Below are 57,671 nucleotides of genomic sequence, written 5' to 3' on the forward strand. Positions count from 1 at the left end.
ACACTTTAGATCAACTGGTGCCACCGAACCATTTGGTTCGTAAAATGGAGGCTKCCATTGACTTCACTTTCATTTATGACTTGATGAAAGATATGTATTTAGAGGTAGGACGCCCAAGTATTGATCCAGTTATTTTAGTTAAAATGACAATCATTCAATATACCTTTGGTATTCGTTCCATGCGTAAAACGATTGAAGAAGCGGAAACAAATATGGCTTTCCGTTGTTCTTAGGCTGTGGTTTTCATGATAAAGCACCTCCTACTCCACGTTCGGGAAAAATTATGAGCGACGCTTTAAAGATACAGACCTGTTTGAACAGATTTTCTATCGCATKTTAATGACAGCTGCTAATAAAAAGTTAATAAGTGCTGAACACGTTTTCGTGGATTCCACACATGTGAAAGCCAGTGCGAATAAACGGAAATTCGAAAAGAAAATCGTTCGTAAAGAAACACGAGCGTATCAAGGACGTCTTCAAGAAGAAGTCAATCAAGATCGTGAAAACCATGGAAAAAAGCCTTTTCCACCAGATAAATTTGAAGAGACCAAAGAGATTAAAGAAAGTAYAACGGATTCTGAGAGTGGCTACTATGTGAAAGATGAACGAACAAAACAGTTTGCCTATTCATTCCACGCGGCCGCAGACCGCAACGATTTTGTATTGGGAACGATTGTAACACCTGGAAATACACATGACAGTCAGATCTTAGAGCCACTAGTTGAACAAGTGATTGAGAAAGTTGGAAAACCGGAAGCCGTTGCCGCAGATGCAGCTTATAAAACACCAGCGATTACAAGCTACCTATTTAACAAAGAAATCATACCCGCTTTACCTTATACACGTCCTCGCACCAAAGAAGGATTTTTCCGCAAACAGAACTATGTATACGATGAACATTTTGATTGTTACCTTTGCCCTTCAGGCGAAACTTTAAAGTACTCAACAACAAATAAAGAGGGCTATCGCGAGTACAAATCGCCAAAACAAATTTGTACAACATGCTCATTTTTATCTCGTTGTACAGAAAGCAAGGACTGTCAAAAAGTGGCGACGCGGCATATCTGGCAAACACATGTGGAAGAAGCAGATCATCTGCGTCGTCATCAAGATGAAAAACCTATATATGCAAAACGTGAAGAAACGATTGAGCGTGTATTCGCAGATGCAAAAGAAAAGCATGGTATGCGTTGGACTCCTTTAAGGGGACTTAAAAAATTGTCGATGCAGGCGATGCTTACTTTCGCTGCCATTMATTTAAAGAAGATGGCCAATTGGGCATGGCGAGGTCCAAAAATGGCCTAACATAGTAGGCTCGTTGAGCCCCAATCTCTTAACTTTAGGCGAAAATTCAAAGGAATTTCAAAAAGGGGTCGGAATTTTTTAATTCCGAACCCCTTTTGTCTACAAACTGAAAGGACGGTCCCCTAAGGGATCCGTCCTTTTTAAAATTACGACTTATAGAGTTCTTCTGCCATTCGTCAGCGTTTCATCGGTTTCGGTTATTCCCGAGTAAGAAGAACTGGATTTTCTAGCATCAGAATCGACTAACACAAGCAATTTGCCGCTCTTTACATCTGCTTCATAACGATTCGCTTCGTCTTCAGGTATGCCCATTCCGATTAATGTACCGGCCAATCCTCCTGTTCCAGCGCCTACAGCCGCTCCGGCTAATGTTGCAGCAAGCGGTCCAGCAGCCAGTACCGGCCCGATTCCCGGAATCGCCAACGCACCCACACCTGCCAATAACCCGGCAGCACCGCCCAAAATGCCTCCAGTCGCCGCACCAGCTGCGAGCCCCTCTTCAACTTTTGTACCCGTTTCTTCATTCACTGCATTTAATTCTTCTTTATCTTTAGCTACCACTGAAATATCTTCACGATTATACCCTTGGGCCTGTAATGACTCAACAGCCTTTATGGCTTCTTCTCCAGTTTCATATACACCAATTATACGTTTATCCATATCTATCATCCTCCTTAAAGAATGTAAATTGTCGCTCCCCCTTTACATACCCCAGGGGATGAAAATGCTAAACGTTATTTAACAGGAAAATATTTTCGAGTTAACCCTTACTCAGAAAGGGTATATATAATAGTAGTATGCATATTTTTAGGAGGTTTTCTTTTTGCTCATCGAGTTACTTAAAGATTTAGTATCCATCGACAGTTCATCGAAAGAAGGAGCCAACCAAGCGGTAGATTACTGTGCGGACTGGCTTAAAGATCAAGGACTTACCGTGAATGTGATCGTAAATAACGGTTATAAAATGCTTATTAGCGAGATTGGCAGCGGAGATAAAACCCTAATTTGGAATGGCCATGTCGATGTTGTCAGCGGTACGCCGGATCAATTTTTCCCTGAGGTTCATGAAGGAAATTTATATGGACGCGGAACAGCCGATATGAAAGCTGGGGTTGCGGGGATGATGTGTGCATTTACCGAACTGAAAGATAAGGACTTAGGTTTAAAAATCCAGCTACAGATCGTATCGGATGAAGAGATTGGCGGGTTGAACTGTTCCGGATATTTAGCGAAACATGGTTATCGGGGGGACTTTGTAATTTGTGCTGAACCGACGCAATTGGGAATCGGACTCCAGGCAAAGGGTGCCCTTCGTCTCGATATTGAAGTATCCGGCAAATCTGCACACGGAAGCCGTCCATGGGAAGGCGTGAATGCAATTGAAAAGGCCTATCATCTCTATCAAAAAATAAAGGAACTTCCATTCACCCGGGATCATACTCCCCTTTACTCTTCCCCTTCACTTAACCTAGCAAAAATAAAAGGCGGGGATGTCTATAATAAGGTACCGGATGCTTGTTTGCTAAGTCTTGATATTCGTTATCTCCCTACGCAAACAATGGAAGATATCATTGCTCAGATCGAAAGTGTGACAGGAAAAAATGTTCACCTTAATATGTACAGTAAACCTGTAAAAACCGAAGAGTCAGACCCATTCATCACTTTGCTCCGACCGATTATCGAAAGAAACACCAAGCAAGACGCTGTCATTTTCGGACAACATGGCTCCGCAGATACCGTCTTTTTTGCGGCATATGATATCCCAGCGATTGAATTCGGACCAAAAGGCGAGAACTGGCATGGAGATAGGGAATGCGTCAATCTTGAATCAGTAGCAGTTTATCAAAAAATGCTGGTCGATTTCGCTTCTGAATTTGCTTTACATTAAGCCAAATCATGAAAAAAGCCGGCATCACATATAGACAAAAGGAAGTCTATCTACATTTTAAAAACAAAGTTGATTGAAACGAAAGGTGCGAGACTCCTGCGGGAAAGCGCGTCCAAGGGAGACCCCACAGCCGCAAAGGCGCCGAGGAGGCTCCCGGACCGCCCGCGGAAAGCGAGTGCCTGGAGTGGAAATCAATGTTCGAATTTTAACAAGCTCTCAACTTAGATAAACTCGATTTTCATCGATTTTGTCTACAGTTTGAGCCGGCATCACATAGATGTCGGCTTTTTTCATGTTCCGAATATCCTCTCCTACTAAAATAAACAGCATTCAATCGTCTAATATTACGTTGTTTTTTTACAAAATATACAGGACTTTAAAACCAGGGATTTTACATCCATATATTACCTAATTAAACAGGATACGCCATTACATCAACACTATTTAACAAAAATACGCTTATACTGACATAATAAAATAATATATTTACATTTAACAGATAAGTACTTTTGACCTAGTTTATATTACATTTATTTTTCAAGGGAAACCTTTTTGTAACACAATTACTATTCCACCGAAACATTATTGTCATAAAGACCTGTTATTCTAAGTCTACGATTTAAAACAAAGGAGACTATTCATTTTGAAAAAAATACTACTTCCACTATTCACTGCTTTCTTTTTGGTATTTAGTTTTTCCGGAGTTTCATCGGCTGCTACTACTACATACAAAGTTAAAAGCGGCGACACACTATGGGGTATCGCCAATAAACATAATATAACAGTCAATCAACTCAAAAGTTGGAACAACCTGAAAAAAGATAACATCCATCCAAAACAAGTTTTAAAGGTCAAGAAAACATCGACCTCTGCTAAACCTAAAGCAAAAACATCATCATCATCCAAGAAATATAAAACGATCACGGTGAAGGCAACAGCTTACACAGCGAACTGCAAAGGCTGCAGCGGGATTACAGCATCTGGTCTTAACTTAAAGAAAAACCCTAACGTAAAAGCCATCTCGGTCGACCCTAAGGTCATTCCACTAGGAACAAAAGTTCATGTAGAAGGATACGGGGATGCCATTGCGGCAGATAAAGGCGGCGCAATCAAAGGGAATAAAATTGACGTCTTCTACTCTTCTCACTCAAAAGCTATCAATTGGGGCAGAAAAACCGTTAAAGTAAAAATCTATAAATAATGATAAACACCAGCCTGAAACCTTTCAGGCTGGTCTTTTGTTTTTCCCATTCTTACAAACATCCAAACAACCAGTTGACCTTCAAACGGAAATATTTACTGAAATTTCAGTCAATGTTATGATTAGTACATCTTAATCAAAAGAGAGGTGTGCGCTTTGAATATTGTCATTATAGGGGCCGGGGCACTGGGCTCCTACTTTGGGGGCAGGTTGCAGYAGGCCGGACAGGAGGTTCAATACCTTGTCCGAAAAAACCGCGCCAAGCAATTGAAGGAAAACGGGATCAGCATAACCAGCCCACATGGAAACTACCAATTCAACGACCTTCATATCACAGAGAATGTAAATGACATCGAAAAGGTCGACCTCGTGATTCTCGCCGTAAAAGGCCAGCATCTGCAAGGTACCCTTACAGATTTAAAGGTGCTTGTTGAAAAGGGCGCAAAGGTTCTCCCGCTTTTGAATGGATTGGAGCATATATCCATTTTACAGGAGGCGCTGGGCGATGAAGCCGTCTTGGGAGGAAGTGCCTTCATCATCGCCACCCTTAATGAAAAAGGGCATGTCATTCACTCCAATGAAAATCACGATTTAATCTATGGCCCGCTTCATCCGTCACAAAAAAAGATATGTGATGAATTCGAACAGGCGGCGGGATCAGCTATCATGAAGGTAAGCAGAACGGAAAACATATTGATCAGGATGTGGATCAAATACATGTTCATCACCGCGTTTTCCGGTGTGACAACAGCATCGAACCTCCCTATCGGCACGATACGGAGATACCCGGAAACCAATGGATTGCTAGAAAAGGTCCTTGTTGAAATGAAGGAGCTTGCAAATGCTTATGACGTCGGAATTACTGTGGAGAATATTGCTCAAGCGTTGGAAAACATGGCAGGCTTACCTGATGAATCCACCTCTTCGATGCACCAGGACCGCCGGAAGGGCCTAACCCTCGAAGTGGAACATTTACAGGGCGGTGCACTGCGCCTAGCCGACAAGGTCGGTTTGAAACTTCCTGTGATCGGAACCCTATATGCACTAATAAAACCATTTGAAAATTGATTTTCGCCAATACCGGTGCTCCACCGGTATTTTTTTTTACGGCTTAGTAATCTCTTTATATCCTAATCTTCACTTTTAATTCCTCTTCAGTTATTCAAAATCCCCAAGACCAAAAAGAACAAAAAGAAAACAATATCACCAAAAGAATATTCTGATTCTTTCTTCTGTTACACTATTATCAAGTTAAGAAAGCGCTATCATATAACAAAGGAGAATGCCCCTTGAAAATATTAAAAAATTTAACAGTTCAGGTCATCATCGGTATCATTCTGGGTATAACAGTCGGTTTCTTCTTCCCTGCTTTCGGTGAACAACTAAAGATATTGGCTGATTTATTTATTAAAATGATTAAAATGGTCATCGCACCAATCATCTTCTTAACCGTCGTAATCGGAATCGGCGGTATGGGTGATATGAAAAAGGTTGGCCGCATCGGCGGAAAGGCCCTGCTTTATTTTGAAATCGTTACCACTTTCGCACTTGCCATCGGAATCATCGTGGTCAATCTGCTGGGACCTGGTAAAGGCTTTAACATCGATTCAGTCGAGGGTGGAGATGTATCACAATATACGACAGCCGCTTCCGAAACGGAACATGGCGCCGTTGCTTTCATTTCTAATATCATTCCTGATAATGCCGTTGCCGCACTGGCTGGCGGAGACTTACTACCTATTCTATTCTTTGCCGTATTATTCGGATTATCGATGGCAGCAATGGGACCGAGAGTGCAGCCAGTCGTTTCTTTCTTTCAGCATATTGCCGACATTTTCTTCGGCATCGTCGGTATGATCATGAAAGTTTCTCCATTGGCCGCATTTGGAGCAATGGCTTATACAATCGGTAAGTTTGGCCTTGGTTCTTTATCCTCGTTAGGACAATTAATGGGCAGTGTTTATATCACAATGGCACTTTTCATCGTTCTTATCCTTGGCTCAATTGCAAAAATGTATGGCTTTAATATTTTCAAGTTCATTGCCTATATAAAAGAAGAGATCCTCTTAGTTTTAGGAACCTCTTCATCGGAATCCGCCCTGCCAAGCGTGATGAAAAAACTCGAAAAATACGGTTGCTCAAAATCGGTAGTCGGTTTGGTTGTCCCAACCGGTTATTCTTTCAACCTTGATGGCACTTCCATCTACTTATCCATGGCTGCGATTTTCATCGCCCAAGCCTATGGTGTCGATTTAAGCATCTGGCAGGAATTGACCCTTCTAGGAATCTTGATGTTAACATCCAAAGGTGCTGCCGGTGTAACGGGATCCGGTTTCATCACACTTGCTGCAACATTAGCTGCCTTCCCAATGATTCCAGTTGAAGGAATGGCATTACTGCTTGGAGTCGACCGCTTCATGTCAGAAGCACGCGCCATCACGAATCTAATCGGTAACAGTGTCGCTACGGTGGTCATTTCTAAATCAGAAGGTGAATTCAATCCAAACCAAGCCATCTCAGATGATATGAATGAAGTGGCTGTTTCATCGGAAAAATAATCGAACCTTGAATGAAGAGGTGTGCAGCTTGCACCTCATTTTTTTTGTGTATTCCTCCCTTTCTAGCAATGAATAGCCAATTTTCTATAAATAGCCAATCAAATAAATTTCAGAATCACTGAAAAGTGTTTATACTTTTATGTAACAGGTAAAAGTATATAGTTAGAAGTTTAGTAGTTTGATGGATTTAACCAAATTAGGAGGTTTTATCATGAAGGATTACGGATTATTTATTAACGGTGAGTGGTCGGATTTTGGATTGGATAAAATTGAAGTGAGAAACCCGGCAACGGATGAAGTAGTTGCCACCGTTCCTAAAGGCGGTGCAACTGAAGCTGCGAAGGCTGCAGATGCCGCATATGAAGCCTTTACGGGCTGGGCTGCACTCTCAGTCTACGAACGTGCTGAACTAATTTGGAAATGGCATCGATTAATTGATGATCATAAAGAAGAACTGGCAAAAATCATGACTGAAGAGCAAGGAAAGCCCCTTAAAGAAGCTCTTGGTGAAATGACATATGCCAATGGCTTTTTATCTTGGTTTGCCGAAGAAGGAAAAAGGGTGTACGGCGAAACGATTCCTGCTTCCGTGTCCAATAAGCGGCTTTTCGTGACTAAACAGCCTGTCGGAGTTGTAGCTGTCATTACGCCTTGGAACTTTCCTGCAGCCATGATTACAAGAAAAGTGGCACCAGCGCTTGCCGTCGGCTGCACAGTCGTCATTAAACCGGCAAACCTGACTCCCATAACAGCTTTAAAAATGGCTGAATTAGCCGAAGAAGCTGGCATTCCAAAAGGGGTCATCAACGTCGTGACAGGAAAATCCTCAGAAATCGGCGAAACTTGGCTTCAAGATACAAGGGTTCGTAAATTGACGTTTACCGGTTCTACAGAAGTCGGCAAAACCCTGATGAGGGGCTCCGCAGACACGGTAAAGAAAATCTCGCTAGAACTCGGAGGTCACGCACCAGCAATCGTTCTTGAGGATGCCGACCTTAATAAAGCGGTTGATGGCATCATCAGTTCAAAATTCCGTAACGCAGGACAAACATGCGTCTGTTCAAATCGCATTTATGTCCACGAAGCCATTCAAGAGGCCTTCATCGAAAAGCTCGTTGCCAAGGTCAAGGAACTAAAGGTAGGAAATGGACTGGAAGATGGCGTCGATATCGGTCCGCTTATCGATCAAAATGCAGTGGATAAGGTTCAAAAACAAATTGATGAAGCAATCAGCAGCGGCGCTAAGCTCGAAGCTGGCGGTAAATCAATAAGCGGCCTTTTTCTTGAACCGACCGTATTGTCCAACATTGATGACAGCATGCTCTGCATGAAGGAAGAAACATTTGGTCCACTAGCTCCCATTGCCTCCTTTAAGACTGATGAAGAGGCAATCAAGAGGGCAAATGACTCCATCTTCGGTTTGGCAGCTTACGTCTTCACTGAAAACATCACAAAGGGCATCAAATTCACCGAGGCACTTGAATTCGGTATTGTTGGCTTGAACGATGGACTTCCTTCCGTTCCGCAAGCTCCATTCGGCGGATTCAAGCAAAGCGGACTCGGCCGTGAAGGCGGACACCAGGGCATCGAAGAATTCCTGGAAGTAAAATATATTTCCTTAGGTTTGTGACACTAAGAAAACGGGCCAGACTCAATTGAGTCTGACCCGTTTTTTTCATTCCAATATATCTTCTTCAAGCTTTTCCTCTTTTCGGATCCTGATGAATTTTACGATATTCAATACAATCGTTTTAACAACAGAGTAAGTCGGAACCGCCAAAATCATGCCGATGATACCGGCAATGTTTCCGGCGACAAGCAATAGGATGATGATGGTAAGCGGATGTGTGTTCAATTTCTTCCCGATGACTAACGGTGAAATGAAATTACCATCCAATTGCTGAATGACCGTTACAACCAGAATGACCAATAATGCCTCGGTCGGTGAATGGATCAACGCCACAATGACGGCAGGAGCGGCTCCGATAAACGGACCTACATATGGAATGATATTGGTTACAGCGCCAATCAGCGCGAATAAGAACGCATAAGGCAAACCAATGATTAGATATCCGATGAACGTTCCGATCCCGACAAACATGCAAACAAGCATCTGCCCTTGTATGTATGTAGTAAGCGTCCCGCCAGTTTCCTGAAGTACTGTTAAAGCTGGTTTTCTATAGCGAAGCGGTACGAACTTCATAATGGCGGCCGGAAGCTTATCCCCATCCTTCAACATATAAAACAGGATGAAAGGTACCGTTACGACAACTAAAGTGATATTCGTCACCACGCTGAAGACGGAAGTTAAACTGTTCGTTATATTACTAGGTAAGTTCGTCAAATATTTTTGCAGCGAATCCCCTACTTCTTGCAGAGGTACATAATCTTGTTCCACCGTCCATAAAAACCATTTTGACTCCGCTGAGTCTTCAATGAACTTCCTTGTTTGATTGAAATAATCCGGAAGGTTATTGAGTAAATCCGTAACCTGTTTGGAAAGTGACGGGCCAACCAGACCGACCAGTAAACTAATCAACCCAAGGAAAAATACGTAAAGCAATAAAATCGCCAATCCCCTTGGCACTCTTCTTTTAACGAGGAAATCAACAGTGGGATTGAACAGGAAGTAGAGAAAACCCGAAATCAAGATTGGAAAGAACAATGTAGATGTAAAAATGACTATTGGTTCAAAAAGAAAAGAAATCTTTGTACCAACATAAAAAAGTAAAGACAATAGTAATAACTCTAACGTCCAAAAATGCAGTTTTTGCTTGAACAAATTATCTCCTCCACTATAAGCAATTCTATTTAACTCCCTATTTCTAAGGAAACAACATCATAAATGCGAAAAATCCTATGTATGATAATCATTCATTGTTAGCAGTTTACCATATATCTATAACTTGGATGAATAATTATATATAAAAATAATAGAAAAAAGCCTAAAGATACAGTTCCCTAACTTTTTGATGGTTAAGCATCATTTTACACATTAAATCTGTTATTTGTCGCAGGAAAAAGAATCCCAATAGGAAACACCATACAAATTACTTAGGAGAAATAATCTATTTACCTTTCAATATTCCATTGATGTGACGAAAGATTCATTGGTTTTCACCTATATCGGACACGGACCCAATAAAAAACCCCGCTTTTTATCGGCGGGGTTTTGAGTCTTATTTTTGATCTTGAAGAACCGCTTCAAGCATCGTACCGTTTTTAGCTAGGTTCGTATGCCATGAAAATGCTTTTTCAAGAATGTGCGGAGTTTGATGCCCGCCCGTTTGCGCAACAGCTTCAGTGAAGTATGCACGTAGCTGTGGTCGGTAATCAGGATGAGCACAGTTTTCTATGATTAACTCTACGCGCTCTTTTGGTGCCAAGCCACGTAAATCAGCGATCCCTTGCTCTGTCACCAATACGTCCACATCATGTTCAGTATGATCCACATGAGAAACGAAAGGAACGATACTGGAAATTTTGCCGCCTTTTGCATATGATTTCGTTACGAAAATTCCTAGGCGTGAATTACGGGCAAAATCTCCTGATCCGCCAATTCCATTCATCATTCTTGTCCCAGAAACATGTGTCGAGTTTACGTTACCATAGATATCACACTCTAACGCTGTATTGATTGAAATCAAGCCCAAACGACGGATGATTTCAGGATGATTAGATATTTCTTGTGGACGAAGAACTAGCTTATCACGGTATTTTTCAAGCTCACCGTAAACTTGTTTCCCTTTTTCTTCAGCTAATGTAATCGAACACCCTGAAGCGAATTTAACCTTTCCAGCATCAATCAGATCAAATACCGCATCTTGCAGCACTTCTGAATAAACTTCCAAATCTTTGAATTCAGAATCAAGGAAGCCAGCGAATACTGCATTTGCCACTGAACCTACTCCCGACTGAAGCGGAGCAAGGCTTTCAGTTAAACGGCCAGCCTTTATTTCTCCACGAAGGAAGTTAATGAGGTGGTTGGCGATTGTTGCAGTTTCTTCATCCGGCGGCACGATTGTGGAAGGTGCATCAAGATCTGTAGAAACGACGATTCCCATTACTTTTTCAGGATCAACCGCAATGCCGATCGCTCCAAGGCGATCACTTGCTTTAGTCATAGGAATCGGTTCGCGTTCCCCTTGTTTAGCCGGTGTATATATATCATGCATCCCTTCCAATCCTTCTGGATGGGATACGTTCAATTCAATGATCACATGTTTAGCTTCTTGAACGAATATGGCTGAGTTGCCTACAGAAGTTGTCGGGATGATCAATCCATCTTCCGTAATCGCCAATGCTTCGATGATTGCAAAATCGATTGGTCCGACAATGCCTTGACGAACTTGTTCAGCCGTATGAGACAAATGCTGATCCACATAAGTTACTTCATCAGCATTGATTTTATTGCGAATGCCTTTATCCGCTTGGAACGGCAAACGTTTATTTATGATACCTGCTTCCGCCATATGTTGGTCGACTTCCGGTCCTAATGAGGCACCAGTATAAACGTCAACTTTGAATTTTTCAGTTTTAGCTCTTTCAACTAGAGCCATCGGAATAACTTTAGCATCACCAGCACGGGTAAATCCACTCATACCGAGTTTCATCCCATTTTTAATCCATGATGCTGCTTCTTCCGCTGTAACTACTTTCCCCTTAAATTGTTCGTTGCGAATTTTTTTGAAAACGCTTTCGTTCATACAAAAGACCCCCATTTTTCGCTTTTCTTACACTTAATTTTACCAATCCTGTGTAATCGTCACATTCATTTTCGAATGAAAAGCCTTAAATTGGGCATAAACCAGCATTTCTTTCACACAAAGGAGAATCACTAAAACCCCAAAGCCCTCCTGAATTGACTTGCATATGTTTGACTGACCTGGATTTTGGAGTTGTCTTTCATTATCAATAAAAATGTAGAATGGAAATCAGGGAGGATCTCTTGTATATAGTTGATATTGACGATGTACGAACGGTGCACACGAATGAATAAATCACTAGGTAAAATGAATTCCAATTCACTTAAATTCATTTTATGAAATCCACTCACACGTTCGGACTGAATTTTAGTTTTCCTATTTTGAGCTTCCAAATACATAATTTCATCGTATGGAAGCGGTATCCAGCGATCATCTGTTTTAATGGTCAGGAATGATGTCGGTAAAATCAATGGCTTTGACGGCAAGATGGCCGTTACCGCCCCTAAAGGGTTGCCCTCGTCCATGATAGGAACACTCAGCCCATAGTAAGGTACGCCAAATACATTACTTTCAACTTGCACCCCTATTTTTTTACGGATGCTCAGCGCTTTATATGTCGCCGTATTTTCACTGATTAAATCACCTGGTTTTATTCTTAAGTCCACTTGTTTGCTCGGTTGATAATAAATGTATTTTTCGGAATCAGCCACAGAAATTGAAGCATCCTTCGGTACAAACTCCCTGATGATATTTAAAACGGATTCGACCGTAAATTGATCCATTTCCCTTCACCTCTTAAAGAACATATTAATAATTCCCCTATTTTTAAGCAGGGCATTCATGAAGTAATTCATAGTTTTTTGGTAAACTTACATTTTTTTGAATTCACTTTTCGGAAAATTAAAGAAAAATTGAAGTAACTAAGCGAAAAGCGTCGAAAAAAGCAAAAAAATCGTATTTAAATTTATGTCCTTATTCATTATAGTTGGAATGCTCCCCGATTTCCATGGGGGATTCAAGAAAAAAGTTTCCTTAATTATACAAACATTTAAATATCACAATCCAGCTGGACATCAAACAAAAAAAGCCGCTCTCCCCTAGGATAACGGCTGAAAGGTCATTTTTTTGAAGGGGGATTTTGAAACCGGGATTTTAATCGGAGTGATAACATCTCTTCTAAATTTTTCAGTGGCAATTCCAATAAAAAGGGTCGGTCATCAGGTTGATATACATCCTCTGAAATGAGCGTATTAACGATCTTCTGTTTTTTTGCATTAACAATTCGGACCAGTCTCCCCATTTTCAGCTCCCTTTCTTTAATCTTCTGTATCCGGCGGAATTGATCACAGCATCAGATGTCATTCTTTAACGCATCATGACCTTCTTTACCGGTACGGATATTCACAACATTCGCCAATTCATATATGAAGATTTTACCGTCTCCCGGTTTACCGGTACTCAAGAATTTCCTTGCTACATCCACAACATCCTGAACTGGCACTTCACACACGACGATTTCGATTTTCATTCGATCATGCAATGACATTTCACGATTTCTGCCTCTATATGTTTCCACATAACTTTTCTGAAGACCCGTTCCTTTTACTTCCGATACCGTCATTCCGCTTACCCCTATTTTCGCAAGTTCCGCTTTGAATTGTTCAAATTGGATAGGACGTGTAATGATTTCTATTTTCGTTAAAATCCCGGACATACGTTCCCCTCCTTTTAGATTGATTCGTGATAAGCTTTTTCTCCATGAAGTGTAAGATCAAGCCCCATTGACTCATCTTCTTCACTGACACGCAGCGGTACGAAAAGGTTAATGGCTTTAGCAACGATATAAGTGACCACGGCAACGAAGATATAGGTCGCAATGATCGCTACAAGCTGCTTCCACAACAAGTTGAAATCTCCATAGAATAAACCATTTGCACCGCTTTCGTTTACGGAAGTTGTCGCGAACAAACCTGTAGCTATGCCACCCCAAGTCCCGCCGATCCCATGTAATCCGAAAGCATCAAGCGCATCGTCGTAACCCAGTTTATTTTTCAGGAAGAATACGCCCCAGAAACAAACGGCACCGCCGATGACACCGATGATGATTGATGATGCGGGCGTTACGAATCCGCAAGCGGGTGTAATGGCCACCAAACCAGAAATGGCTCCGGATACTGCACCTAGCAATGTTGCCTTTTTATTAGCCATATACTCGACGATCAGCCATCCAATGATACCAGCAGCTGCTGCAACAGCTGTATTAACGAATACATTCATCGCCACTCCATTGATTGTCAGTGCGCTTCCGACGTTGAAGCCGTACCAACCGAACCAAATTAATGATCCTCCAAGAAATGTTAAAGGAAGATTATGCGGCGCACTGTCCCCCGACTCTTTCCTTTTACCTAACATGATTGCCAATACCAAACCTGCAACCCCTGAAGATATATGAACAACGTTGCCACCTGCAAAGTCAAGTGTACCCAGTTCCGCTAACCAGCCTCCACCCCATACCCAGTGTGCAACGGGAGCATATACGAATAAAGACCATAGGATCGTAAAAATCAAGAATGCTGAAAATCTCATCCGCTCGGCAATGCCACCAGCAATGATCGAGACCGTTAAAACGGCAAAAGTCATTTGGAATAACATGAACAAACTATGGGGAATTGTTTCGCTGTAAGGTCCAGGTGCAAAACCCACATCCTTTAAACCAACCCAGTCCAGACCACCCAGAAGTGAATTACCAGGTGAAAATGATAATGAATACCCAATCAGCACCCAAAGAATAGAAATGACAGCCAGAGGCATATAACTATGCATTGCCGTATTCAAGACATTTTTACTTTTTACCATCCCTCCATAAAATAGGGCAATCCCTGGTGTCATTAGCCAAACCATCATCGTCGCCAAAAACATGAATACCGAATCTGCCATTTGCATACTGTTTTTTCCCCCTTATTTTTATATATGTTATGTTTATTAACACTATTATGTTATATTTTTTATCATATACTTAATTTTCTAATAATTCAACTTAATTTTTGTATTTTTCAGAAAGAATGTTAGATTAAATAACATCAATAAGAATGAAGGACCAGCAAATTTGATTTTTTTTGGTTTAATAGTTACTTTTCCATCTTCACGACTCCATGGCTGTTACATTTCACCCTCTACTTATCCCCCCCTCGAAAACCATTAAAAAAAGGACCCACCTATTGAGGACCCTTCAATAAATATTCATTAACAGCAACGAGACACTTTCCCACCCTTTGCGTTATACCGTTCATCCTGGGCTTCGCAGAAAAATTCTTTCCTGGTTTTCACGGGATCTTCAGGATGATGCTTTCTCATATGTGCCACATACGTATCATAACTTGGCACGCCGACGAGCAAACTGACGAATTGCTTTCTGTAGCTGAGAATTGTAATTATTCTTTTCAACATCGCTTTCCCTCCCTTATGACGACCTTGATACATAAGGCGTTTCATGTAAATCTATTTTCTGGTTCTTCAAGACTTTTATCCATAACCTAATGGCAGAAATCAGGACCGTGATCACCACGATCATGAAGATGGCACATAGGGCAGCATCCACATAATCATTGACGATAACCCGCTTCATCTCGGCCAGATTGGCTGCCGGAGCAAGAACTTCCCCACTATCATAAGCCGCTTTAAATTTATCCTTATGTGCTAAAAAGCCAATTGCCGGGTTTTCGTGGAACAGCTTTTGCCACCCTGCCGTCATGGTCACTATCAACAAGAATGTAGTGGGCACAAGAGTGACCCATGTGTACGCTTTTTTGCCCATTTTGAAAAGGACCGTCGTCCCAAGCAGCAACGCAATGGCGGAAAGCATCTGATTCGCGATTCCAAACAATGGCCAAAGGGTATTGATTCCGCCAAGAGGATCAATGACCCCTTGATAAAGGAAGTAGCCCCAACCGATTACACAAATGGCAGTCGCAATTATATTGGGCAGCCATCTATTCGTTTCGGCAAATGGTTTGTAAAAGGTGCCGATGATATCCTGTATCATAAAACGTCCCACCCTAGTTCCTGCATCAATGGTGGTCAATATGAACAATGCCTCGAACAGTATCGCGAAATGATACCAGAACGCCATCAGGGACGCCCCCCCAATCACTTGCGAGAAGATATGGGCCATGCCGATTGCAAATGTTGGAGCTCCTCCAGTACGGGATATAATGGTCTCTTCCCCAACATCGTCTGCAAGGCCGGTAATCATCTCAGGTGTCACAAGGAAACCCCAATCTGATATCGTAGCAGCTACTTGCGCTGGTTCCGTTCCCACAACGGCTCCCGGGCTGTTAATGGCAAAATAGATACCTGGCGTCAATACACAGGCGGCAATCATCGCCATGATGGCTACAAAGGATTCAGTCAACATCGCCCCGTATCCGATTGGACGTGCATGCGATTCGCGCTCAATCATTTTAGGGGTCGTACCTGAGGAAACGAGTGCATGGAATCCCGATACCGCTCCACAAGCGATCGTAATGAATAGGAACGGGAATAAATTTCCGGAAAATACAGGTCCCGTTCCATCGATGAATTGAGTGACGGCAGGCATTTCAAGGCTCGGCATGACAATAAAGATGCCTAGTGCAAGTCCGATGATCGTACCGATTTTCAAGAATGTACTTAAATAATCACGCGGTGCCAATAACATCCATACTGGCAAAACGGAAGCAACGAAACCATAGACAATCAACATGATGGCAATCGTTTCCCCGTCGAAAGTGAACATCGGCGCTAATGTTGCGCTCTCGGCTACAAAGCGGCCGAAATATAACGCGAGCATCAAAAGTATGATTCCGATAATCGACCCTTCACCAACCCGTCCCGGCCTTATATAACGCATGTAAATGCCCATAAGGACTGCAATCGGTATGGTCGAGGCAATCGTGAACATTCCCCACGGACTGCCCACCAGCGCTTTTACGACAACCAGGGCAAGTACCGCCAGTAAAATAATCATGATACCGAGGATACCGACCATCGCTATCAAGCCTGTAATCGGTCCAATCTCCTCTTTGATCATTTCTCCCAAAGATTTGCCGTTACGGCGCATCGAACCGAAAAGAATGATGAAATCCTGTACGGCACCAGCCAAAACAACTCCGACTACAAGCCATAGCGTCCCTGGCAAATATCCCATCTGAGCTGCAAGGATGGGGCCTACGAGAGGTCCAGCTCCGGCAATTGCTGCAAAGTGGTGGCCAAACAACACCCATTTGTTTGTAGGTACATAATCTTTCCCATCATTATTCGCTTCCGATGGAGTCTGGCGATTGTCATCTAGCTCAAACACTTTCCGTGCAATGAATTTACTATAAAAGCGGTATGCAATTGAATAAACACAGAGTGCCGCAGTAACAATCCACATGGCATTGATGCTTTCCCCCCGGTTTAGCGCGACGAAACCAAAACTCACCGCACCCAATGCAGATATGATCCCCCAAAGAATAACAGACTTAAGCGCTTTCATTTTTTCCATCTCCCCTCTATCGATCTAGTGTACAACTATAAAAAACCTTCATTTATTAGGGGCCAGGGCTATATTTCTCCCCGTACCCATTAAATTTAAAGAATTTTATATATATTCTGAATTATATGTTACCGTAAGGTTTTTTAGCAATAGCAATTTAGTCAATTTGTAAAGTATTTTCCATTATTTTGTCGATAATTCCCTCTTTTCCCACTTTGGTGGAATCGATAATTTCAATGCTTATAAAAATCGTATTGTGTGAACGCATTTTTATAGGATTCATCATTTAAATGAACGGGATGCGATCCCCAAGTTTATGATGCTCATTATGGGACCAACACAAAAAATGTGCGCCGGATGGCACACATTTTTTCTTTATCCTATCTGATTTTCCCTTAATGAGCTGCGGTTTAGATCGTAATAAAAACCCCTCTGCCGCAACAATTCATCATGTGATCCTTTTTCAATGATCCTTCCTTCATCAAGTACGAGGATTTGATCACTTTGCTGAATTGTATTCAATCTGTGGGCAATGACAAAACTTGTCCTTCCCTCCATCAAGCGGTGTAATGCTTCCTGAATTTTAAGCTCGGTTATCGTATCTATGCTACTTGTCGCTTCATCCAAAATCAATAATACGGGATCCGCTAAAATAGCCCTGGCAATCGATAATAGCTGGCGCTGCCCCTGACTTATTCCACTGCCATCTTGATTCAAGATGGTATCGTATCGATCTGGCAGTTTCATGATAAAGGAATGGGCATTGGCAAGCTTGGCTGCATTCACCACTTCTTCATCTTCTGCCTCCAGCCGGCCGTAGCGGATATTTTCACGAATCGTACCTTGAAACAAGAAGGAATCCTGTAAAACGAAGCCCATATGCTTACGGAGGCTGGACCTCGTCACCTGTTGGATATCCTGGCCGTCAATCAATATCCGGCCGCTGTTCGGCTCGTAAAAACGGGCAAGAAGATTAATGATCGTGGTCTTACCTGCCCCCGTGGGACCTACAAGCGCGATGGTCTCCCCTTTTTTTGCATGGAAACTAACATCATATATCGTTTGCTCTTCATCATTATACGAAAAGGAAACACCCTCAAAGTCCACCTCACCGCGGACTTCACGAAGTTCAGAAGCCTGTTTCTCATCCACTTCTTCTTCTTTTTCATCAAGTATGGCGAAAACCCGTTCAGCACCGGCAACAGCTGAGAGGAGTGTATTGAATTGGTTAGCCAGGTCATTGAGCGGACGGGTGAATTGCCTTGAGTACTCGGTGAAAATGACAATGACCCCGATGGAAACCGTACCTATGCCATTCAGCGCCAAAAACCCTCCGACAGCGGCTATTACCGTGAAACTTAAGTTGTTCAGTAAATTCATCAGTTTTGGAATCAGCCCTGAGTATGATTGTGATAGGAATCCGGCTTTCTTTAAATTTTCACTCCGGATGATAAAATCACGGATCACTTTATCTTCCTGTGAAAAAGCCTTTACGATCCGTTGTCCGGAAATCGTTTCTTCTATAAACCCATTCAGTTCTCCAAGGTTCTTCTGCTGTGCTTTAAACAGCTTTCCCGTCCTGTTCGTTATCCACCTCAGACCGAAGAACATGAGAGGAACGATGAATAAGGTTAGAATAGTTAATAAAGGGCTCAAATACAGCATGACTCCGATCGTCCCGACAAGTGTCAGCACACTTGAAAAGATCTGGATGACGGAACTATTCAAAGTGGAACTGACATTTTCAATATCATTCGTGACCCTGCTCATCAACTCCCCGTGCTGACGCCGATCAAAAAAGGGAATGGACAACTGGTGAAGCTTTTTGAATAGTTGATTGCGCATCGCATAAACCGTATCCTGTGCAATTCCGATCATCCAATAATTCTGAAGCCACATGGATAGGGAATAAAATATGTAGACTCCGAGAAGCCCTAAAAGAAGGCTGATAAGCCCCCCGCTATCTCTTGTGACAATATAATCATCAATGGCCATCCCAACAAGAAAGGGGCCAAGCAATCCCAAAACCGAGCTTATCAGTACCATGAAAAGGACACATAATAGCAGGCTTTTATTCGTTGCCAAGTAGGGAATGATCCTTTTTACCGTATTCCAGGAGTTGACCGGTTTAGACTTTGCCTTATCGGGAGATATTCTTCGACTCAAGCGAAATCCCCTCCTCCCCAAACTGTGAGCGAACGATTTTTCGATAAAGATCGCTTGTTTGCATCAAATCCTGATGTTTCCCCAACGCAAGGACTTGACCGCGTTCCAGCAACAAGATTTTGTCAGCCTCCATGGCTGTACTGATTTTTTGTGTAATGATGAGCGTTGTGCATGTATAGTCCTTTAAAGCGGCAAGCAATTTACTTTCCGTCTTCAAATCCAGCGCACTTGTACTATCATCCAGAAGGAGAATCCTCGGTTTGCGCACCAATGCTCTTGCAATCGATAAGCGCTGTTTTTGCCCTCCAGACAGATTCACTCCTTTTTGCCCTAACTGGGTTTCATATTGCTTCGGAAGTTTCATTACGGTCTCATGGACCTGAGCATGCATGGCCGCAGCCATGATTTCCTCCATCGAGGCACCCTCTTTTCCCCAAGCGACATTATTTTTTATGGTCCCCGAAAAAAGCAGGGCCTCTTGCGGTACATAGCCGATCCTGTTCCGCAGCGAATTCAAGGGAATATCTTTCAGATCTTGGCCATCAATTTGAATGGAGCCGCTTTCAACTTCATATAATCTCGGAATCAGCTGAAACAGTGATGTCTTCCCTGATCCTGTCGCTCCTATGATGGCAAGCGATTCTCCCGGATCGATGGAGAAGGTCAGGTTTTTCAATATCGGGGTTTCGGTTCCAGGATAGCGGAAAGATACATCCAGAAACTTAATGCCTCCCCCATTGACGGCCCCACTCTTGCTTTCCGCTTTACCTTCATCAATATCTATCGAAGTTTCAAATATTTCCGTCACACGTTCCGCTGAAGCCTTTGCACGGGAAATGACCATGATCAGCCATGAAAAAACGGAAAGGGATGCCGCAATCCTCGTGGCATAGTTGACAATCGCCACAACTTCCCCTACCTGTATATCTCCAGTCGTTATAAATTCACTTCCAAGCCAGAGAATGATCAGAATCGCCACATTCATGACAAGCATCAGCACAGGCATCGTCGTTTCAATTAAACGAAGGGAAGACACAGTCTTTCTTTTCAACTCTTCATTCGCATCGTCAAATCGCCCGATTTCATGCTCCTTACGAAGAAAAGCTTTGATCAAGCGCATGCCTATCAGGTTTTCCCTCATGACTCCATTGACATTATCGAGTTTTTTCTGGACGAGCTTAAACAGCTTAGCCGCCCGTTTCATAACCCATCCCAAGAAGAAAACAAGAACCGGAATTGAAATGACCAATACTAGGGATAATTTCAAATCGACCGCAATAGCCATGATGGCTCCGCCGATTACGATCAACGGCGCCCTTGCCATGATACGCAAGCCCATAAAAACCGTATTTTGAAGTTGGGTCACATCATTCGTCATCCTTGTGATCAACGAGGAAGTCGGGATATTATTCAAGTTCGCAAAAGAAAACGCCTGTATTTTACCAAAAAGGCTTGTCCTGACATCATGTCCAAAGCTTTGACTTACATGTGATGCCGTAAATGAATTAACGATCCCGCCAAGAAATGAAAAAACGGAAAGTCCAACCATGACACTTCCCCATTTAATCACCACCGATAAATCTTTCTGCAAAATGCCATCATCAATGATTTTTGCTATAAATAGAGGTTGTAATAGCTCTACCCCGAGCTCGACAATCATTAAGGATAAAGCAAGAATGATCAAAAGCCAGTATGGCTTAAGAAATGAGGACAATTTTTTCATCTATGACACCTTCGATTCTCCGTATGTAAATAGCATTTTTTTCATCCTCTCATTATACATTTTTATACAGATTTTTTAAAAGGTTTTAACTGTTTTAAAGCATTGGTAAATATCTTGAATTTTTTTTTATAAATACCCTTGACAAATAACAGGAAATAAGCGAAAATTCTAATTGATAATGATTTTCAATTTCATTATCGATCTCTGAAATTTGATAAGCAATTACGATATTCTCTTATCGTACCCTTTTGATATTGTACATAGATACAATGTCGCCCCGGCTTCTCTGTGCCTAGTAAAATTATATGCTCATTAGCGAATGCAAGTCACTAGAATATTGCCCCCTCTTTATTCAAGTAATTTATTCACATTGGAAGCATATTAGGCAGCCGGGGATTATTTTTTTTTTCAACTATTAAACTTACATATATGATTAAAGGAGCAGGATGATCATGAAACTAGAAGATATCATTAAAGAACGGCGCAGCATCAAACGATTTAAGGACATTCCTGTTCCTATTGATACCATCCAATCATTATTGGAAACTTCGACATGGGCACCGAACCATAAAATGACCCAGCCATGGCGCTTCGTCGTGGTGCATGGTGATAGCCGTTTAAAACTAGCAGAAGCAACACGTGCATTCATGGAAGGCAAGGAAAAGGACCCTGAAAAGAAAAAAGCAGCCGGACAGCGAGGATATAATAAACTCATGGGTGTACCGATGTTTGTCGCAGTGATCATGGAAGAGAATCCGAATCCCATGACACGTGAAGAAGATTATGCGGCTACAAGTGCCTTGATCCAGAACTTCAGCCTGCTTGCCTGGGAACAGGGAATCGGGATGATATGGGAAACATACGGCATGATACACAGCATGGAGTTTCGTGGAGCTTTTGGCGTGAAACCAGGCGAGAAGATCGTCGGCAGCCTTCATGTTGGCTATCCCGATATGATTCCTGCCCCTCGCCCAAGGAACGCGATCGATCAACTCCTGACCGTCATGGACTAACATAAAAGGAAGGCCTCCAATCTTCCAGTTGGAGGCTCAGACTGTAGACAAACTCGATGAAAACCGGGTTTTCTACAGTTTTTTTATGGCTTTTACACAATTTGAATGTTGATTTCCGCTCCAGGCACGCGCTTTTCCTGAAGGAGTCTAGTGCCTTACACTCCAATCACATATAGATATAACTTATTCCTACATTTTTTTATATTATATAGAAGTATTTAACCAGGTGATAAGGATGCTTTTTAAACATGATTCTATTCAGCAAGATCAACTTGAAGTAATTACTTAAATCAATTGGTGCCAGTGAATCATTTAGCTCGTAAACTTGATGTGCCATTGACATCTATTTCATTTATAATTTGGTGTAAGATATGTATGGGGTTGGACGTCCCTTTTTATCCGTTTCTAGAGCGTCAACTCCGTTCTCCTCCAATTGCTTTAGCCACCTGAAAACAGACGCTCTGAACCCTGCAGCGCGTCTGTTAGCTTGGAATGATTATCCCCACGGTCATTGCCACTACCATAAAGAACCAGATGAAAAAAATCCAGCGTATGTATAGTGATTAAAAGATCAATCACAAAAAACCCCCTTCTAAAAGGAGGTCCCTAAACGCTCATACTCAAAAGAACTCGTGATATAATGCCTGAATTGCCGTCTCTTCGTTGTGCCCTTTCACACCGAACATCATGCTTACCTCCGAAGAGCCTTGATTGATCATCTCAATATTCACCTTTGCTTCAGCCAAGGCTTTTGACGCTCTTGCCGTTGTACCGACATTATGGCGCATTCCTTCCCCTACAACCATGATCAAGGCAAGATCATGTTCCACATTCACTTCATCGGCATGAAGCTCTTTCTTGATTCGGGAAATGATTTTCTTTTCGGCATCCCCTTTCATCTGGTCCTGCCTTAGAATAAGCGTCACATCATCGATGCCTGATGGAATATGCTCATATGAAACTCCATAATCCTCGAGGATGTGCAGCAGTTTCCGGCCAAAACCAACTTCCCGGTTCATCAAATATTTGCTAATGTAAATACTGCAAAATCCTTTATCACTTGCAATCCCAATAACAGGCCCGTTCGTATTATCCCGTGTATTCACAATGCGGGTCCCTTGTGCCGCCGGATTGTTCGTATTCTGGATATGGACAGGTATTCCCGCCCGGAATGCAGGAATCAGCGCCTCATCATGAAATACCGAGAAACCTGCATAAGAAAGCTCACGCATCTCACGATAGGTTAGTTCCCGGATTCCCTTCGGATTGGAAACCACATTTGGATTCACCGCATAAACGGCATCCACGTCCGTAAAGTTCTCATACAAATCAGCTTTGACCCCATTAGCAAGAATCGAACCCGTAATATCGGAACCGCTTCTTGAGAAGGTTAACACATCACCATCTAACGTATATCCGAAGAATCCTGGGAATACAACGATTCCCGGCTCATCACGCAGAGCATATAACCTATCATAAGACTCTGGCAGCACCCTGGTAAATCCACCTTCATCCGTTACGATCAAGCCTGCCTTCTTCGGATTGATATACTGTGCCTCCACTCCAAGGCTTTGGAAATAACCTGCGACCAGCTTCGCATTATTATCCTCGCCACCTGCCTTCAAGGCATCCAGATAGCGCTTTGGGTTAGTTTGATCTGCATGCAGCAGCGCCATTAAATTTTCATGAATCCCTGTGATGACACTCTCGGATATATCCAACTCTTCCGCAATGCTCGCATAGCGGGATACAACATCTTCTATCAAATGCTCTCCGTTATCCCCGCGCAGCTGCTGTTCCGCAGCTTCAATCAATAAATCCGTCACCTTTATATCATCGGAATTGCGTTTTCCTGGAGCGGAAACGACCACAATCTTCCTCTCTGGATCAGAAACAACAATTTCGAATACCTTCCTCAACTGATCACCTGACGCAAGTGAACTTCCACCAAACTTTGCAACTTTCATCTCGACATCCCCTATTTTCGTAAATATTCTGTCAAAATTAACTCTCCCTATTATTACGCTTTTTCTCGAAACAATCAAGTGGAAATTCCATTATAGAAGGACATTTGTACTTTTAAAAAGGACAGAATAACAGGACCACTGATCGAAATTAGCTATAAACTAAAAAAAGACAACGGGCATATGCCCATTGTCCCTCCTATTCTTTAGCGATTATCCACGGTTTCCGGGTATAAGTCATGATTCATCAAGCGGTAATTCGCCATTTCCTCATACTTCGTACCTGGTTTCCCGTAATTCGTGTAAGGGTCGATGGAAATTCCGCCCCTAGGTGTAAACTTGCCCCAGACTTCAATATATTTAGGGTCCATCAATTCGATTAAATCATTCATGATGATGTTCATGCAGTCTTCATGGAAATCACCATGATTGCGGAAGCTGAATAAGTAGAGTTTCAAAGACTTACTTTCCACCATTTTCACACTTGGAATATAGCTGATGTAAATGGTAGCAAAGTCCGGCTGGCCCGTGATTGGACATAAACTAGTGAATTCCGGGCAATTGAATTTGACGAAATAGTCCCGGTTCGGATGCTTGTTATCGAATGACTCAAGGATTTCAGGAGCATAGTCGAATGTATATTTTGTTCCTTGATTCCCAAGCAGTGTGATATCTTTTTTTAATTCTTCTTCTTTTCTTCCAGACATGAAAAGTCCTCCTAATCCCACATTTCAGGGAGATTCATAAAATGGGCCTCTATATAACAAAAACCATATCTCCTCAAAGATATGGTTGATTCGCAAAAAATATCAAAGCCATAGTTTTTTTAAGAGGGTGATGCTATGAACCTCTCCCGTTTATCGGGAAATATTTTAAAATTGTCATAGTAAATATAGAAAAAAATATCTAATCTGTCAATCATACATTTTAAATTTGGTTTGATTCCTAAGGGCATTCAGCTTAAAATGTAGAAGAAGTTTATCCTACATGAAGGAAGAGATTAAGTCAATGTGGATTTTTGCAGCACTCATCACGAGTTTATGTTTCGGAATCAATAATAGCATTTTTAAATGGAGCAGCGGAAAAGGGTATTCCAAGATACATATCCAATTTTTCTTTTATTTTTCAGCTTTTATTTTGTCCATTGTTTATGGAGTATCAATGGATGGTTTGCAGCTGAACTGGCTGTCCATCATGCTTGGTGCAGCAATTGGTGTACTGAACGCCAATGGTAACATCCAGATGGCAAGCGCCTTTGAAAAAGGTCCGGCAAGCTTGACATCTCCATTAATCGCAGCGAATGCCATATTCCCCATTCTCTGTGCAGCTTTAATTTTTCACGAACATATTTCTTCCTTGCAGTGGAGTGGAATCGCCTGCATGTTTATCGCTACATTAGTCATCCAATATACACCTAATGCAAAAGGTAATCATCAATATGTCCCATGGATGATGCACACATTACTCTCCATCTTATCTTTTGGTGTGCTCGGCATTCTTATGACGACATCAACTCGTCTTCAATTAAACTCCCTTGATATCCTTGTATCAATGTATGGAGGCGGAATGCTTTATCTTCTTTCGGCTCTAGCCTTTAAAAAAGAAAAAATCAAGCTAAAGGAAGTCAAAATCGGTTCCTTAGTAGGCTTTTTAAGCATGATAGGCTATGGATGTTATTTCTTTGCGTTGAACACTGGCATCGCAAGCATCATTTTCCCTGTCGTCAGCCTGAACTGTTTGGTTGTCGTATTCGCTGGATGTTATATATTCAAGGAAAAACTAAAAAACTATCAAATTGCTGGTGTCCTTGCAGCATTAATCGGTATTATTTTAACTAAAATATGAATATAGTTCGTTTTAAAAAAACAACCTGGCTTTCATGTATACAAGCCAGGTCGTTTTTTAAAAAACCTGAAAATGGGGCATGTCAAAAAAAAGTGTTGACACTTCACTTAAAATATCAGATAATTTTGAATATTAATTCACACGATTTTAGCTTTTGAAATGTTTGATTATCCTTCTGCTCCGGGTATAAAAGAAATAGGTACAACCACCTCATTTAATTCTGAATTAGGAAAGGAAAGATGCATAATGGTAAAAGTTACAGTAACAGTTGATTTCCAAGGAAAATCTTATCAAACTAACGTCCTTGCTAAACCGGGTACTGATCATGAAGTAATTTTACAACAAGCCCTTCATCAAGTTGAAAAACAATGGAAAGCATAAAAAAGCAGGCATCGCAATAGATACCTGCTTTTTTATTCCCTTAAATACTATCCCAAATACTTTTCATATGCACGATTAACGACCCTCTTGCAATCCCCTCCTACTTAATAACACTTTTAATTGTTTTTTTCAAAAGGCACTAAAATCAAGATGCCAGTTTGTGTACCAGAACTTTTATAATGAAAAAATATCCTTGAAATGGAATTATATTAAAAGCCTTATAAAAAAGAAGGTATTTTTAAGGCCCGTCTCAGCTGTAGACAATTTAACCGTTAATTTCCACTCCAGGCACTCGCTTTCCGCGGGCGGTCCGGGAACCTCCCCGGTGCCTTTGCGCCCGCGGTGTCTCCCTTGGACTCGCTTTTCCCGCAGGAGTCTCGCACACCCGCTCCAATCAACTATGTTTTAACCCTTTTGTTTACAAACTCAAAGACGGTCTTTTAAGGACCGTCTTTTTAATGTTCTATTAAACTAAATTTCTTATTAATGGCATGGAACGTTCTTGGAGGCTATCGGAAAATAGACTATAAGAAATGAGCTTCTTCTTGTACCGTTTAACTACATCCACGCGGTCGCTGTAAATATATAGAAATAACCTAACATCCTTTTTGCCTCTTTTAGTATCAATGACCAATGGAGTCCCACTATTATCTGGATGTAAAAACAATTCCTCATTCCCCGGGAATATATGATTTCCCTTCAAAAATCTAGTGCTATTAAAATAATTAATAACTTGAATTTTTTCTTCACCTTCCAAACGTTTTCCGTCAAAGGTTACGATCGCATTCCCGCCACTAATTTCTGAATGTATTTTAAATTTACTGATAATCCAATTAACTGCATCTGTTGGAAGACAGGAAACCAATATTTTTAACAAACTTAAGATGATTGTCACAATCAAAACCGGCAATGTCAATTCATCATCTCCGCTACATTTATTAATTAATTCATATATAACTTATTATATCAAAAGTGGCTGATCGTTTTCTTACTTGATGTGTCCGTTCTATTAACGTTTTACCCCAGTAACACATTGCACTTAAACACACGGGAATGCTTCAAAAGTGAAAATCCCCATTTATAAATATAATGTTGTGAAATGGTTATACTAAACAAATGGATAGCCACATCCTTGTTAACCAAACTTCCATGAATGAAATGGATAGGCCGGTATAAGAATTAACATACAAAAAAAACTGGACGTCATCAAGACGCCCAGCTTTTCCAGAATCGATTATTGGTATCCCCAAATCATTGTTAGCATTGTACCGAAAATTGTAACCAATGCAACGAACAATCCGTAATAAACGTTTGTGTAAATCGATGCTTTATCTTCAGACTCTCCTGCATGCATGAACATAACAAATTGAAGTGCTGCTTGCATGAAAGCTGTAACAAGTAGGATGATCATAGCCATTTTAAGTGAGAGATCAAACATAATAACTGATAATGCGACCAAAGTCAGAACTAGCGAAAAAGCAAATCCCATAACTTGGCCCCGTGGGAATAATTCTTTCATATTACATCATTCCTTTCAGGTAGACGAAACTGAAGATGAAAATCCAGACAACGTCCAAGAAATGCCAGTAAAGTGAAAAGATGAAAGCCTTGTTTGTTGTCTGTGGAGTCATACCGCGTTTTTTAATCTGCATGGTGATGAAGGTTCCCCAGAATAAACCAAGTGTAACGTGAGCTCCATGCGTACCTAGTAGTGTGAACAAACTAGATAAGAAAGCACTTGTTTGAATCGTTGCTCCTTCATGTACATACTCCACGAATTCATAAATTTCGACTCCTAAAAAGCCTAAACCAAGAATAAGGGTGATAATGAAGAAACCAATCGTCGCTTTCTGCCTGCCAAGTCTCATCGCATTGATTCCAAGACCTATGGTAAAACTACTAGTTAAAAGAAAGATTGTTTGAAACATTAGTGTTGGGACTTTAAAAAGATGTTCCCCTGTTGGACCATTTCCAGTACCACCAACTAAGACAAAATAAGTGGCGAACAGTGTAGCGAAAAGAGCTATTTCTGCTCCCAGGAAAATCCAGAATCCAAAAATCTTTAAGCGATTTTCTTCCGTGCTATATTCAAGTGGCAGCGAGTTATCTATTTTCATTACTTAGCACCTCGCAATTTATTTTCAGTTTCTTCGATCTCTTCAACAGAGATATAACGTCCGTGATCTTTTTCGAATGAACGGTGAATCATACAAGCAAAGATACCGATCGTTGCAATGATTGCAATGATCCACATGCTGAATACCAATGCAAAGCCCCAAACGAAGAAGATACAGCTCATGATAAACGGCACGCCACTGTTATTTGGCATATGAATCTTTTCTACTTTACCGCCAAATAATTTAAAGCCTTTTTTCTTTGCATCCCAGAATGCTTCTGTAGAAGCAACTGTTGGCACAATTGCAAAGTTATATTCAGGGATTGGTGTATGTGTAGCCCACTCTAGAGAACGTGCATCCCATGGATCGTTTGAGATATTTCTTGATGCATAACGAGTACTCCAATAGATATTGTACACAATAAGTGCAAAACCTATGGCTAAACCAATCGCTCCAACGAAAGAGAGCATATTCAATGGACCATATCCTGTTGATTCAGAGTACGTATACATACGACGTGCCTGCCCATCTAAACCAGTGATGAACATCGGGAAGAATGTTACATTAAAGCCGACTATAATGAACCAGAACGACCATTTTCCAATTTTTTCGCTCAACATGAAACCGAACATTTTTGGCCACCAGTACGTGAAACCGGCAAGTACGGCAAATACAGTACCAGGGATTAAAACGTAATGGAAGTGAGCTACTAAGAACATTGTATTATGGTATTGGTAGTCAGCACTTGCCATGGCAAGCATAACCCCTGTTACCCCACCGAGCGTGAAAATCGGAATGAAAGCTAAAGAGTATAGCATTGGAACGGTAAACACGATTTTACCTTTCCAAAGTGTGAACAACCAGTTGAAGATCTTAACACCAGTCGGGACGGCAATTGCCATCGTGGTAATCGAGAAGATTCCATTAACCATTGCACCGTGGCCCATTGTATAGAAATGGTGAGCCCATACAATGAAAGATAGTGTAGAAATAGCTACCATGGAGATAACCATCGAATTATACCCGTACAGGTTACGACGTGCAAATGTCGAAATGATTTCACTGTAAATACCGAAAGCTGGAAGAATAACTATATAAACTTCAGGATGTCCCCAAACCCAGAACAAGTTTGCCCAAAGCATATCGCTACCGCCATTGGCCATCGTAAAGAATTGAGTTCCGAATAGACGATCCATTGTCATCAACGCAAGTGCCACTGTCAATACAGGGAAAGCGAAAACGATAATGAAGTTTGTAATCAAGATAGACCATGTGAACATTGGCATTTTCATTAAGTTCAGGCCAGGTGCTCTCATTTTCAAGATGGTTACGATAAAGTTGATACCAGTCATTAATGTACCAATACCTGCGATTTGAAGTGAAATCGCGTAATAGTTCGAACCGACTGATTCACTGAAATCGTTACTTGCCAGCGGGAAGTAAGATGTCCAACCTGCATCAGGAGAACCACCCACTACGAAAGAGATGTTAAATAGCATTGCCCCCATGAAGAATAACCAGAAGCTTACTGCGTTCAGACGTGGGAATGCTACGTCACGCGCTCCAATTTGTAATGGTGTAACAATGTTCATTAACCCAATGATAAATGGCATAGCCATGAACAGGATCATGACGACCCCGTGTGTTGTAAATACCTCATTATAATGCTGTCCATCCAAAAGACCGTTATCTGGAATAGCCGTTTGAGCACGCATCATAAGAGCATCGACGCCACCGCGGAAAAGCATAAGCAGTGCTGCCAAGATGTACATGATACCAATACGTTTATGGTCAACAGTTGTTAACCACTCACGCCATAAGTAACCCCATTTTTTAAAATAGGTAATTCCGGCAACAACCGCAATCATGGTTAAACCAATGGCAACCATGGATGCATAAATCGCAGGACTTGGATGAGGTACGGCAAATCGATCAAAGTAATCCATACTTTTGTGACTCCTTTCAGGAAAATATTCCTTATCTTGTAAACCTAGTTGTTTTATCGAACGAAATTAATTCTTAGTGATTCATGTTGCTGTGTTCTGAATGTTCCTCGTGTGAATCCTTGGAATCATGTTCTTCAGTATCAGAAGATCCGTGGTCATGACCAGCATTTTCCCCTTCAGGAGCTGGTGAAAACTCTAAGTGAGTTCCAGTGTATGTGGATTGTCCCACATGACCAGGTTTTAATAATTCATTGAATTTTTCCTCAGTAATCGGTTTAGCAGTAGCTTTAATTTCATCTACCCACTTATCGTAATCTTTTGCTGACAATGCATTAACGTTGAACGTTTGCTGAGCAAAACCTGAACCACTGAAGTTTGAATTTCGACCCATATACTCACCTGGTACATCAGCTGCTAAGTGCAACGTATTAACCATGTCCGACATCGCGTATTTTTGTCCTCCAAGTTGCGGAATCCAGAAACTTGAGATTGGACCGAATGAGTAAAGTTTAAATTCGATTGGTCGGTTAGTCGGTATAAACAGATAGTTGACCGTTTCGATATCTTCTTCCGGATAACTAAAATGCCACTTCCAGTTGGAAGATGAAGCGTAAATAACTAAAGGTTCTTGATCTCCGTATCCTTTAGGTGTTGCCTCAACTTCATTTGTTGTTTTAACAGTAACAACGGATAGGAAAGCGACGATTATAATTGGGATCGCAACCCAAATTATTTCAAGAACCTTACTTCCTTCAATATGAGGCGGTTCATAATCATCACGTTGTTTGGAAGCACGATATTTCATTATCATGAAGATATACAGTACCATAACGACAAGGACGACAAAGGCCATTGTCCATATCGAAATCATAATAACATCTGCTTGTGTTGCAGCTACTGGCCCTTTAGGGTCCAAGACCATTAATGGGTTATCGCAACCGGTTAGCACAGTGGCAATAGTAAAAAGTATAGTTAATAGAGCCCATTTTATTTTCATAGTACTACCCCTTTCTTACATAATAAAATTCCAATTGGTAATTATTCGGACAAAGTGTTACCATGTTCACAAACCCCGACATACCAATATTAATCCCAAGTCTAAAAAAAGACAATACAAAGTGACATCTGTCACATAAAGTTCAATAAAGAGCAGTAAGAAGATGGTAAATGAACGGAAATGTTCGAAAATCTTCAGCAAATGAAATATAATAATTGTTTAATAACGTACCTATGGAATTCACTTATCATTACAGGATTGCATATATTACCGGTCCACTATCCATTTATTATTACTCTAATATAATGAAATGAAAATTTCACTTTATATTCTCCGTGTTTATTGCCTCAACCTCCCTCAAGAATATGAATGATATTACCTATCCTGTCAAGTAGGTATTTATCGTTGGAAAACATGATTTAAAACGGATTTTTTACACTCGGCCAGGGAAGTTGGTAAATGGTAGCCGCATTGGATATGATGTTGAATCCATGCTTCCAAACTCTATTGATCCAACACTGGTCAATATTATATGTATATAAGGAAACAACGAGTGGGTAAATTGGGCTCTTTCTCCTCGCAATACTTATTGCCCTTTCAGTATTCCTAACGAGCCGTTTACCAGTAGTCATAAGTGAAATAATTCAGGGGTCGGTCAAACTTGTTGCAACTAGTGATGTTTATCGGTCAGCAGGACAGGACTGAATTACAGAAAAGGACATTTGGTTGTTCAATAAACTCCGCCTTTGTAACCCACACTTCCTCATTGAATGAAACTTCAAGTAAAAGTGCAAAAAAAAACCACAAAAAAAGGACTTTTAAAAAATGTCCTTTTCTCGTGGATATAGTTCAAAGTTTAAAGTTAGAACTTCCTGCGTTCGGGCAGTTCGGTTTGGATATCCGAGCACATCGTGTGTATTCCATTAAATGAAAGGGTTGGTCATATTTTTGATACATAACGAGTGCAGTATATTGTATTGAATTAAAAAGTAGCCAACTGATAATTAATCCAAGTACTCCACGTAATGAAAGCGCATTCAATCATTCGGATCACTTTGACTCAAATTCTTTAGACAGGCGTTCATCCATGTTAGTAAATCTGATGATAGAATGCTCATTATGCTATATTCCTCGTTTTAGTTACTGAATTCTGTACTTCTTTTTGTTTGAGTGTTAGCCTTTGACTTCATTTTTATGATTTTAGTCGTTTCCGGTACAATTCTTTCACCTTTATGTGTTTTCATTACCATTTCTTCTGTCAGGACAAAAAATATACCAACTAGAAAAATTGCAGCTGCGCTTAGTGTGATGGCGATTCCAACGGAGGTAAATATATAATCTTTATTGTAATCGCTTACAATGAAACTTAAAGCAAAAATAATAATTCCGATTACACAACCTGTGCCCGATACCCATTTCACTGCATCTAACATCTTCTGATTAGCTTCCATAATTTCATCCCCTTTCTTTCTATTTTATGACATTTCACAAATTTGTCAAATCTTTTCTATATTTTAACATATCCACAATGGAAACCTTGACAAATAGAACACGCTACTATTAGTTTTTAGGTATAAAAGACTATATGAAGAATCTGAAAAACAGTGCAAATACACTATCTATTTTTCCGATATTAACCTTGTGTTTACTATTAAAAACTTCTAAATAAAAGGCCCCTGATGAATGATCAGGGGCCTTACCTCTTTCTATGGTTTTTGCAAGGTTATCGTTACCGTTTTCTCTTCAGTACCTCGGTATACTTTAATTTTTACTTTATCGCCGATTTTCTTATCTGTATATAAGTATTTCCTTAATGCTGCGGAAGTATTTATTTTCGTTCCATCAATCTCAACAATGATATCCTGTTGCTTTAGCCCTCCATTCGCCGCAGCCGATCCCGCTTCTATACTCGTCACCATTACACCGGACTTTACGGCTTCAGGAACATTTTGAATGTAATATTGCGGCAGTTCTTCCATACTGGCCAAGCTGACTCCTAAATATGGACGTGTGATTTTTCCATTTTCAATCAGTTCCGTAACAATCGGAATCACATCATTACTTGGTATGGCAAACCCTAAGCCTTCCACACCGTTTTCAGAAATCTTCAGACTGTTTATGCCGATCACTTCCCCAGCGGTGTTGATCAAAGCACCGCCGCTATTGCCAGGGTTGATCGCTGCATCGGTTTGAAGGACATCAAGTGCCCACTCCCCGTCCGAGGTATCGACTGAAATGGTGCGTCCGTTGGCACTGACGATTCCTTGTGTAACCGATCTTGAAAAATCAAGTCCAAGTGGGTTGCCAATTGCCAATACTTCTTCACCTGGACGCATGCTATCAGAATTCCCGAATTTAATTCCCTCTGGTGCTTTCGAGGCATCAATTGTCAAAACCGCTAAATCCGTCAAAGCATCGGCCCCGACAACAGCTGCCGTTGCCTTTTGTCCGTCATACAATGAAATTTCGACTTCCTTAGCTCCTTCAATAACATGATTGTTCGTGATGATATAGGCTTTCCCATCAGCTTTTTTATAAATGACCCCTGAGCCAGTTCCGCTCTCAACCGTTTCGCTCTCCGTGCTTTGCCGCTGGTACGGGTTCTGGCTTTGCATCTCCTGTAAATTCACGACCCCTACAATCGATTTGGATGCTGATTCGACCATCTCTGCCCTATCATTTGAATCCGTACTTGTCGATAACTTTTCCGCCGTGACATTTTTATCCTTTTCAACACTGTCCGTTTGCTGTACACCTGCCGTTTCGGTTGACTCATTCACTGAACTTTTCCCTTGATCTATAAAGTCTCCGCCAAATAGAAATACAGATGATGTAACCATAGAAGCAACCGTTCCGGAAACAAGGCTAGTTATCCAGAGAGACTTACCCTTTTTCCGTTCTGCCTTGACTTGCTCCTCACCATTATAATTCTCCATCTTTATCCCTCCTATGATTGTCCTTTACTTGCCTCAATCATAAACAGGAATTATTAAAAAATCCTTAAGAAAATAAAGAATTCGGCTATCCTTTAACAAAAATCATAAAATTTTATCGAATCCTGTATGTTGCCGCACAACAAAATAAAAAGGCCACAACAGGGGCCTCCCATTCGACCATTCAGTTATCCTTACATGACTTCATAAACTTCTTTGGTCTCCTTATTCACACCATACCAGCCCCAAGTGGTTTTGTGTCCGCTTTTCTGACTAGGTTCATCTACCTCGAAAACATGAAAAATATAATCTCCCTTTTCGGCATCATGATCATATTCGATTTGCAATTGCGAAAAGTTTTCCATATCCACGTAATCCCTCACAAGCTTCTCCGCCTGAGATTTACTTAATGAACGATCCGAATCCTTGCTTCCTTCTTTGCCTTTTGTATCCGTTGCCGCCTCATCTTCTGCTTTGGATCCTTCCTCGGTTGTTTCCTCCGTGGATTTCACTTCATCATTTCCCACTACTGCTTCTATCGTGGCGGAGTCTGATACCGGGTGCATTTCCGCCGCCTTTGAAACCATTTGTTTACCTTCCCGGTATTTTGCTTTATATGCGGTTGCTTCTTCAAAATCTTTTTTGGCCGATTCAAAATCCTGTTCGTCGTATTTCTTCATTCCACTCGCCAGCAAACCTGAAAGATCCATTAACTCCCTTGATTTAGGTGTTTTTGCTTCTTTATAAGCTAATTCAAATGCCTCGTGGGCTTCTAAATAATTTTCCTCATTCAACTGACTTTTCCCTAAATCCATATTGGAATCATAATTCCTTGTTACGCAGCCTGAAGCAATCAACACAAAAAAAACAACCATGATTGACCTCTTCACTATATCACCACTCCATTTACCATATTATTCTGTAAATCCATCTTAAACCATTTGATAAGGAGTCCGATACCTTTATTTCCTATCTTTTTCATTAAGGAAATGTTTACTTTCATGATTAACTTTTTACAAATAGTGGTACAGAATAGATAAATGCCGGAAAGGGTGATGTGCAGAATGATACAGGAAAAACATACCTACCATGTCGATTTGGTCAGCGGTGACGTACTCGGACAAAAACTTGAAGAGAATCCGAGTTTCACGGTGCACGCAACTGATGAGGAACTTGCAGAATTGAAACAATGCTTGGAGGAACACCGAAAAGATGACCTGGAGACATATGCCCGATCACATGTGCCCTACCTTCTCTATCATCATGACCGGGCAAATGATAAATACGATGCAGCCATGAAAAGGCTTTATGCCCTCATTTATAAATTAGGGGATGAAACGGCACGAAATCATATTGAAGAAATTGGCATATTGAAAGATAACAAATTCGAGGGAAATGAAGAAGTGCAAAAGTTCAAATAAAAAATAGAACAGAACCTGAAATTCAAAGGTTCTGTTCTTTTATGATCAGTTTTCCAAAAGGTTTTCATTCCCTTGTGAATCACTATGCATTTTTAGAAGAAAGTATTTTTAATCTACATATTTATCCTTCAAATAATCCGAACCGATACCGCCAATAACCATCAAAGCAAATGGTAAAAAACTAGCTAAAACTGGCATGCTCTTTAAAATGGTAATATCCGTGCCAGCAAATTTGTTAAGACCAAAAATAATTAATTTAGACACTAACAAAAATGCTCCTATTAGTAACAAGATATCAAAAAACATTTTCCAATTTGGAAATGCTAACTGCTTACTTTCCCGTATTATTTTTTCTTTCAATTCCTCGTCACTCCTTAATAATTCATCTACCGTAATCTGAAATAAATCACTCAGATTAATGAGTACCTCAATACTTGGATAGTTTTTTCCCGTTTCCCATTTGGACACAGATTGGCGACTCACATGAATCTTCTCTGCAAGATCATTTTGTGACCAATTTCTTTTTTCCCGTTCTTTTTTTAATCGTTCGCTAAAAATCATAATGAGTTCATCGCCTTTCCTACTCCTAGTATTGTGAGATGAATCGTGCAAAGTAAAGATAGTAATAAGCGCAATACTATGCAACCTATGAGTGACACCGAGGAAAACCTTGATATATCAAGGGTATCGTTTAATTTTATGGAATTGCTGCAGAAAGAAAAAATTTTAAAAAATAGCAGCCAGTTAACACGAAAGTGGCAGGGAAAAGCCTTGTAAGATCGCTTCCTAATTTCACAAAGCATTTTTTGTGGCTTTTGCAATTCCCAATTCTTCAGGATAATTCCGTGAGTAAAAAACATAACGGAAACTGTTCTTTATAGATTTATTTTCCTCATTATTTGCAGTTCAAATGAAGGTCATGTTCCTGCATCGTTTTAAAGATAGTTTTTACCTTACCTTGAATATATAATTCTGCAAAGAATCATACTTTAAGAAGGCCCCCGATGAGAGGCCTTCTTCTGGAACAAACTCTGTTATTAGTTATGGAAAATAGCTTTATAGGGTCCAATCGATAAGCAATCCAGCTTGAGCTAATCCACCGCCGAAACCATATAATAAAACCTTCTCACCACCACGGAGCTTCCCTTCTTTTATCCCTATTTCCAAAGATAAGGGAATTGTTGCTGAAGAAGTATTTCCATACCCCACTAAGCTATATAAAGTTCGGGCGATTGGAAAGCCGCTTCTTTCACATATTGACTCGATCATTCTTAAATTTGCACTATGCGGTACGAACCAATCAACATCATTCAATTGATATTCAGCATTTTTCATCACAGTTTGCATTCCTTTTGGAACGGTCGTGACAGCCCATTTATAAACCTCACGTCCATTTTGTACAAGGTTGCCGCTATCATTTAAGTCTTCCCCATTTATGCGTGTCGATAGGTTTGTACTATATAAATGTTTTCCGCCTTCACCCTCCGAATATAAATGTGAAGAAAGAAAACTTGGCTGTTTTTCATCATATTCTACAAGAACTGCTCCTCCGCCATCTCCAAATAAAATACAAGTGGCTCGATCTTCATAGTCCATAAGTTTTGATAAAGTATCCGCTCCAATAACTAGGATTTTCTTATTTAATCCCGATGTTACTAATCCATTAGCTACATGCAGCCCATAAGTAAATCCTGCACAGGCAGCGTTTAAATCAATAGCTCCAGTATTCTTAATGCCTAGCTTTGCTTGGACTAAAGATGCTACACTTGGAGTGTTGAAATCAGGAGTAAAGGTACAAACAATGATCATATCAACATCTTCGACAGATTTATCATACCGTTCCATTAAATCCTTTACAGCTTTATAACCGATATCACTAGTAAACTCCTCTTCATGTGCAATTCTTCGTTCTTTAATACCGGTACGTTTAACAATCCATTCATCATTGGTTTCAACCATTTTTTCTAAGTCTTTATTTGTTAACCTTTTTTCAGGAACATACGAACCTATCGCAGTAATACGTGCTTTGGATTTGAACATAGAATAGCCACCTCGTGTGTATGAATTGCATCATTTTATAACTTGATATTAACACCTGGTACTAATTATAAAGCAAAAAAAATCTTATGCAACTAAGCATTACATTTAAAAAAGAGCGGGGCGGGGCAAAGCAACTTTAAAGTAAAGCATCTGTTAGTTTAATACAATCTTTAGAGAGAATGCCAAAAGTCATCTTCAAGACATTTCCTCTAATAATATTAAATTCTGCTTGCCTTACTGAACTTATCAAAAAAATCCATACTCCTAGTTGATGCGATCTTACTTATTTATGATGACGACAGATTTGATCTTGCCTTTCGAGGTTTTGTTCGACTGCATATGTAGTGCCCCATTCACACATTGTATTTAATACAGGTACAAATGATTGACCTAACTCAGTTAAACTATATTCTACTTTTGGTGGTACTACTTTATATACTTCTCTTCGGACAAGCCCATCTCTTTCCAGCTGCTTTAATTGGTCGGTTAAGACTTTCTGGGTTATGGTCGGTATTAGAATATAAAACTCTTTTGTCCTCATTGGTTTTTGACTCAGAAAAAAGAGGATTAAGCATTTCCACTTTCCTCCTACAGTATTCATGAAAATATTTATTCCCGTATTTAGACTCTTCATTCCTCATTCCTCCTGAATAGGCACATAAAGGTGGCTATGCCACTTTATTGTGCGTTATTTCTTCTACATCATGGGTCCATTATACTCTGATTATAAAGCAAATATCACATTGGGAGTGAACACGATGAGTGTAAGAGAGACTATAGAAAAAAGACGTTCCGTAAGGCAGTATGATCCCCATTATAAAATTAGTCCAGAAACGTTGGCGACACTTATTGAAGGAGCCAGTAAATCTCCTAACGGAAACAATATTCAAGCAACACGATACCTGGTTATAGATGAACCATATTTAAAGAATTTGTTACTGCCCATCGCTTTTAATCAACAACAGGTAATTGAAGCCTCAGTACTGATTGTTATACTAGGTGATTATCAAGCATTTGAAAAAGAAAATATCATAATGATACATGAGGATGAATTTCAAAAAGGTTATTTTGACGCATCTGTAAGAGATTATCTAACAAACGCGGCAATCAATTATTATCTAAATAAATCAAAAGAAGATTTAAAGGTTGAATTAATAAGAGACGCAAGCCTGGCGTCAATGTCGTTAGTTTTATTGGCGAACGAGGCAGGTATAGAAACCATTACAATGTCCGGGTATGATTCCGAACAATTAAAGTCAGCCTTAAACATTTCCGATAGGTATTTAGATGTTATGCTTATTGCCATGGGGAAAGGAATGAAAGAAGGTCACAAAACAGTAAGACACGATGTTAGCAAAGTCATTTATAAAAACAAAATATAGTGAGTGTATTGGAAAGAGGGTTAAAAAGAACCCTCTTCCTCTTTCTTCTTAATCTTTCGTAAAACTTTAGTGTTTTAGCTTGTAATAGGTTACCGCGAGCGCAAGGGCAAGAACTGTTCCCTTTGATGATATCAATCGCATCCATGATAAGGAATCCGCTCAGGACTGCACCGCTGAAGCCTCCAAAGGCATTCGGTTTTCCTGCTCCTAAAACGGAGGAACCAATGAAGGCTGCTGCGACGGCATCAATAGCGGGATCCTGAATTGATTTCCGATTTCATGCCCCTTAATGCAAGGACAATTCCCCCGATTGCAGCAAATAGAACTGAAATCAGATGGGTATTAACTGATATCCCGGAAAGTCTAGCCGCTTCCTTATTTCCCCCAATCTAAAAAGGAATCAATCACATCTCTAACAAATTACCATTCCAGGAGTTTTTGTTTTAGGCCTTCTTCACACACTGAGATACGTCTTTAATATTTTCTTCACGAACAATTTTGGCTAATTCAAAGCCGTACATATCCCTCCTATATAAAAGTGACTATCTGACCTTTTAAGATTCCCTTATTAACATCTTCTTCATATTGGAATTTACAGATCGTTTTTTTAGTTAAACCTGATTTAACACTCTCCTTTAGGTAAGTACCTATACTAAAAGTGCATACTTACGCACTTGCAGAGTGCACTTTATACTTAAAATAAATAATAGTTAAGGAGGAGAAATCTTTGAAAACACTTGTTATCGTAGCACACCCCAGTCTGGAAACATCCGTCATAAATAAGCGATGGGTAGATTCGCTAAGGAAATATCCGGAGAAGTATACAGTACACGAATTGTATAAGGTTTACCCTGACGGAAACATTAATGCGGAAAAAGAACAGCAATTAATCGAATCGCATAGTAATCTTGTTTTACAGTTCCCTTTTTATTGGTTTAATTGTCCGCCTCTCCTAAAAAGATGGCTTGACGATGTTTTTACTTATGGTTGGGCTTATGGTTCAAATGGAGGCGATAAATTAAAGAATCGCAAAGCTGCTTTAGCTGTATCTGCCGGAATTAACGAAGAGGATTATAGTGAAGAAGGAAGATATCGCTATACACTTGAACATTTATTATCTCCCTTTGAAACTACCTTCCTATACTGCAATGCAGATTATCGTTCATTCTTTGCGTTTTATGGTGCTGAAAATGAGCCATCCGTGAGAGAATTGGAAAAAAGCGCACAAGATTATTTGAATTTTGTCGATAACCTATAATAGGCAGTTCATTAAAAAAGTATTTCCTTGTCAGGGAAATACTTCTTTTGATTTAATCAAAATAGCTACACCTCCGGCTGTTTAGTCTCCTGAGCTGGCAAACTGTTTTTCTCTCCCCACTCGCACATCATATTTAACAATGGGATGAGAGATAGACCACGTTCAGATAATGAATATTCTACTTTTGGAGGTATTTGGGGGAATTCCTTGCGTATGATAAGGCCGTCTGCCTCCAACTCTTTTAACATGATGCTTAGCGTTTTAAAGGAAATGGTACCGATACTTCGCTTCAGCTGATTATGACGCATGACCTTATTTTCAGACAGCCAATACATTATGATCATTTTATATTTGCCGCCTATCAAGGACAGCGTATATCCAAAGCCAGTCTCATTCGGTTTCACACCTGCTGGAACACAGGTTTCGCGCATAAGTTTACACTCTCCTTTAGATAAGTATATGATATGAATGTTCATACTTTACAATAGATCATTATCAATCTTATTAAAAGGTAAATAAGGTCCCTATAAAAATTACAATTGCGGTCAATCTTTATACTCCAAAATGAGGGTTCAAAAAGTGCTCCTGCCACCATTTTAGCCTAAGTAAAATGATGACGATCTCCTTAACCCCTCCCTTTTTAAAAAGGAAAAATCCTGTTGCATTACAACAGGATTTTTTCATATTTTTGGATTTCTGTAGAGTAACGTAACGAATTCTTTTTAATGTTTTTGCTTATAATAGGTTACCGCGAGCGCAAGGGCCAGCACTGTTCCTTTGACGATATCCATCGCATAATACGGAACGGACATCATGATGAGCCCATTTTGAAGGATTCCGATCAGGACTGCACCGATGAAGGTTCCAAAGGCATTAGGTTTTCCCGCTCCTAAAACGGAGGAACCAATAAAGGCTGCTGCAACGGCATCCATTAAATAGGGGGAACCTGAATTGATTTCCGATGTCATGACCCTTGAAGCAAGGACAATTCCCCCGATTGCAGCAAATAGAGCCGAAAGCAGATAGGCAAGGATTTTGTATTTATTAACCGATATCCCGGAAAGTCTCGCCGCTTCCTTATTTCCCCCAATAATGTACATATAACGACCGTGCTTCGTATAAGTCAAAAAGATATGGGTCGCTATCACAATGACGGCCATGATCAGGATTATCCACGGTACCTGGCCAATTTTGGCGAAAAACGGGCTGATCAGTCCTGTTGCGAACGTCCCGTCTGGCATGACCATATTTTGCGAAACCGTGGCCCCTTTTGTATAGGTAAGGGCAATTCCCTGGATAATGAACATGGTAGCCAAAGTCATCAGCATGTCGGGAATTCTCAATTTAACGATCATGAATGAATTCAAAGCCCCTACGAAAAGTGAGGCACCGACCGCAGCTAATATGGCGATGAATGTATCCTGAGAAAACCAGACAAACATCGAGATGACGATGGCATTGGCCAATGATGCGACGGAGCCGACGGAAAGGTCGAAGCCATCCACGGTCAGTGATATCGTAATGCCGATCGCAATGATGGTCACGATTGAAATGGAACGCAGGATGTTTATCAGGTTAGAAGTTTGGATGAAAGATGGATTGGATACGGCGAAAATTCCAATCAGAATGATAATCGTCAATATTGTGCCGTATTTATAAAAAAAGTCGAATAGTTCCACCTTTTTCTTCGCTTTCGCTGTCTGTGTAACAGGAATGGGTATGCTCATCCTATTTACCTCCTGTTGAATAGAATAGTAGTTCTTCTTCATTCGTTTTGCTTGTTTCTAATTCGATGACAGTGCTCCCGTCATATAACACATAGGTCCGGTTGGTAATGCCAATGATTTCGGTAAGCTCGGAGGATGCATAAATGATCGCTTTTCCATTCCTTGCAAGCTTTGCAATCAATTCGAATATATCCTTCTTGGCTCCGACATCGACCCCTTTCGTTGGTTCATCGAATATGTATACATCCGCATCTGCCATAAGCCATTTTCCAATCGCAACTTTTTGCTGGTTACCACCGGATAGGTTTTCGACCTTCACTTCCCCTGAAGGAGTTTTAATGCCGAGACTTGCTATCATTTCCTTCGCCTTTTCCTTTTCCGCCTTACGATCGACGACACTGAATGTTTTGCAGAATTTGCCGAGACTGGCTGCAGTCAAGTTTGCCGAGACTGATTCCTGTACAAGGACCCCTTCTTTCCTGCGTTCCTCAGGTACAAGTGCCAGCCCGCTTTTTACTGCTTCATGCGGTGATTTCAGAGAAAGCTTTCGACCATTCAGGAAGACTTCACCCGCTGTGATGGACGTATGACCGAAAAGGGTTTTACACAGCTCCGTTTTCCCAGCCCCGACCAACCCAGCCAAGCCGATTATTTCGCCTGCTTTAATATTCAGACTGACATTCTTAACTTTCTCGGCATCTGACAATCCGTTCACTTCCAGAATTACGTCTCCAATCGAAGCATTCACTTCAGGAAACTGTTCATCCATGGTTTTCCCAAGCATGTTCTCTACCACTTCGGCACGGGTTATGTCCTCGATTTTTCGACAAGTGACACGCTCCCCATTCCTCATGATCGTAATTTCCTCACAGATTTCAAAAATCTCAGGCAGACGATGTGAAATGAAAATGATTGCCACGCCTTTTTGCTTTAATTCATTTACAATTCGAAAAAGTTCCGTCGTCTCCGTATGACTTAACGGAGCAGTTGGCTCGTCGAGAATCAGGAATTTGCATTCTGTCGAAACGGCTCTTGCTATCAGGACCATCTGTTTTTCAGCCAAGGTCAGGTCTCTAACCAACTTTTTCGAAGGGACATGAATTTTCATATCTTCAAGAATAGAAGTGGCTTTGTTGTGCAGTTCTTTCCAATGTACCCTTTGTTTTTTTCCCATGTTTTGGACCATATCATTCAACATTACATTTTCCCCAACTGTTAAATAAGGGATGAGGGCGGTATCCACTTCCTGATGAACTATTTGAATGCCCTGTTCCTGAGCGGCTTTTGGCGAGCGGATATCCCGCTTCATCCCATCAATAAAAATGTCACCTGAATAATGAACATGGGCTCCCGATAAAACTTTCATTAACGTCGATTTCCCTGCTCCGTTTGCACCGACCAATGCGTGGGCTGTCCCTGATTGTACGGAAAAATCAACTTCACTCAGCGCCTTCACCCCCGGAAATTCAATCGAAATCTTCCTCATTTCTAGTTGCTTGCCCATGTCCATTCCCCCTTATAGAATAGACACTCCCTTCGCTGGAAAGAGAGTGTCTCTTTTTATTTTTTATAATGATCTTTCAAAACCTTCATCCAATCCTCTTCAAATTCCTCCGATACACCCCAGCCATCGACAATATCAGACAGGTTTGCCATGTTTACCGCTTCTTTTGAAGCTTGGATTTGCTTTTGCGAAATGAGTGATGCCTCCAAATCATATGTTTGCGGCGTTTCTTCGCCAGCTAATTTTTTAGCCAATATCCTCATATTCACTGCACCGATCAACTTGGGATCGACTGCTGCCGTGTAGGACCATGAGCTATCAGCCGATTGGATTTCCTGGAGATCTGCATTCGAAACATCAATTCCATATATCTTCACTTCATTGCGGCCCGCTTCTTTAATCGCCCGGGCTGCACCGATAGCAAAGGCATCCCATGTTGCGAAAATGGCATCCAATTTACCTTTAGGGTATTTATTCAGCATTGCGGCTACAGCATTTTGTGTCTGAACCGAAGTATCAGCGGATGCCACTCCGAATCTTTCGACTTCTTTAATCCCGGGATTTTCTTTTAGTTTTTCCTGATAGACTGCATTTCTTCTTACCATTGGAGGAAAACCATCCACCCAAAGATATGCAATTGCCGCTTCACCTTTCTGTTCTTTTATCAGTTTATCGAAAGCCAGTGTTGCCAGCGCTTCATCATCTTGTGAAGTTAATGTCACGCCCTCTATTTTAGATAGATCGCTTATTGAATCGAATGTGACAACGCTTTTACCTGCATCAACCAACTTCTGAACGTCATTTACAGTTGCGGCATCATCACCATGTGAAATGATATAGCCGTCGTAATCTTCCTCCAAAGCCTGTGCTATCGCATCATGGAATTTAGCCGTATCACCATTGGCTGTGTACGTATCGACTTGAAACCCCAGTGCTTCTCCTTCTTCTTTCGCCCCCGCCAGGTATTGGGCAGTATGATCATCACCGCCAATTTTACGGATCACTTTGATTTTGGCTCCATCGCCATCAGCAAATCTCTCCGGGACATTTTCAAATGATACTTTTTCTTCTTTCTTCGATTCTGTGGAACTCTGCCCTGCAGAGCAACCCGTTAAAAGCAAAGCCGAAGCGATGGCAGAAATGAATATCCCTTTAATAGACCTTCTCATCTTGTTCTCCTCCATGTTTTCTAATTAGTCTTATCAGTTAAGTCGGTGTAAATCCCAAAATAAAAACCTCTCTAATATAGAGAGGTTTAATCGGCTGTTTTGCAGACTTGTCCCTCTCTTATCTGTCAAAACATTTCTGTTTTGCAGGATTTAGCACCAATTCCTAATGGAACGGTTGCTGGGCATCTTAGGGCCAGTCCCTCCGCCACTCTTGATAAGAGATATATTGTGTTACGTTTTCGTAATTATCACTTTATAGGGATATAGTCGTAAAGTCAATAGATTTTTGAATATTTGAAATGTTTCCTGTTATTTTTATTTTCTTTGGAGCTGGGCTAGACGCTTTTTCTCGATTTTTTCAAGCCTCTCCAACTGCCTTAATTTCACTTCGAACAACGTGATCGGATCACGGTAAACCTCAGGATTTTCTTTCATATGCTCCAATGCAGCCTGGTAGTCTTTTATTTCAGTCTGCGTCTGCTCTATCGTTTTTTGAAGTAAGGCAAATGAACTGCGATAGAAAAGTGAGATGTCCCGATCCAATGATTTTTCAAACAATCCAAATTGGGTTAGGAAACGTTCCGTGATCATTTCGGCAACATCCAGGTAATCTTCACTTTCCAGGTATTTCTTGTAACGATTGTACATATTGGCCTTATTTTGCGGTATCGCCCCAAATAGCTTACCTGCTCCTTTAAGCAGCAATTGTGATGGAGTCCTGCGCAAAAGGATATTAACGTTTTCGATGCGGATACTGCTTGTCATCCGATCGGCATCACGGCGCCAGTCATCCAATACCCTGAAGTCACCTGCCAGTGTAATCCGTTCTTCTTTGTATAATTCATTGAATCCGGCACTCATCTCATCCATGAACTGCTGGCTTTGTGAGAACTCCATTTGGGAACTGGCAATCCAGTCTTGAAGAGAACGGTAATATTGAGGCATGATCTTGTCAGAAATGAAGTTTTGAATCCGCTCATTCATTTCCTGGTTTAACTGTACATGGACCTGACTGAAATCACTGCTTTCCGTTAACGATTTAGAGCAATCCCTCAGTAATTCAGGAATTTTTGAATAAAGCTGACTTTTCACTTCGTCCTTAAGCGAACGATACGACCTTATGATATTTTCACTTTTTTCTTTTTCCAGATCAGCCAGTTGATTGACCGCTCCATTCAGTTTGACTTCCATCTGCTCATTCCAAGAGATGGAATGCTCGCATTTCCGCTCATTGGCTGTCCGTTTTTCTAATAGATAAGATAAAGTTTTACGAATGAATGCCAGGATTTTTTCAGATCTTCTTTCCTTCCAATTATCATCTTGATAATTCGATTGAAGGAAGGCTGAAAGGTCCTTCAATTGCTGCCTGCTGTCATAATGTTTGGAGAAAGCGAACACTTTCGCATTCGGGAAATATGCATTCACTTTATCCCATGTTTCGTCTTCCATCCGGACTGCGACCTGATCACTGTATATCGTATCCATTTTATTTAATAGGAAATGGATCGGCAGTTTAGGTGCCATCATTTGAATTTCCAATAACAGATCCCTTTCGCTGCCGGTGAAAGGAGCCCTGGCGTCAAGAACGAACATCAGGCCATCACTGCCATGTAAATAGCCTTGGAAATCGGATTCCACGCTTTGTTCCCCATTGAACCCCGGTGTATCCAATAATCGCAAATGATTATTTCTTAGGTAGTCACTGATGATTGTCACATCGACTATAGTCCCGCGCTGACGGCGTGTTTCATCCAAATCAGTTAGCTCCTCGACAACTTTGCTATCTGTATCGGTAATTTCAAGGATTTCCAAATCATCCCCGTCTTTGACACTGACTAGGGAAGAATGGTCCTCAGCAGCAATGCTCTCTCCAACGATTGACTGAATAAAGGATGTCTTTCCATTTCCTGTACTTCCTGCAAGAAGGAGATTGAAATTGCTGGTATCTTTAAGCCCCTCCACCATCCATTTAAGCTTATTTCCAACCCTTAAATCATTATCTTCAGCCCACTGGATAATGGAATTGAACAGTTTCTCTCCCGCTTCCAGTCCGCCTCCCAATTTAGGCGATTTCGAAAGCAGGCTCTCCGCATCCTGAATGACCAGCGCATTAATCGTATCCGGGAAGATTTCATTCCAGGACAACGTGGATGCCGCCGCAAACAGCGAAAGCTCCCCGTCTGCGATTTTGAGCCAGTTTTCCAGCAACCTTGGCACGACAGGACTTAATTCTTTGATTAGATGCGTTCCTTCTAACAAACCTGCATATGCATCCCTGTAATAGACGGAAAGCTCATCCCATACATCCGCATGGTTCAATTCGATGGTATCTATCAAATTATTAATCACTCTTAACCATTCGAAATAAGCATCCGTATATTTATAATTTTTCCAAAGGGCAACCGTCATTTTCTCGAAACGTTCCTGGTCGAGTGTGTATAGCGAACCAAGGACAGTTGAGAAATAATCCGGCTCCATCGATTGGGCAACACCCTGCTGGATATACGTTTTCAGCACATCGAACCAGCCCATTGACTCTGTACGGATACTTTCATTCGCCGCTAATACCACCGCACTGTTCCAATCCTTTTGTTCTTCAAAAAAGGCGCGTGCAATTTCAGTGACATTCGGGTAGTCTGGTTGAAACTCGACTGCTTCTTTCACGACTTTGGAAGCCAAATCATTTCTCGATTCCACTATGTACAGGGAAAACAGCTGCAAAAGAACTTCTGTTTTCAAGACAGCTTCATCCGTATCGACGGATTTATAGATATCCTCTGCGGTTGAATACATTTCCAATTCAAAATACGCATCAGCGATGTTTTTCTTCGCCCAGGAACCAAGTTCCCCTTCTATGTTTTCCCATTTAAAAATGGCTGCTTCATAGTCATGGTGCTGAAAATACACCTCTCCTTGAGCAAATCTAATTGCGGTTAAATCGGATCTTTCCTTTTTTTGTTCCACGAGGAACATTTCACCCAAAGCTTGAATGGGATGCTTCCTTGTATCCTCAAGCATCGTTTCATAATATTTTTTTCCGATCAGACGTTCGTCCATCTTTATTCCCCCGATATATTTCATATTTTCAATTAAAGGATAATCACTGATTCTATAAGACTCATAGCAGACCTAATATTCAATTTATAGGTTCCTTTAGTTAAAAAATCATTTACAAAACCTTAAAATGTTATTTTAACAAAACAATATGGTAACAACATGTCACCACTCTTACAATTTTAAAACAGAACCAACTGGAACTGTAATGTTTTTAATAAACCGATACAGAGATGTCATTTCCATTTTCGAGAAAATATGTTTTTCTAGTTTTACCACATATCAGCTAGAAGTGAGCGAACCATTCTCCATCCCTCTAAATGACCAGAAGCCCAGCCCTTCAACTTACCTATAAACGGTAAAAACAAAATCACTCTGGCTCGTCCATTACTTGATCCCCATTTTTGCATTCATATAAAAAAGCAGTACCCTCATTCATAAAAGGTAACTGCTCACTGATAAGCTCCGAACAGTACTTGTCCTTTGACGAATTAGGATTATACCCCTGTACGCTTACGTTGGTTATTCGGCTTTTTGGTCAACTGGCTTTTTAGCTGTTTCGTTTTCTTCACAACGCCTGTTTCCAGTTTATCTTTACTTGATCCTGCTTGCTTTTGAGCCAGTTTTTGTTTGACTGCATCCGCCAGGCTTAATTTTTTATTTTCAGACATGTTGTTGTCTCCTTTAGTGTTCTGCCTTCTATTATAATATAGTTGCGATTAGAAAGATAATAGGGAGTAATATCCTATTCTTCTTCAAAAAACACTCTTGATAAAGTTGGTTTCGCCAAATGGGGACTAATTTCCTGCTCCTTTGAAAGGATTAATGATAAATTATGTTGACTTCATAATCAGAATTTGCTAAATTATCTTTATATTATAAAATCTATGAAGAGAAAGAGTAAGATGAGAACCCTGTTCCACAGAGAGTCGACATGTGGTGGAAGTCGATGTCCAAGGCCTATCCGAAAATCATCTCTGAGATGCAAAGCTGAAAATGCAGTAGGCTTTGACGGGTTTCCGCCGTTACAATGGATCACGTATGAATTCGTACGTTGACTGAGTGCCGCAGCTTCTTTGAAGTGCGGAATATGGGTGGTAACGCGAGCACAAACTCGTCCCTGATTTTTCAGGGGCGAGTTTTTTATTTGCACAAAACACTTTAATTAGCCTTTTTCAGGCCAGTCGGCGGGAGTTATCATTTTAAAAAAAGGAGAAATCACCATGAAAAAAACAGACACATTATTTATCGGCCTTATGCTTTTCTCAATGTTTTTCGGAGCCGGGAATCTCATATTCCCTCCATTTTTAGGAGCATCTTCTGGAACGTCTTTCTGGCCAGCCATCGCCGGTTTTGTCGCCACCGGAGTCGGCCTGCCAATTTTGGTGCTTCTTGCAGTCTCACTTGTTAAAGGCGGCGCACAAACCATCGGTGCCCGAGTACATCCCCTATTCAGCACGTTGTTCATGGTCGTAATCTATTTAAGCATCGGGCCGTTTCTGGCCATTCCGCGGAATGCGAATGTTGCCTATGAAATGGGCTTCAAGCCGTATCTTGGCGACTCTGTGGATCAACCACTATTTCTATTCATGTTCACAACCATATTTTTCATCATCGTTTATGCCATTTCATTGAATCCGGAAAAAATGGAAACCTTCATGGGACGCTGGATCACGCCCGTTCTACTTTTGTCCATGGTCATTCTCTGTGTCGTTGGGTTCGTAAAGCTTGATGCTCCTTTCCAAGCTCCAACCGAAGCATATGCTGCAGGAGCCTTTTCGAAAGGGTTCATCGAAGGCTACAATACGATGGATGCTTTAGCTGCCTTGGCCTTTGGGATCGTCATCCTTACTTCAATCCAGCAAAGGGGGATTTCCGAACGAAAACAATTGACGAGATATACAGTAAAAGCGGGTCTCATCGCTGGCGTTTTGCTTTCTTTAGTTTATATCTCCTTAGGTGTAATGGGAGCACGCATGGCGGCCGGTGGGTCATTCGAAAACGGAACGGATATCCTCACTGTCGCTTCCACCCTTTTACTAGGAACCGGCGGGAAGGCCCTTCTTGGCATCATTTTCACTTTGGCATGCTTCACCACCGTTGTCGGGTTGACGACTGCTTGCGGACAGTATTTCTCGAACCTTTTCCCCAAGCTGAACTATAAAACCGTCATTCTGATTGTAACAATCGTCGGTTTCATCCTTTCAAATATGGGTCTGAATCAAATTCTGAAAGTATCGGTACCATTCCTTGTGATGGCTTATCCGCTAACGATCGTCCTGATTGTCCTGACATTCTTCAGCCGTCATTTCAAAAATCCGAAGAAGGTTTATCGCAGTGCAATGACTTTCACAGGAGTCTTCGCCTTGATGGATGGGCTGAATGCTTTTGGCTTACAATTAGGACCCGTACAAACCTTGACTGATGTCCTTCCCCTTTCCGCTTACGGCATGGAATGGGTCATCCCTGCTCTCGTCGGTACAGCCCTTGGCATTCTGCTCAGTCAAATCGGACAAACAGCTTCCGCTGAGGAGTTGGAAGTCGAAACACTATAATAATGAAGTAAGCAGGTGATCTTTCCGGTCATCTGCTTATTTTGTACACACCTTCATTGCTTTATTTTGGAAATCGGCAACGGCTTTTTGTTATGATGGTGTCAAAGGAGATGATAAGTAATATGTCTAAGCAAACCCGTATTGGTAAAACAGATCTGTATGTAAACCCGATTGGCCTTGGCACGAATGCAATTGGCGGACATAACCTTTTCCCTAATCTAAGTGAGGATACAGGAAGGGATGTTTTGAGAACGGCATTGGAAGAAGGAATCAACTTTTGGGATACAGCTTACATTTACGGTCCTGAACGTTCAGAAGAACTTATCGGTGAAATCCTTAAAGAGAGCCGCAAACGCGAAGACATAGTCCTTGCCACTAAAGGGGCACACAAATTTGTCGATGGCAGCATCGTTTTTGATAACTCTCCCGCTTTTCTGAAAAATGCCGTGGACTCGAGTCTAAAAAGGCTCCAAACAGACTACATCGACTTATTCTATATCCATTTCCCTGATGGTGATACCCCTAAAGATGAAGCAGTAGGTGCCTTAAAGGAATTGAAGGATGCAGGCAAGATAAAGTCAATCGGCGTCTCTAACTTTTCGTTCGAACAATTGAAGGAAGCGAATAAAGACGGCTATGTCGATGTCCTGCAATCCGAGTACAATCTATTCAAACGGGAGGCAGAACAAGACCTGCTGCCATATACAGCCGAAAATGATATTTCCTTCATTCCTTATTTCCCCCTTGCTTCCGGTTTGCTCGGCGGCAAATATAATCAGGAATCAACATTCGATGACGGCCGGGCAAAAAGTCCGCTTTTCCAAGGACAAGCCTTTGTAAGCAACCTGCAAAAAGTGGAAGAAGTTCGGGCGATCGCCAACAGGAAGCATACCGATGTCGCCGATGTCGTACTAGCTTGGTATTTAACCAGGCACTCGATAGATGTACTGATTCCCGGAGCGAAAAAACCAGAACAGGTCACACGCAACCTACAAGCATTGGACGTTGATCTAACCATGGATGAAATCGCCGAAATCAGTGCCATTTTCGCTTAATATAGATGTGTGAAAAGGCTGTTCAGCTAAAGTTGAACGGCCTTTTTATTCTGTCCAAAACTGACTGATAAGGCCCCCTATATTGCTTAGGAACCCCTATTTTGCTATATTTAGTGAATATTCCATAATTTTAGGGAGAGGCAGTCTGATGAAAAAATCTATTGTTATTTTATTTCTTATCTTGGCAAATTTGTTCTGGGCCGGTAATTATATATTCTGAAAGTACGTTGTGACCGAACTTTCCCCGATCCAACTAACATTTGCGCGATGGCTAATCGCCGTTTTCTTATTGTTTCCTTTAGCGCAATGGATTGAAAAACCAGACTGGAAGAGTGTATGGAAAGCCTGGAAATTACTATTAGTCATGGGTATGCTCGGAATCATCAGTTATAATTTTTTCCTTTATTGGGCTCTGACCTATACAACTTCCATGAATGCAGCTCTTGTCAATTCCATGAACCCTGCATTAATTGTTCTTTTTTCCGCTTTACTGTTAAAGGAGAAAATTTCATCCCTACATGCACTTGGACTTATCATATCTTTATTCGGCGTTTTATTGGTCTTGACAAAAGGACACCTTCTGGATATATTCCAGTTCAATTATAATAAAGGCGACCTATTGATGATCCTGGCGATTCTCGTTTGGACCTTCTATTCTATAATCGGTAAAAAACTGAAAAACATTCCGATCATCTCAGCTACTGCCGTTTCCGTATTTCTCGGTTTGTTTCTCATTGCTCCATTTGCCATTGGCTCGGGAATGAACCTTGATTTAAGCAGTAAAGCCATCACCGGTCTTTTATATATCGGGATTTTCCCTTCTGTCGGCTCATTTATTTTCTGGAATATTTCCCTTCGCCATATCAATGCCGGCCAGGCTGGGATTTATCTAAATCTGATTGCTGTATTTACCGCCATTCTAAGCCTTATTTTGGGTCATGCGATTACGACCATCCAAACCCTCGGTGGCCTCCTTGTTTTCCTCGGCGTCTACCTGACAAGCAAAAAGAAAAAAGCAGATCCGTCAGCTGTCACGAAGAACATGTAAAGGGCATCCAGTGATACACATCAACGAACGCTTTCTTCTCTTTTCCCCTTGTCTATGCACCATGATTTACGTTATCCTTTAAAGAAGAAAATCTGAATGTAAAGGTGTGCTTTAGTTGAGGATCAATAAATTTATCAGTGAATCCGGAATTACCTCGCGACGAGGCGCAGACAAATGGATAGTCGAAGGCCGTGTGACGATTAATGGCACTGTAGCTGAGCTCGGCAGTCAAGCTGAATCCGGCGATGATGTCCGGGTGGACGGCAAGCCGATAAAAGTCGAACAGCAAAATGTCTATATTGCACTGAATAAACCGATAGGGATTACAAGTACGACCGAAAAACACATAAAAGGGAACATCGTTGATTTTGTAAATCATCCGCTTCGCATTTTTCATATCGGACGGCTGGACAAAGACTCAAGCGGTCTGATCCTTCTTACAAATGACGGAGATATCGTTAATGAAATCCTTCGTGCAGAAAACAAGCATGAAAAAGAATACATCGTAACCGTGGATAAGCCACTTACCGCTTCCTTCATCAAAGATATGTCATCCGGAGTGGAGATTTTGGATACGAAAACACTTCCTTGTAAAGTTGAGCAGTTGACCAAATACACATTTAACATCACTTTAATGCAAGGACTGAACAGGCAAATCCGCCGTATGTGCTCCGCACTAGGTTATGAAGTCCGTGATTTACATCGAATCCGGATCATGAACATCCATCTGGACGGACTGGCGATCGGACAATGGCGCGACCTGACCGAGGATGAATTGACGGAACTATTTAAGGAATTGGATTATTCCCCTAGGAAAAGATGATAATGAAGATGCCCCCAGAATTCCGGGGGCATCGCTTTTTTAATTTCAGGATTATTTTCAGCAATCATTTTGCTTTTATTCGTAGTTTTGCAGATTTACTCGTGAATTCCGCGGGGAGCTCCACGCATTTTATGATAATGAAAGGAATCTATTTTTAAAGACATTGATTCCCAAAGCGGTTTTGTTTCTGAATCTACTCTTTTCCTGTCAATTACATCTATGTGCTTTATTCTTTTCATTTTTCCACTGCGAACGACCACTACCCTTTTGCTGTAAATTCTTCTAAAGCAAGTATGGCAAATCCCATGATGGGATAAGTGGCCGCCACCAATCACACCAATTTTGAAGGTTTCCATGATTTCATCGATGGTTGCCCCGGCATTTAAACAGACTTCCAAGTGATGCAGCATTCATCGCATCGGCTGACTATGAAATGACCAATCCGATAATGGTGTACTTACCCGAACTGGCGTTTAAATACTTTACTGGCGAAGAAGTAAGCGATGACCATGATGCCGACACACCAGGCAAGCGAAATCCAGATATCGTTCCCAACAGACCCTTCATACAAAAGGGCACGAATCGCATTCACGATTGAAGTCACTGGCTGGTTCTCGGCGAACGCACGGACAATTTTAGGCATGGTTTCGGTGGGGACAAAGGCCGAACTGATAAACGGCAGGAAAATCAGCGGGTACGAGTAGGCTGTCGCCCCTTCCAAAGACCCCGCTGTCAATCCAGGAATGACCGCCAGCCATGTCAGCGCCAGCGTAAACAGCACGATTATCCCAGCTACCGCTAGCCAAGCCAGGATATCAGCGCTGGAACGGAAGCCCATCAAGAGTGCGACGAGGATAACCACGACGACAGTAAGCAAATTGGATATTAGCGAGGTCAACACGTGAGCCCACAATACCGACGAGCGCTTGATGGGCATGGTAATGAAACGCGCCATCAACCCGCTCTTTACATCCGAAAACAGCCTTACTGAAGTGTAAGCGACGCCGGATGCGATAGCCATCAGCAAGATTCCCGGCAATAAATAATTGACGTAGTTGTCCGTGCCTGCCTCTATGGCGCCGCCAAATACGTAGACAAACAGCAACATCATCATAATTGGCGTGATCGCCACCGTGATAATCGTATCCGGGCTGCGCATGATGTTGCGCATTAAACGCCCTAGTAATACCCCTGTTTTGCTATTCATTTACATCTCCTCCTTTTTGCCGATGATCGCGAGGAAAATTTCCTCCAATGTCGGCTGCTTCTCGATGTACTCTACTTTCGCTGGCGGGAACATCTCCTTGAGTTCGGTAAGGGTCCCGGTCGAGATGATTTTTCCGCCATGCAGGATGGCGATACGGTCCGCCAGTTGTTCGGCTTCCTCCAGGTATTGGGTTGTCAGCAGAATTGTCGTGCCGCCGCCAGCTAGCTCCTTGACCGTATCCCAGACTTCAATCCGGGCTTCGGGGTCAAGCCCTGTCGTCGGTTCGTCGAGAAAAATGACTGCTGGCGTCCCAATCAGGCTCATCGCGATGTCAAGCCGGCGCTTCATCCCGCCGGAATATTTATCCGCCCGGCGGTTGGCCGCATCGGTCAGGCTGAATCTCGCAAGCAGATTGTCGGCGACTTGAGCGGGATTGGAAACTCCCCGCAAATTGGCGATCATCAGCAGGTTTTCCCGCCCGGTGAGCATGCCGTCTAAAGCTGCAAACTGTCCTGTCAGGCTGATGCTCTGGCGAACATGATCCGGTTCACGCTGAACGTCAAAGCCGCAAATACCTACTTCGCCGCCATCGGACTTCATCAGCGTCGAGAGGATGTTGACCGTCGTCGTCTTGCCCGCTCCATTTGAGCCCAGCAGGGCAAAAATTTCGCCACGCCGCACCTCAAAATCCACCCCCTTTAAAACTTCATTGTCTTTAAAGGATTTTTTTAACCCTTTTACAGTAATCACTGCATGGCTCATACTTTTTTCCTCCTTTTAATAGCGCAGTAATGCCGCTTGTAAGATTCGAATTTATCCTTCCGAGCACCCAGCGGACTAGGTTGCCTATTCTCCTCTATTTAGTCTGACTGATAATCTGTATAACTTACTACCGGGTTAAAAATATAACTGAATAGCGAAGGTGGCATTTCACATTTGTAACCAGCTATTCAGTCGGAATTATTTATTGAATTTATTTTTTCCCAATCGCTTCATGATACTGTCATTCAAATCCTCACGATACTTGGCGAAATAGGTTCTAGCATTTGCCACTAGTTCGTCGGCAAAGGACGCCACATCGTCCCCAGTTATTTCCAGTACTTGCCTACCTTCCGCAGCACCGGATTCGAACAACTCGATTAATTCATACTGCATGTGCAGCATATCCATCCCGTTGCCCGCTGAGAAATTCCACATATAGTTTTGAATTTTCTTAAATACAAATTGGTAGTCCTCTGGCAGAGCTTCAACCCGTGCCATCATCATTTTATACTCTTTTTTATCACCAATCATTTTTTTGAATAATTCCATCATGTTATTTTTTCCTCCTTTTTTATAAACAAGACACTCCAAAAATAGCGTACGGAATATCTTATGAAGCTAGATTGACTTTAAGACATTGATTTTTGATGATACAAAATCCCATTTTTCCCAAAATAATTCAAGTTCCTGGCGTCCAGCCTCATTAAGTGAGTAAAACTTGCGGGGCGGTCCCATATCTGACGGTTTCTTCTCTATGTTCACCAGTTTTTTCTTTTCTAATCGCACGAGGATGGTGTAGACCGTCCCTTCCACGACTTCAGTAAACCCAAGCTCGTTCAGGCGGCGGGTAATCTCGTAGCCATAGGTTTCATGGCGGCTGATGATTTCCAGCACGCAGCCTTCCAGCGAACCCTTCAGCATTTCAGTTAAATTTTCCATGCTCAGCCTCCTCTATTTTGTGACTTATATTAAAACGTAGTTCCGAGGGAAATTTTTATACTGAATAGCTTTTGGGAAATCACGCTATTTAGTATTACTTATTACAACTAAACTGTAACACCGAGTAGCAGAAGTGTCAACTTTCTTTCTTAAAAATATTTCTCAACTTCACTACTCGGTGATATTGGTATCTTGCGTTACTTACTACAAGGTATGCTGTAACACGCAGTAGGGTGACTGTCAAATTGATTTTTTAAAAAAACTAGCTCTCTCGATACAGCAGACGTAAATTATGCTGTTTTACTCGTGAATTTCACTTTTATCCGTGAGTTTCACGCTTTTACTCATGAATTTCACTTTTACTCGTGAATTTTATGCTTTTACTCGTGAGTTTCGCACTTTTACTCGTGAATTATGCTGTTTTACTCGTGAATTATGCTGTTTTACTCGTGAATTATACTGTTTTACTCGTGAATTATACTGTTTTACTCGTCAGTTTCACGCTTTTACTCGTGAATTCCACTCATCCACTTTTGTACGAGTAAGGGCGAAAATAAAAAGCAACCTGCATTAGGCTGCTCTTTTCGGCTCTAAATTATACCCACCATAAATCAGTTGGACTTTCGTTGATGAGTACAGTTTTCAGATTGGTTACGGCCCGTTGGAATCCTTCTTCAACTGACATCAGCGGATCTTCGTGTTCGATGCTGACGACGTAATCGTAACCGTATGTGCGAAGGGCGCTCATGATGTCGGACCACTCTTGCAGGCTGTGGCCGCATCCTACAGAACGGAAGTTCCAGGCACGGCTCTGGATATTGCCATAAGGCTGCATGTCGGTCAATCCATACATATTGATGTTATCCTGATCCAGGTATGTGTCTTTTGCGTGGAAGTGGTAGATTGCTCCCGCTTTCCCTAGGATTTTGATGGCTCCGACTGGTTCGATGCCCTGCCACCAAAGATGGCTTGGATCAAGGTTGGCGCCTATTGCATCAGATGTAGCTTCCCGCAGTTTTAACAAGGTGTAGGGTGTGTGGACGAGAAAGCCCCCATGCAGTTCAAGGCCGATTTTTATATTGTGTTCATCGGCAATGGCAGCCACCTTCGTCCAATAGGGGATCAATTTTTCTTCCCATTGCCATTTCAGCACATCTGTATACTCATTCGGCCATGGGGCTACGGGCCAGTTTGGATATTTAGCTCCTTCGTGATCACCCGCTGTACCAGAAAAGGTATTGACCACCGGGACGTTCAGTAAGGATGCAAGTTTGATTGTTTTGATCAGTGTTTCATCACTTTCTTTTGCGAAGGTTTCATCAGGAGAGATTGGATTGCCATGGCAGCTGAATGCACTGATCGTTAACCCTCTTGTTTGAACGGCCTCGAGGTACTTTTGGCGCTTTTCTTCACTTTCCAGCAGTTCATCGAGTGGACAATGGATATTCCCTGGATACCCGCCTGTACCG

The 57,671-nt window shown here is 41.4% G+C and carries 51 protein-coding genes, 2 pseudogenes, 2 riboswitches and 1 other annotated feature (1 of these 56 running past the window's edge); of the genes and pseudogenes, 16 read left to right on the plus strand and 37 right to left on the minus strand.

Features of this window, described 5'->3' with window-relative positions:
* Positions 1-1,305 (plus strand): annotated as a pseudogene (locus AC1DVB_RS06735) (IS1182 family transposase); the annotation flags it as partial.
* A 153-nt stretch (positions 1,306-1,458) separates the two neighbouring features.
* Here the strand turns inward: AC1DVB_RS06735 and AC1DVB_RS06740 are convergent.
* A complete protein-coding gene (locus tag AC1DVB_RS06740) occupies positions 1,459-1,965 on the minus strand; it encodes a general stress protein (RefSeq protein WP_048685038.1) in 507 nt (168 codons plus the stop codon).
* 163 nt (positions 1,966-2,128) lie between these two features.
* Between AC1DVB_RS06740 and AC1DVB_RS06745 the strand changes: the two genes are divergently transcribed.
* From AC1DVB_RS06745 to AC1DVB_RS06765, 5 genes are all read left to right on the plus strand, one after another.
* Complete coding sequence (locus AC1DVB_RS06745) at positions 2,129-3,193, plus strand: M20 family metallopeptidase (protein WP_477588686.1); 1,065 nt, start codon at positions 2,129-2,131, stop codon at positions 3,191-3,193.
* Between the two features lie 643 nt (positions 3,194-3,836).
* Positions 3,837-4,394, plus strand: a complete 558-nt coding sequence (locus AC1DVB_RS06750) for a 3D domain-containing protein (protein WP_076370833.1) — start codon at positions 3,837-3,839, stop codon at positions 4,392-4,394.
* Positions 4,395-4,550: 156 nt separating this feature from the next.
* Positions 4,551-5,462: a ketopantoate reductase family protein gene (locus AC1DVB_RS06755; RefSeq protein WP_477588688.1), complete on the plus strand. Its 912-nt coding sequence runs from the start codon at positions 4,551-4,553 to the stop codon at positions 5,460-5,462.
* Between the two features lie 221 nt (positions 5,463-5,683).
* Positions 5,684-6,952 carry a dicarboxylate/amino acid:cation symporter gene (locus tag AC1DVB_RS06760; protein ID WP_057278594.1) on the plus strand — a complete coding sequence of 423 codons (1,269 nt, stop codon included), beginning with the start codon at positions 5,684-5,686 and terminating at the stop codon, positions 6,950-6,952.
* Between the two features lie 211 nt (positions 6,953-7,163).
* Complete coding sequence (locus AC1DVB_RS06765) at positions 7,164-8,582, plus strand: NAD-dependent succinate-semialdehyde dehydrogenase (RefSeq protein ID WP_048685027.1); 1,419 nt, start codon at positions 7,164-7,166, stop codon at positions 8,580-8,582.
* A gap of 45 nt (positions 8,583-8,627) precedes the next feature.
* On the opposite strand, the gene AC1DVB_RS06770 is transcribed toward AC1DVB_RS06765, so the two are convergent.
* The 9 genes from AC1DVB_RS06770 to AC1DVB_RS06810 form a co-directional block, all read right to left on the minus strand.
* A complete protein-coding gene (locus AC1DVB_RS06770; protein ID WP_057278593.1) occupies positions 8,628-9,734 on the minus strand; it encodes an AI-2E family transporter in 1,107 nt (368 codons plus the stop codon).
* Positions 9,735-10,131: 397 nt separating this feature from the next.
* The gene (locus AC1DVB_RS06775) at positions 10,132-11,658 is read right to left on the minus strand and encodes an acetyl-CoA hydrolase/transferase family protein (protein ID WP_230134451.1); all 1,527 of its coding nucleotides are present in this window, start codon (positions 11,656-11,658) and stop codon (positions 10,132-10,134) included.
* A gap of 131 nt (positions 11,659-11,789) precedes the next feature.
* On the minus strand, positions 11,790-12,440 hold the full coding sequence (locus AC1DVB_RS06780; protein WP_057278591.1) for a LytTR family DNA-binding domain-containing protein: 651 nt from the start codon (positions 12,438-12,440) through the stop codon (positions 11,790-11,792).
* Positions 12,441-13,009: 569 nt separating this feature from the next.
* Positions 13,010-13,372, minus strand: coding sequence for a P-II family nitrogen regulator (locus tag AC1DVB_RS06785; protein WP_034305860.1), 363 nt, complete (start codon positions 13,370-13,372; stop codon positions 13,010-13,012).
* A 14-nt stretch (positions 13,373-13,386) separates the two neighbouring features.
* Positions 13,387-14,601, minus strand: a complete 1,215-nt coding sequence (locus AC1DVB_RS06790; RefSeq protein ID WP_063577454.1) for an ammonium transporter — start codon at positions 14,599-14,601, stop codon at positions 13,387-13,389.
* Positions 14,602-14,901: 300 nt separating this feature from the next.
* Complete coding sequence (locus AC1DVB_RS06795; RefSeq protein ID WP_057278587.1) at positions 14,902-15,105, minus strand: YbdD/YjiX family protein; 204 nt, start codon at positions 15,103-15,105, stop codon at positions 14,902-14,904.
* A gap of 13 nt (positions 15,106-15,118) precedes the next feature.
* Positions 15,119-17,173 carry a carbon starvation CstA family protein gene (locus AC1DVB_RS06800; protein ID WP_063577456.1) on the minus strand — a complete coding sequence of 685 codons (2,055 nt, stop codon included), beginning with the start codon at positions 17,171-17,173 and terminating at the stop codon, positions 15,119-15,121.
* Positions 17,174-17,548: 375 nt separating this feature from the next.
* Positions 17,549-19,339: an ABC transporter ATP-binding protein gene (locus tag AC1DVB_RS06805; RefSeq protein ID WP_223255899.1), complete on the minus strand. Its 1,791-nt coding sequence runs from the start codon at positions 19,337-19,339 to the stop codon at positions 17,549-17,551.
* Complete coding sequence (locus AC1DVB_RS06810; protein ID WP_057278584.1) at positions 19,314-21,062, minus strand: ABC transporter ATP-binding protein; 1,749 nt, start codon at positions 21,060-21,062, stop codon at positions 19,314-19,316. Before AC1DVB_RS06810 ends, AC1DVB_RS06805 begins: the two co-directional genes overlap by 26 nt.
* 452 nt (positions 21,063-21,514) lie before the next feature.
* On the opposite strand from AC1DVB_RS06810, the gene AC1DVB_RS06815 reads away from it, so the two are divergent.
* Positions 21,515-22,075 carry a nitroreductase family protein gene (locus AC1DVB_RS06815; RefSeq protein WP_377332814.1) on the plus strand — a complete coding sequence of 187 codons (561 nt, stop codon included), beginning with the start codon at positions 21,515-21,517 and terminating at the stop codon, positions 22,073-22,075.
* Positions 22,076-22,513: 438 nt separating this feature from the next.
* Here AC1DVB_RS06815 and AC1DVB_RS06820 read toward each other — a convergent pair whose 3' ends face one another.
* The 3 genes from AC1DVB_RS06820 to queF all read right to left on the minus strand — a co-directional run bounded on the left by AC1DVB_RS06820 (position 22,514) and on the right by queF (position 24,746).
* Positions 22,514-22,654, minus strand: coding sequence for a hypothetical protein (locus AC1DVB_RS06820; RefSeq protein WP_170956436.1), 141 nt, complete (start codon positions 22,652-22,654; stop codon positions 22,514-22,516).
* 41 nt (positions 22,655-22,695) lie between these two features.
* A complete protein-coding gene (locus AC1DVB_RS06825; protein WP_096338882.1) occupies positions 22,696-24,042 on the minus strand; it encodes an aspartate kinase in 1,347 nt (448 codons plus the stop codon).
* 203 nt (positions 24,043-24,245) lie between these two features.
* A complete protein-coding gene (gene queF, locus AC1DVB_RS06830) occupies positions 24,246-24,746 on the minus strand; it encodes a preQ(1) synthase (protein WP_034305880.1) in 501 nt (166 codons plus the stop codon).
* Between the two features lie 104 nt (positions 24,747-24,850).
* A riboswitch (PreQ1 riboswitch) is annotated at positions 24,851-24,896 on the minus strand.
* A 130-nt stretch (positions 24,897-25,026) separates the two neighbouring features.
* Between queF and AC1DVB_RS06835 the strand changes: the two genes are divergently transcribed.
* Positions 25,027-25,884 (plus strand): EamA family transporter, encoded by an 858-nt coding sequence (locus tag AC1DVB_RS06835; protein ID WP_235568401.1) that lies wholly within the window; start codon positions 25,027-25,029, stop codon positions 25,882-25,884.
* A gap of 246 nt (positions 25,885-26,130) precedes the next feature.
* Positions 26,131-26,265 carry a BA3454 family stress response protein gene (locus tag AC1DVB_RS06840; RefSeq protein ID WP_034305885.1) on the plus strand — a complete coding sequence of 45 codons (135 nt, stop codon included), beginning with the start codon at positions 26,131-26,133 and terminating at the stop codon, positions 26,263-26,265.
* Positions 26,266-26,731: 466 nt separating this feature from the next.
* Here AC1DVB_RS06840 and AC1DVB_RS06845 read toward each other — a convergent pair whose 3' ends face one another.
* From AC1DVB_RS06845 to AC1DVB_RS06880, 8 genes are all read right to left on the minus strand, one after another.
* The gene (locus AC1DVB_RS06845) at positions 26,732-27,181 is read right to left on the minus strand and encodes a YfmQ family protein (protein ID WP_057278580.1); all 450 of its coding nucleotides are present in this window, start codon (positions 27,179-27,181) and stop codon (positions 26,732-26,734) included.
* 318 nt (positions 27,182-27,499) lie between these two features.
* Entirely contained in the window at positions 27,500-27,784 is a 285-nt protein-coding gene (gene qoxD / locus AC1DVB_RS06850) for a cytochrome aa3 quinol oxidase subunit IV (RefSeq protein ID WP_057278579.1), read from the minus strand.
* Position 27,785: 1 nt separating this feature from the next.
* Positions 27,786-28,382 (minus strand): cytochrome aa3 quinol oxidase subunit III, encoded by a 597-nt coding sequence (gene qoxC / locus AC1DVB_RS06855; RefSeq protein ID WP_057278578.1) that lies wholly within the window; start codon positions 28,380-28,382, stop codon positions 27,786-27,788.
* On the minus strand, positions 28,382-30,328 hold the full coding sequence (gene qoxB, locus AC1DVB_RS06860) for a cytochrome aa3 quinol oxidase subunit I (protein WP_057278577.1): 1,947 nt from the start codon (positions 30,326-30,328) through the stop codon (positions 28,382-28,384). Before qoxB ends, qoxC begins: the two co-directional genes overlap by 1 nt.
* A 73-nt stretch (positions 30,329-30,401) precedes the next feature.
* Complete coding sequence (qoxA, locus tag AC1DVB_RS06865; protein ID WP_034305893.1) at positions 30,402-31,325, minus strand: cytochrome aa3 quinol oxidase subunit II; 924 nt, start codon at positions 31,323-31,325, stop codon at positions 30,402-30,404.
* 1,136 nt (positions 31,326-32,461) lie between these two features.
* Positions 32,462-32,776, minus strand: coding sequence for a hypothetical protein (locus AC1DVB_RS06870; RefSeq protein WP_057278575.1), 315 nt, complete (start codon positions 32,774-32,776; stop codon positions 32,462-32,464).
* Between the two features lie 255 nt (positions 32,777-33,031).
* Positions 33,032-34,261 carry a S1C family serine protease gene (locus AC1DVB_RS06875; protein WP_454862343.1) on the minus strand — a complete coding sequence of 410 codons (1,230 nt, stop codon included), beginning with the start codon at positions 34,259-34,261 and terminating at the stop codon, positions 33,032-33,034.
* Between the two features lie 191 nt (positions 34,262-34,452).
* Positions 34,453-35,133 carry a hypothetical protein gene (locus AC1DVB_RS06880; RefSeq protein ID WP_098865671.1) on the minus strand — a complete coding sequence of 227 codons (681 nt, stop codon included), beginning with the start codon at positions 35,131-35,133 and terminating at the stop codon, positions 34,453-34,455.
* A 189-nt stretch (positions 35,134-35,322) separates the two neighbouring features.
* On the opposite strand from AC1DVB_RS06880, the gene AC1DVB_RS06885 reads away from it, so the two are divergent.
* A complete protein-coding gene (locus tag AC1DVB_RS06885; RefSeq protein ID WP_454862342.1) occupies positions 35,323-35,679 on the plus strand; it encodes a hydrolase in 357 nt (118 codons plus the stop codon).
* Between the two features lie 108 nt (positions 35,680-35,787).
* Here AC1DVB_RS06885 and AC1DVB_RS06890 read toward each other — a convergent pair whose 3' ends face one another.
* The 3 genes from AC1DVB_RS06890 to AC1DVB_RS06900 form a co-directional block, all read right to left on the minus strand.
* Positions 35,788-36,240, minus strand: a complete 453-nt coding sequence (locus tag AC1DVB_RS06890; protein ID WP_095678679.1) for a helix-turn-helix domain-containing protein — start codon at positions 36,238-36,240, stop codon at positions 35,788-35,790.
* 495 nt (positions 36,241-36,735) lie between these two features.
* The gene (locus tag AC1DVB_RS06895; protein ID WP_454862341.1) at positions 36,736-37,719 is read right to left on the minus strand and encodes a ketoacyl-ACP synthase III; all 984 of its coding nucleotides are present in this window, start codon (positions 37,717-37,719) and stop codon (positions 36,736-36,738) included.
* A gap of 283 nt (positions 37,720-38,002) precedes the next feature.
* Entirely contained in the window at positions 38,003-38,353 is a 351-nt protein-coding gene (locus tag AC1DVB_RS06900) for a winged helix-turn-helix transcriptional regulator (protein WP_057278559.1), read from the minus strand.
* A 124-nt stretch (positions 38,354-38,477) separates the two neighbouring features.
* Here AC1DVB_RS06900 and AC1DVB_RS06905 point away from each other — a divergent pair, with 124 nt between their 5' ends.
* Complete coding sequence (locus AC1DVB_RS06905) at positions 38,478-39,101, plus strand: nitroreductase family protein (RefSeq protein WP_057278558.1); 624 nt, start codon at positions 38,478-38,480, stop codon at positions 39,099-39,101.
* Between the two features lie 66 nt (positions 39,102-39,167).
* On the opposite strand, the pseudogene AC1DVB_RS06910 reads toward AC1DVB_RS06905, so the two are convergent.
* Positions 39,168-39,490: pseudogene (locus AC1DVB_RS06910) on the minus strand (ABC transporter permease); the annotation flags it as partial.
* A 338-nt stretch (positions 39,491-39,828) separates the two neighbouring features.
* Here AC1DVB_RS06910 and AC1DVB_RS06915 point away from each other — a divergent pair.
* Positions 39,829-40,359, plus strand: a complete 531-nt coding sequence (locus AC1DVB_RS06915) for an NAD(P)H-dependent oxidoreductase (RefSeq protein ID WP_230134577.1) — start codon at positions 39,829-39,831, stop codon at positions 40,357-40,359.
* A gap of 65 nt (positions 40,360-40,424) precedes the next feature.
* On the opposite strand, the gene AC1DVB_RS06920 is transcribed toward AC1DVB_RS06915, so the two are convergent.
* The 6 genes from AC1DVB_RS06920 to AC1DVB_RS06945 all read right to left on the minus strand — a co-directional run bounded on the left by AC1DVB_RS06920 (position 40,425) and on the right by AC1DVB_RS06945 (position 48,484).
* Positions 40,425-40,790 (minus strand): winged helix-turn-helix transcriptional regulator, encoded by a 366-nt coding sequence (locus tag AC1DVB_RS06920; RefSeq protein ID WP_230134576.1) that lies wholly within the window; start codon positions 40,788-40,790, stop codon positions 40,425-40,427.
* Positions 40,791-41,081: 291 nt separating this feature from the next.
* Complete coding sequence (locus AC1DVB_RS06925; protein WP_034305912.1) at positions 41,082-42,086, minus strand: ABC transporter permease; 1,005 nt, start codon at positions 42,084-42,086, stop codon at positions 41,082-41,084.
* Between the two features lies 1 nt (position 42,087).
* Positions 42,088-43,590 (minus strand): sugar ABC transporter ATP-binding protein, encoded by a 1,503-nt coding sequence (locus AC1DVB_RS06930; RefSeq protein WP_230134575.1) that lies wholly within the window; start codon positions 43,588-43,590, stop codon positions 42,088-42,090.
* Positions 43,591-43,646: 56 nt separating this feature from the next.
* Positions 43,647-44,759, minus strand: a complete 1,113-nt coding sequence (locus AC1DVB_RS06935) for a sugar ABC transporter substrate-binding protein (protein ID WP_230134356.1) — start codon at positions 44,757-44,759, stop codon at positions 43,647-43,649.
* Positions 44,760-44,874: 115 nt separating this feature from the next.
* A riboswitch (SAM riboswitch) is annotated at positions 44,875-44,980 on the minus strand.
* 94 nt (positions 44,981-45,074) lie between these two features.
* The gene (locus AC1DVB_RS06940) at positions 45,075-47,816 is read right to left on the minus strand and encodes a GTPase domain-containing protein (protein ID WP_222620070.1); all 2,742 of its coding nucleotides are present in this window, start codon (positions 47,814-47,816) and stop codon (positions 45,075-45,077) included.
* Positions 47,817-48,310: 494 nt separating this feature from the next.
* A complete protein-coding gene (locus AC1DVB_RS06945; protein ID WP_164468807.1) occupies positions 48,311-48,484 on the minus strand; it encodes a hypothetical protein in 174 nt (57 codons plus the stop codon).
* A gap of 207 nt (positions 48,485-48,691) precedes the next feature.
* Positions 48,692-48,938 (plus strand) — a binding site (T-box leader).
* A 98-nt stretch (positions 48,939-49,036) separates the two neighbouring features.
* On the opposite strand from AC1DVB_RS06945, the gene brnQ reads away from it, so the two are divergent.
* From brnQ to rluF, 4 genes are all read left to right on the plus strand, one after another.
* Positions 49,037-50,368: a branched-chain amino acid transport system II carrier protein gene (gene brnQ, locus AC1DVB_RS06950; RefSeq protein WP_057278553.1), complete on the plus strand. Its 1,332-nt coding sequence runs from the start codon at positions 49,037-49,039 to the stop codon at positions 50,366-50,368.
* Positions 50,369-50,490: 122 nt separating this feature from the next.
* The gene (locus AC1DVB_RS06955) at positions 50,491-51,423 is read left to right on the plus strand and encodes an aldo/keto reductase (protein WP_063595316.1); all 933 of its coding nucleotides are present in this window, start codon (positions 50,491-50,493) and stop codon (positions 51,421-51,423) included.
* Between the two features lie 229 nt (positions 51,424-51,652).
* On the plus strand, positions 51,653-52,471 hold the full coding sequence (locus AC1DVB_RS06960; RefSeq protein ID WP_477588705.1) for a DMT family transporter: 819 nt from the start codon (positions 51,653-51,655) through the stop codon (positions 52,469-52,471).
* Positions 52,472-52,586: 115 nt separating this feature from the next.
* Entirely contained in the window at positions 52,587-53,294 is a 708-nt protein-coding gene (rluF, locus tag AC1DVB_RS06965) for a 23S rRNA pseudouridine(2604) synthase RluF (RefSeq protein WP_477588707.1), read from the plus strand.
* A gap of 95 nt (positions 53,295-53,389) precedes the next feature.
* Here the strand turns inward: rluF and AC1DVB_RS06970 are convergent, their stop codons facing one another.
* From AC1DVB_RS06970 to AC1DVB_RS06995, 6 genes are all read right to left on the minus strand, one after another.
* Positions 53,390-53,692 (minus strand): hypothetical protein, encoded by a 303-nt coding sequence (locus AC1DVB_RS06970; RefSeq protein WP_057278550.1) that lies wholly within the window; start codon positions 53,690-53,692, stop codon positions 53,390-53,392.
* 59 nt (positions 53,693-53,751) lie between these two features.
* Complete coding sequence (locus AC1DVB_RS06975; RefSeq protein ID WP_057278549.1) at positions 53,752-54,501, minus strand: ABC transporter permease; 750 nt, start codon at positions 54,499-54,501, stop codon at positions 53,752-53,754.
* Entirely contained in the window at positions 54,502-55,263 is a 762-nt protein-coding gene (locus AC1DVB_RS06980) for an ABC transporter ATP-binding protein (RefSeq protein ID WP_095678687.1), read from the minus strand.
* Positions 55,264-55,461: 198 nt separating this feature from the next.
* Positions 55,462-55,815, minus strand: coding sequence for a DUF1048 domain-containing protein (locus AC1DVB_RS06985; RefSeq protein ID WP_057278547.1), 354 nt, complete (start codon positions 55,813-55,815; stop codon positions 55,462-55,464).
* Between the two features lie 66 nt (positions 55,816-55,881).
* Positions 55,882-56,202, minus strand: a complete 321-nt coding sequence (locus tag AC1DVB_RS06990) for a PadR family transcriptional regulator (RefSeq protein ID WP_033796096.1) — start codon at positions 56,200-56,202, stop codon at positions 55,882-55,884.
* A 595-nt stretch (positions 56,203-56,797) separates the two neighbouring features.
* Positions 56,798-57,671: the 3' portion of a sugar phosphate isomerase/epimerase family protein gene (locus AC1DVB_RS06995; protein ID WP_278088478.1), read on the minus strand. The gene runs 95 nt beyond the window's last position; the window shows 874 of its 969 coding nt (coding positions 96-969); its start codon lies off the right edge, out of view; its stop codon occupies positions 56,798-56,800.

Source organism: Peribacillus sp. P4_D6, assembly GCF_056401795.1.

Coding starts and splice junctions, on each gene's coding strand:
- AC1DVB_RS06940 (WP_222620070.1), bottom strand. CDS start 47,816: ATGGACGAACGTCTGATCGGAAAAAAATATTATGAAACGATGCTTGAG.
- AC1DVB_RS06895 (WP_454862341.1), bottom strand. CDS start 37,719: ATGTTCAAATCCAAAGCACGTATTACTGCGATAGGTTCGTATGTTCCT.
- AC1DVB_RS06825 (WP_096338882.1), bottom strand. CDS start 24,042: ATGAAAGTTGCAAAGTTTGGTGGAAGTTCACTTGCGTCAGGTGATCAG.
- AC1DVB_RS06880 (WP_098865671.1), bottom strand. CDS start 35,133: ATGGTTGTTTTTTTTGTGTTGATTGCTTCAGGCTGCGTAACAAGGAAT.
- AC1DVB_RS06835 (WP_235568401.1), top strand. CDS start 25,027: ATGAAGGAAGAGATTAAGTCAATGTGGATTTTTGCAGCACTCATCACG.
- AC1DVB_RS06975 (WP_057278549.1), bottom strand. CDS start 54,501: ATGAATAGCAAAACAGGGGTATTACTAGGGCGTTTAATGCGCAACATC.
- AC1DVB_RS06930 (WP_230134575.1), bottom strand. CDS start 43,590: ATGGGCAAGCAACTAGAAATGAGGAAGATTTCGATTGAATTTCCGGGG.
- AC1DVB_RS06955 (WP_063595316.1), top strand. CDS start 50,491: ATGTCTAAGCAAACCCGTATTGGTAAAACAGATCTGTATGTAAACCCG.
- AC1DVB_RS06905 (WP_057278558.1), top strand. CDS start 38,478: ATGAGTGTAAGAGAGACTATAGAAAAAAGACGTTCCGTAAGGCAGTAT.
- AC1DVB_RS06790 (WP_063577454.1), bottom strand. CDS start 14,601: ATGCAAATGGCAGATTCGGTATTCATGTTTTTGGCGACGATGATGGTT.
- AC1DVB_RS06740 (WP_048685038.1), bottom strand. CDS start 1,965: ATGGATAAACGTATAATTGGTGTATATGAAACTGGAGAAGAAGCCATA.
- AC1DVB_RS06885 (WP_454862342.1), top strand. CDS start 35,323: ATGATACAGGAAAAACATACCTACCATGTCGATTTGGTCAGCGGTGAC.
- AC1DVB_RS06920 (WP_230134576.1), bottom strand. CDS start 40,790: ATGCGCGAAACCTGTGTTCCAGCAGGTGTGAAACCGAATGAGACTGGC.
- AC1DVB_RS06800 (WP_063577456.1), bottom strand. CDS start 17,173: ATGAAAGCGCTTAAGTCTGTTATTCTTTGGGGGATCATATCTGCATTG.
- AC1DVB_RS06985 (WP_057278547.1), bottom strand. CDS start 55,815: ATGATGGAATTATTCAAAAAAATGATTGGTGATAAAAAAGAGTATAAA.
- AC1DVB_RS06980 (WP_095678687.1), bottom strand. CDS start 55,263: ATGAGCCATGCAGTGATTACTGTAAAAGGGTTAAAAAAATCCTTTAAA.
- brnQ (WP_057278553.1), top strand. CDS start 49,037: ATGAAAAAAACAGACACATTATTTATCGGCCTTATGCTTTTCTCAATG.
- AC1DVB_RS06890 (WP_095678679.1), bottom strand. CDS start 36,240: ATGATTTTTAGCGAACGATTAAAAAAAGAACGGGAAAAAAGAAATTGG.
- AC1DVB_RS06840 (WP_034305885.1), top strand. CDS start 26,131: ATGGTAAAAGTTACAGTAACAGTTGATTTCCAAGGAAAATCTTATCAA.
- AC1DVB_RS06925 (WP_034305912.1), bottom strand. CDS start 42,086: ATGAGCATACCCATTCCTGTTACACAGACAGCGAAAGCGAAGAAAAAG.
- queF (WP_034305880.1), bottom strand. CDS start 24,746: ATGTCTGGAAGAAAAGAAGAAGAATTAAAAAAAGATATCACACTGCTT.
- AC1DVB_RS06870 (WP_057278575.1), bottom strand. CDS start 32,776: ATGGAAGCTAATCAGAAGATGTTAGATGCAGTGAAATGGGTATCGGGC.
- AC1DVB_RS06945 (WP_164468807.1), bottom strand. CDS start 48,484: ATGTCTGAAAATAAAAAATTAAGCCTGGCGGATGCAGTCAAACAAAAA.
- qoxB (WP_057278577.1), bottom strand. CDS start 30,328: ATGGATTACTTTGATCGATTTGCCGTACCTCATCCAAGTCCTGCGATT.
- AC1DVB_RS06780 (WP_057278591.1), bottom strand. CDS start 12,440: ATGGATCAATTTACGGTCGAATCCGTTTTAAATATCATCAGGGAGTTT.
- AC1DVB_RS06935 (WP_230134356.1), bottom strand. CDS start 44,759: ATGAGAAGGTCTATTAAAGGGATATTCATTTCTGCCATCGCTTCGGCT.
- AC1DVB_RS06785 (WP_034305860.1), bottom strand. CDS start 13,372: ATGTCCGGGATTTTAACGAAAATAGAAATCATTACACGTCCTATCCAA.
- qoxC (WP_057278578.1), bottom strand. CDS start 28,382: ATGAAAATAGATAACTCGCTGCCACTTGAATATAGCACGGAAGAAAAT.
- AC1DVB_RS06795 (WP_057278587.1), bottom strand. CDS start 15,105: ATGTTGAAAAGAATAATTACAATTCTCAGCTACAGAAAGCAATTCGTC.
- AC1DVB_RS06765 (WP_048685027.1), top strand. CDS start 7,164: ATGAAGGATTACGGATTATTTATTAACGGTGAGTGGTCGGATTTTGGA.
- AC1DVB_RS06810 (WP_057278584.1), bottom strand. CDS start 21,062: ATGAAAAAATTGTCCTCATTTCTTAAGCCATACTGGCTTTTGATCATT.
- qoxD (WP_057278579.1), bottom strand. CDS start 27,784: ATGAAAGAATTATTCCCACGGGGCCAAGTTATGGGATTTGCTTTTTCG.
- AC1DVB_RS06875 (WP_454862343.1), bottom strand. CDS start 34,261: ATGGAGAATTATAATGGTGAGGAGCAAGTCAAGGCAGAACGGAAAAAG.
- AC1DVB_RS06990 (WP_033796096.1), bottom strand. CDS start 56,202: ATGGAAAATTTAACTGAAATGCTGAAGGGTTCGCTGGAAGGCTGCGTG.
- AC1DVB_RS06900 (WP_057278559.1), bottom strand. CDS start 38,353: ATGAAGAGTCTAAATACGGGAATAAATATTTTCATGAATACTGTAGGA.
- qoxA (WP_034305893.1), bottom strand. CDS start 31,325: ATGAAAATAAAATGGGCTCTATTAACTATACTTTTTACTATTGCCACT.
- AC1DVB_RS06815 (WP_377332814.1), top strand. CDS start 21,515: ATGAAACTAGAAGATATCATTAAAGAACGGCGCAGCATCAAACGATTT.
- AC1DVB_RS06775 (WP_230134451.1), bottom strand. CDS start 11,658: ATGAACGAAAGCGTTTTCAAAAAAATTCGCAACGAACAATTTAAGGGG.